This is a genomic window from Pelomonas nitida, assembly GCF_043555975.1.
Lineage (GTDB): Bacteria > Pseudomonadota > Gammaproteobacteria > Burkholderiales > Burkholderiaceae_C > Pelomonas > Pelomonas nitida.
The window spans coordinates 144,258-201,928 of record NZ_JBIGIA010000002.1 but is presented as its reverse complement, the minus strand read 5'-3'; the positions used below and the strand labels follow the sequence as shown (position 1 = coordinate 201,928).

Annotated in this window: 43 protein-coding genes, 1 tRNA gene and 1 pseudogene (1 of these 45 only partly in view); 18 read left to right on the top strand and 27 right to left on the bottom strand. The window is 67.8% G+C overall.

The features are described from left to right. The 3 genes in view from ACG00X_RS03395 to ACG00X_RS03385 are tightly spaced (at most 26 nt apart) and all read left to right on the top strand, a layout consistent with a single transcriptional unit that may run on beyond the window. A protein-coding gene (locus ACG00X_RS03395; protein WP_394486541.1) for a type III restriction-modification system endonuclease crosses the window boundary here: on the top strand, positions 1-2,853 show its 3' portion. 240 nt of this gene lie to the left of the window's left edge; 2,853 of the gene's 3,093 nt are visible here — the last part of the coding sequence; its start codon lies beyond the left edge, outside the window; its stop codon occupies positions 2,851-2,853. Between the two features lie 26 nt (positions 2,854-2,879). Then, complete coding sequence (locus ACG00X_RS03390) at positions 2,880-3,599, top strand: HipA family kinase (protein ID WP_394486540.1); 720 nt, start codon at positions 2,880-2,882, stop codon at positions 3,597-3,599. After that, positions 3,596-4,423 carry a DUF3037 domain-containing protein gene (locus ACG00X_RS03385; protein WP_394486539.1) on the top strand — a complete coding sequence of 276 codons (828 nt, stop codon included), beginning with the start codon at positions 3,596-3,598 and terminating at the stop codon, positions 4,421-4,423. The genes ACG00X_RS03390 and ACG00X_RS03385 overlap by 4 nt, the downstream gene beginning before the upstream one ends. 404 nt (positions 4,424-4,827) lie before the next feature. Here ACG00X_RS03385 and ACG00X_RS03380 read toward each other — a convergent pair whose 3' ends face one another. The 4 genes and pseudogenes from ACG00X_RS03380 to ACG00X_RS03365 all read right to left on the bottom strand — a co-directional run bounded on the left by ACG00X_RS03380 (position 4,828) and on the right by ACG00X_RS03365 (position 6,436). After that, positions 4,828-5,364, bottom strand: coding sequence for an ATP-binding protein (locus ACG00X_RS03380; protein WP_394486538.1), 537 nt, complete (start codon positions 5,362-5,364; stop codon positions 4,828-4,830). 166 nt (positions 5,365-5,530) lie between these two features. After that, positions 5,531-5,653 (bottom strand): annotated as a pseudogene (locus tag ACG00X_RS03375) (IS3 family transposase); the annotation flags it as partial. Positions 5,654-5,913: 260 nt separating this feature from the next. Continuing rightward, positions 5,914-6,003 (bottom strand) — tRNA-Ser (locus ACG00X_RS03370). Positions 6,004-6,055: 52 nt separating this feature from the next. After that, positions 6,056-6,436 carry a hypothetical protein gene (locus ACG00X_RS03365; RefSeq protein ID WP_394486537.1) on the bottom strand — a complete coding sequence of 127 codons (381 nt, stop codon included), beginning with the start codon at positions 6,434-6,436 and terminating at the stop codon, positions 6,056-6,058. Between the two features lie 66 nt (positions 6,437-6,502). On the opposite strand from ACG00X_RS03365, the gene ACG00X_RS03360 reads away from it, so the two are divergent. After that, positions 6,503-7,219, top strand: a complete 717-nt coding sequence (locus ACG00X_RS03360; RefSeq protein WP_394486536.1) for a helix-turn-helix transcriptional regulator — start codon at positions 6,503-6,505, stop codon at positions 7,217-7,219. A gap of 318 nt (positions 7,220-7,537) precedes the next feature. Here the strand turns inward: ACG00X_RS03360 and ACG00X_RS03355 are convergent, their stop codons facing one another. The 11 genes from ACG00X_RS03355 to ACG00X_RS03305 all read right to left on the bottom strand — a co-directional run bounded on the left by ACG00X_RS03355 (position 7,538) and on the right by ACG00X_RS03305 (position 22,018). Further along, positions 7,538-9,355 (bottom strand): aminopeptidase P family protein, encoded by a 1,818-nt coding sequence (locus tag ACG00X_RS03355; protein WP_394486535.1) that lies wholly within the window; start codon positions 9,353-9,355, stop codon positions 7,538-7,540. A gap of 133 nt (positions 9,356-9,488) precedes the next feature. After that, on the bottom strand, positions 9,489-10,592 hold the full coding sequence (locus ACG00X_RS03350) for a hypothetical protein (protein WP_394486534.1): 1,104 nt from the start codon (positions 10,590-10,592) through the stop codon (positions 9,489-9,491). After that, positions 10,589-11,416 carry a tryptophan 2,3-dioxygenase gene (kynA, locus tag ACG00X_RS03345; protein WP_394486532.1) on the bottom strand — a complete coding sequence of 276 codons (828 nt, stop codon included), beginning with the start codon at positions 11,414-11,416 and terminating at the stop codon, positions 10,589-10,591. Before kynA ends, ACG00X_RS03350 begins: the two co-directional genes overlap by 4 nt. Positions 11,417-11,419: 3 nt before the next feature. After that, entirely contained in the window at positions 11,420-12,673 is a 1,254-nt protein-coding gene (gene kynU, locus ACG00X_RS03340; RefSeq protein WP_394486531.1) for a kynureninase, read from the bottom strand. Continuing rightward, entirely contained in the window at positions 12,670-13,323 is a 654-nt protein-coding gene (kynB, locus tag ACG00X_RS03335; protein WP_394486529.1) for an arylformamidase, read from the bottom strand. The genes kynU and kynB overlap by 4 nt, the downstream gene beginning before the upstream one ends. Positions 13,324-13,413: 90 nt before the next feature. Then, entirely contained in the window at positions 13,414-14,535 is a 1,122-nt protein-coding gene (locus tag ACG00X_RS03330; RefSeq protein ID WP_394486528.1) for an ABC transporter substrate-binding protein, read from the bottom strand. A 76-nt stretch (positions 14,536-14,611) separates the two neighbouring features. Continuing rightward, positions 14,612-15,733: an ABC transporter substrate-binding protein gene (locus ACG00X_RS03325; RefSeq protein WP_394486527.1), complete on the bottom strand. Its 1,122-nt coding sequence runs from the start codon at positions 15,731-15,733 to the stop codon at positions 14,612-14,614. Positions 15,734-16,373: 640 nt separating this feature from the next. Next, complete coding sequence (locus tag ACG00X_RS03320; protein WP_394486526.1) at positions 16,374-17,498, bottom strand: ABC transporter substrate-binding protein; 1,125 nt, start codon at positions 17,496-17,498, stop codon at positions 16,374-16,376. Between the two features lie 281 nt (positions 17,499-17,779). After that, positions 17,780-19,177, bottom strand: coding sequence for a DUF1501 domain-containing protein (locus ACG00X_RS03315; protein ID WP_394486525.1), 1,398 nt, complete (start codon positions 19,175-19,177; stop codon positions 17,780-17,782). An 8-nt stretch (positions 19,178-19,185) separates the two neighbouring features. Then, entirely contained in the window at positions 19,186-20,907 is a 1,722-nt protein-coding gene (locus ACG00X_RS03310) for a DUF1800 domain-containing protein (RefSeq protein WP_394486524.1), read from the bottom strand. A 208-nt stretch (positions 20,908-21,115) separates the two neighbouring features. Further along, on the bottom strand, positions 21,116-22,018 hold the full coding sequence (locus tag ACG00X_RS03305) for a LysR family transcriptional regulator (RefSeq protein ID WP_394486782.1): 903 nt from the start codon (positions 22,016-22,018) through the stop codon (positions 21,116-21,118). A gap of 134 nt (positions 22,019-22,152) precedes the next feature. Here ACG00X_RS03305 and ACG00X_RS03300 point away from each other — a divergent pair, with 134 nt between their 5' ends. Next, positions 22,153-23,331, top strand: coding sequence for an acyl-CoA dehydrogenase (locus ACG00X_RS03300; protein ID WP_394486523.1), 1,179 nt, complete (start codon positions 22,153-22,155; stop codon positions 23,329-23,331). A 111-nt stretch (positions 23,332-23,442) separates the two neighbouring features. On the opposite strand, the gene ACG00X_RS03295 is transcribed toward ACG00X_RS03300, so the two are convergent. Continuing rightward, the gene (locus tag ACG00X_RS03295) at positions 23,443-24,228 is read right to left on the bottom strand and encodes a glutaminyl-peptide cyclotransferase (RefSeq protein WP_394486522.1); all 786 of its coding nucleotides are present in this window, start codon (positions 24,226-24,228) and stop codon (positions 23,443-23,445) included. 107 nt (positions 24,229-24,335) lie between these two features. Continuing rightward, positions 24,336-26,237, bottom strand: coding sequence for a glucokinase (locus tag ACG00X_RS03290; protein ID WP_394486520.1), 1,902 nt, complete (start codon positions 26,235-26,237; stop codon positions 24,336-24,338). Positions 26,238-26,566: 329 nt separating this feature from the next. Here ACG00X_RS03290 and glk point away from each other — a divergent pair, with 329 nt between their 5' ends. Continuing rightward, the gene (gene glk / locus ACG00X_RS03285) at positions 26,567-27,559 is read left to right on the top strand and encodes a glucokinase (protein ID WP_394486518.1); all 993 of its coding nucleotides are present in this window, start codon (positions 26,567-26,569) and stop codon (positions 27,557-27,559) included. Positions 27,560-27,776: 217 nt separating this feature from the next. Next, positions 27,777-31,760, top strand: a complete 3,984-nt coding sequence (purL, locus tag ACG00X_RS03280) for a phosphoribosylformylglycinamidine synthase (RefSeq protein WP_394486517.1) — start codon at positions 27,777-27,779, stop codon at positions 31,758-31,760. Between the two features lie 125 nt (positions 31,761-31,885). Here the strand turns inward: purL and ACG00X_RS03275 are convergent, their stop codons facing one another. The 4 genes from ACG00X_RS03275 to ACG00X_RS03260 form a co-directional block, all read right to left on the bottom strand. Next, complete coding sequence (locus tag ACG00X_RS03275; protein ID WP_394486515.1) at positions 31,886-32,560, bottom strand: glutathione S-transferase family protein; 675 nt, start codon at positions 32,558-32,560, stop codon at positions 31,886-31,888. 90 nt (positions 32,561-32,650) lie between these two features. Then, on the bottom strand, positions 32,651-37,453 hold the full coding sequence (locus tag ACG00X_RS03270; RefSeq protein WP_394486514.1) for a PAS domain S-box protein: 4,803 nt from the start codon (positions 37,451-37,453) through the stop codon (positions 32,651-32,653). 33 nt (positions 37,454-37,486) lie between these two features. Continuing rightward, the gene (locus ACG00X_RS03265; protein WP_394486513.1) at positions 37,487-39,466 is read right to left on the bottom strand and encodes a response regulator; all 1,980 of its coding nucleotides are present in this window, start codon (positions 39,464-39,466) and stop codon (positions 37,487-37,489) included. A gap of 219 nt (positions 39,467-39,685) precedes the next feature. After that, on the bottom strand, positions 39,686-41,017 hold the full coding sequence (locus ACG00X_RS03260; RefSeq protein WP_394486512.1) for an MFS transporter: 1,332 nt from the start codon (positions 41,015-41,017) through the stop codon (positions 39,686-39,688). Between the two features lie 195 nt (positions 41,018-41,212). Here ACG00X_RS03260 and cyoA point away from each other — a divergent pair, with 195 nt between their 5' ends. Genes cyoA through ACG00X_RS03220 form a run of 8 tightly spaced genes read left to right on the top strand, consistent with a single transcriptional unit; the run spans position 41,213 to position 49,330 of the window. Next, positions 41,213-42,208: a ubiquinol oxidase subunit II gene (gene cyoA / locus ACG00X_RS03255; protein WP_394486510.1), complete on the top strand. Its 996-nt coding sequence runs from the start codon at positions 41,213-41,215 to the stop codon at positions 42,206-42,208. 9 nt (positions 42,209-42,217) lie between these two features. Beyond that, a complete protein-coding gene (cyoB, locus tag ACG00X_RS03250; protein WP_394486508.1) occupies positions 42,218-44,242 on the top strand; it encodes a cytochrome o ubiquinol oxidase subunit I in 2,025 nt (674 codons plus the stop codon). A 15-nt stretch (positions 44,243-44,257) separates the two neighbouring features. Next, on the top strand, positions 44,258-44,881 hold the full coding sequence (cyoC, locus tag ACG00X_RS03245; RefSeq protein WP_394486506.1) for a cytochrome o ubiquinol oxidase subunit III: 624 nt from the start codon (positions 44,258-44,260) through the stop codon (positions 44,879-44,881). Next, a complete protein-coding gene (cyoD, locus tag ACG00X_RS03240; protein WP_394486504.1) occupies positions 44,881-45,273 on the top strand; it encodes a cytochrome o ubiquinol oxidase subunit IV in 393 nt (130 codons plus the stop codon). The genes cyoC and cyoD overlap by 1 nt, the downstream gene beginning before the upstream one ends. A 7-nt stretch (positions 45,274-45,280) precedes the next feature. After that, on the top strand, positions 45,281-45,988 hold the full coding sequence (locus ACG00X_RS03235) for an SURF1 family protein (RefSeq protein ID WP_394486503.1): 708 nt from the start codon (positions 45,281-45,283) through the stop codon (positions 45,986-45,988). Then, on the top strand, positions 45,985-47,337 hold the full coding sequence (locus ACG00X_RS03230; protein ID WP_394486501.1) for an ATP-binding protein: 1,353 nt from the start codon (positions 45,985-45,987) through the stop codon (positions 47,335-47,337). Before ACG00X_RS03235 ends, ACG00X_RS03230 begins: the two co-directional genes overlap by 4 nt. Beyond that, entirely contained in the window at positions 47,324-47,884 is a 561-nt protein-coding gene (locus tag ACG00X_RS03225) for a response regulator transcription factor (protein WP_394486499.1), read from the top strand. The genes ACG00X_RS03230 and ACG00X_RS03225 overlap by 14 nt, the downstream gene beginning before the upstream one ends. Before the next feature lie 21 nt (positions 47,885-47,905). Next, complete coding sequence (locus tag ACG00X_RS03220) at positions 47,906-49,330, top strand: chloride channel protein (RefSeq protein WP_394486497.1); 1,425 nt, start codon at positions 47,906-47,908, stop codon at positions 49,328-49,330. Here the strand turns inward: ACG00X_RS03220 and ACG00X_RS03215 are convergent. Together ACG00X_RS03215 and ACG00X_RS03210 are read right to left on the bottom strand one after the other, a co-directional pair. Further along, the gene (locus ACG00X_RS03215) at positions 49,300-50,295 is read right to left on the bottom strand and encodes an LLM class flavin-dependent oxidoreductase (RefSeq protein ID WP_394486496.1); all 996 of its coding nucleotides are present in this window, start codon (positions 50,293-50,295) and stop codon (positions 49,300-49,302) included. The genes ACG00X_RS03220 and ACG00X_RS03215 overlap by 31 nt on opposite strands. A 32-nt stretch (positions 50,296-50,327) precedes the next feature. Next, positions 50,328-51,197 (bottom strand): alpha/beta hydrolase, encoded by an 870-nt coding sequence (locus tag ACG00X_RS03210; RefSeq protein ID WP_394486495.1) that lies wholly within the window; start codon positions 51,195-51,197, stop codon positions 50,328-50,330. Positions 51,198-51,371: 174 nt separating this feature from the next. On the opposite strand from ACG00X_RS03210, the gene ACG00X_RS03205 reads away from it, so the two are divergent. Then, a complete protein-coding gene (locus ACG00X_RS03205; RefSeq protein ID WP_394486494.1) occupies positions 51,372-52,955 on the top strand; it encodes an outer membrane protein assembly factor BamB family protein in 1,584 nt (527 codons plus the stop codon). Between the two features lie 269 nt (positions 52,956-53,224). Here the strand turns inward: ACG00X_RS03205 and ACG00X_RS03200 are convergent, their stop codons facing one another. The 4 genes from ACG00X_RS03200 to ACG00X_RS03185 form a co-directional block, all read right to left on the bottom strand. Further along, positions 53,225-53,731: a hypothetical protein gene (locus tag ACG00X_RS03200; RefSeq protein ID WP_394486493.1), complete on the bottom strand. Its 507-nt coding sequence runs from the start codon at positions 53,729-53,731 to the stop codon at positions 53,225-53,227. Positions 53,732-53,750: 19 nt separating this feature from the next. Further along, positions 53,751-54,464 (bottom strand): YebC/PmpR family DNA-binding transcriptional regulator, encoded by a 714-nt coding sequence (locus ACG00X_RS03195; RefSeq protein WP_394486492.1) that lies wholly within the window; start codon positions 54,462-54,464, stop codon positions 53,751-53,753. A 108-nt stretch (positions 54,465-54,572) separates the two neighbouring features. Then, positions 54,573-55,034, bottom strand: coding sequence for a hypothetical protein (locus ACG00X_RS03190; protein ID WP_394486491.1), 462 nt, complete (start codon positions 55,032-55,034; stop codon positions 54,573-54,575). 72 nt (positions 55,035-55,106) lie between these two features. Then, the gene (locus tag ACG00X_RS03185; protein ID WP_394486490.1) at positions 55,107-56,192 is read right to left on the bottom strand and encodes a S1C family serine protease; all 1,086 of its coding nucleotides are present in this window, start codon (positions 56,190-56,192) and stop codon (positions 55,107-55,109) included. A 55-nt stretch (positions 56,193-56,247) separates the two neighbouring features. On the opposite strand from ACG00X_RS03185, the gene ACG00X_RS03180 reads away from it, so the two are divergent. After that, entirely contained in the window at positions 56,248-56,925 is a 678-nt protein-coding gene (locus ACG00X_RS03180) for a DUF4124 domain-containing protein (protein WP_394486489.1), read from the top strand. A 6-nt stretch (positions 56,926-56,931) separates the two neighbouring features. Further along, the gene (locus ACG00X_RS03175) at positions 56,932-57,627 is read left to right on the top strand and encodes an acetyltransferase domain-containing protein (RefSeq protein ID WP_394486488.1); all 696 of its coding nucleotides are present in this window, start codon (positions 56,932-56,934) and stop codon (positions 57,625-57,627) included. Positions 57,628-57,671 lie beyond the last annotated feature (44 nt).

Below are 57,671 nucleotides of genomic sequence, written 5' to 3'. Positions count from 1 at the left end.
TCTGTCCAGCTGCGCAACGGCGTGCCACCGTCCACCAAGCTGTCGCCGGATTTCACGGTGGAGATGGAGACCGGTACCGGCAAGACCTACGTCTACCTGAAGACGGCCTTCGAGCTGAACCGCAACTACGGCTTCACCAAGTTCGTGATCGTCGTGCCCTCGGTCGCCATCAAGGAGGGCGTCAACAAGACGCTGCAGATCACGCGCGAACACTTCGAGACCCTGTACCCCAGCGCCAAGGGCTACGAGTTCTTCCAGTACGACTCCGGCAACCTGAGCAAGGTGCGCAACTTCGCCACCAGCCCGAACGTGCAGATCATGGTGATCACGGTCGGCGCGATCAACAAGTTCGGCGATGAGCAGGAGGCCGCGCTGGAAGAAGCCAACGAAGCCCTGCGCCGCGAGAAAAGCAAGAACGTCATGTACCGCGCCAGCGAGAAGACGGGCGGTGAGAAGCCCATCGACCTGGTACGCGCGACGCGACCCATCCTGATCGTGGACGAGCCGCAGAGCGTGGACGGCGGCATCGACGGCCGCGGCAAAAAGGCGCTGTCGCGCATGCACCCACTGTGCACGCTGCGCTACTCGGCCACGCACGTGGACAAGCACAACATGGTGTACCGGCTCGACGCCGTGGACGCCTACGAGCAGAAGCTGGTGAAGCAGATCGAGGTGGCCTCGGCCACTGTCGAACAGGGCTTCAACAAGCCCTACGTGAAGCTGGTGGGCATCAGCAACAAGCGCGGCGTCATAGCTGCCACGGTGGAACTGGACGTTCTGGGCAAGTCCGGCAGCATCCAGCGCAAGGAAGTCGTGGTGCAGGACGGCGACGACCTGGAGCAGACCACGGGCCGCGAGGTCTACGCCAACATGCGCGTGGGCACGCTGCGGGCCGCCACCAAGAGCCCCAAGACCGAGGCTCTGATGGAACTGCACCTGCCCGGCGGGCAGGAGTTCTTGCGCGTCGACGACAGCTGGGGCGGCGTGGAGCCGCTGGCGGTGCAGCGCGAGATGATCCGGCGCACCATCAAGGAGCACCTGGACAAGGAGAAGCGCCTGCGCCCTATGGGCGTCAAGGTGCTGAGCCTGTTCTTCATCGACGAGGTGAGCAAGTACCGCGTCTACGACGAGCAGGGCAATCCACAGAAGGGCGTGTATGCCACGATCTTCGAAGAGGAGTACCAGCGCTGGGCGCGCCACCCCGACTACCGCAGCATGTTCAACGAGGTCGACCTTAGCGCGGCGGCCCACGAGGTGCACAACGGCTACTTCTCGATCGACAAAAAGAAGGTCGGCGGCAAGACGGTGGAGATGGTGAAGGACACCAGCGGCAGCACTGCGGCCGACGATGACACCTACAACCTCATCATGCGTGACAAGGAAAAGCTGCTCAGCTTCGCCTCGCCGCTGAAGTTCATCTTCAGCCACTCGGCCCTGAAGGAAGGCTGGGACAACCCCAACGTCTTCCAGATCTGTAACTTCAGCACCCGCTCCACCGAGCGCTGGCGCAGGCAGACCATCGGCCGCGGCTTGCGGCTGTGCGTCAACCAGGAAGGCCAGCGCCTGCGCGGCTTCGAAGTGAACACGCTGACGGTAATCGCCAACGAAAGCTACCAGCAGTTCGCCGACAGCCTGCAGAAGGAGATCGAAGAAGACGGCTTCCAGTTCGGCGTGGTGCCGGACCACCTCTTCGCAGGCGTGGCCGTCCAGCAGACGGACGGCACGCAGAAGCCTTTGGGCTTCGACGCCTCCAAGGTGCTGGCCGAACACCTGCGTGCGCAGCGGCTGATCGATGCCAAGGGCAAGGTGCAGGACAGCCTGCGCCAGGCCATCAAGGAAGGCAGCCTGACGCTGCCCCCCGAGCTGGAAGCCCAGCGCGCTCAGATTCTTGAGCTGCTGCGCAAGGTCGCCGGCAAGCTGGAGATCAAGAACGCCGACGAACGCCGCCAGGTGCCGGTGCGGCGTGCAGTGCTGGACAGCCCCGAGTTCAAGGCGCTGTGGGACCGCATCAAGTTCAAGACCACGTATCGCGTCCACTTCGACAACGACAAGCTGATCCGCGACTGCATCGCCGCGGTGATCGCTGCGCCGCCCATCAGCAAGGTGCGCCTGCAATGGCGCAAGGCCAACATGGAGATCGGCCAAGCCGGCATCGTGGCCCAGGAGACCGGCGGCGCCAGCGTTGTCGTGCTGGATGAAGGCGACATCGAGCTGCCCGACATCCTGACCGAACTGCAGAACCGCACCCAGCTGACCCGCCGCAGCATCGCGCGGATCCTGGTCGAAAGTCATCGCCTCAACGACTTCAAGCGCAACCCGCAGCAGTTCATAGAGATCGTGGCCGACGCCATCAACCGCTGCAAGCGCGTCGTGCTGGTGGACGGCATCCGCTACCAGCGACTCGGCGACGACCAGTACTACGCGCAAGAGCTGTTCGAGAAGGAAGAGCTGACCGGCTACCTGAAGAACATGCTGCAGGACGCCCAGCGCTCGGTCTACCAGCACGTGGTCTACGACTCCGAGGTCGAACGCGACTTCGCGGACCAGCTGGAAAAGAACGACGCGATCAAGGTCTACGCCAAGCTGCCAGGCTGGTTCAAGGTACCCACGCCGCTGGGTATCTACAACCCTGACTGGGCCGTGCTGGTGACGACGCCCGATGGCGACCGGCTTTACTTCGTCGTTGAGACCAAGAGCAGCCTCTTCGACAACGACCTGCGGAACACCGAGAGCGCCAAGATCGAGTGCGGGCGAGCGCACTTCAAGGCGCTGGCGGTCGGCGACAACCCGGCGATCTACGACAAGTTCGTGGATGTGGACGGGTTGGTGGAGCGGGCGCAGGCCGTCCAGTAGCCTCAGGCGTCACGGGGGAACGTTCGGTGCTGCAGATTCACGAGGTGATTGGGCGGGCAGAGCAGGGCAAGTCCTTGCCCTATCTGTGCCGAGGTGAGGACGGCGAGCTGTACTATGTCAAGGGTCAGCAGACCAACCGATCCAGCCTCTGGGCCGAGTGGATCTGCGGCCACGCTGCGCGTGCGATGGGACTGACGATCCCGCCTTTCTGCCTGGTGCAGATCGACGAGGCTTTGCTCGCTGAGCTGCCGCGGGAGGACCGCGCGCTGGGTTCGTTGCCAGCGTTCGGGTCTCAGCAGCATCGTCATGTCGCTTGGCTAGAGCCGGCGATGGTGGGGCAGGTGCCTGTAGAGGTGCAGCGCGACGTGCTGGTTTTCGATTGGTGGGTTCAGAACACGGATCGCCTGGTGAAGAACTCCAACCTCCTGTGGGACGCCGATGCCGAGTCCTTGGTTGTGATTGATCACAACTTGGCACTTCTTCCTGGCTTTAACCCGACGGAATTTCTTCAACATCACATCTTTGCCAGCCAGTGGGACGCGGTCGTCGGGGACCTTGTGGTTCGCGACCGGTACATGGAACGCCTTGCTGTGGCCTTCGTCGCGGCAGAGGAGGCCCGACGAACCGCTCCTGAGGCCTGGCTATGGGAAAATTCTGAGTTCGACGTGCCTTGTCGCTTTGATGTTGACCAGGCGATGCAGACTCTCTCTCGTTGTGCGACCCTTGACCTATGGAGGATGGAATGAACAAGTTCGCTTGCCGCTACGCCGTGCTCCAGTTCGCGCCGTACCGGGAAACTGGGGAGTTTGCCAACGTCGGTGTGGTCCTGATGTGCCCCCAGACGGGCTACTTCGGCTTCCTGCTGCAGACGCGCAAGCACAAGCGGGTGACTGACTTCTTTGATGAGCTGCCGCGGCACGTGTACGCGCGAGCGCTGCAGATCATGCGGGCTGAGCTGCAGAGGACCGCCGAGGTCTTGGCCAAGGCGCCGGTGTCTGATCGGGCCCAGTACTTGCGCCAGGTGTTCGATGCGCTTGCGCACCCGCGCGAGACCTTGGTCCGTTTCAGCGCACCTCGGGCCGTTGTGACCGAAGACCCAGCGGCTGAGCTTCAGCGTCAGTACGACTACTACGTCGACAGAGCCTTTGCGACCCCCGAGTACGTTGAACAGGGCATCGAGAAGCGCCTGAAGGCCCTGCTGAACACGCTGGAGCTTTCGCTGCCCTTCAAGCCGGCAAAGGTAGGTGATGACGACGTTTACGCGCGGTTCCCGCTTGTGCAGCAGCGCGGTGGCAGCGCTGCGAAGATCATCAAGCCCTTCAACCTGACGCAGGACGACACCATGGGCATTTATGACCACGGTGACGCCTGGCTGCAGAAGATCCGGCGTCTCCGGGCTCGCAACCTGTTGCCGGCCGACGTGCTGTTCGCCGTTGCTGGCCCTTCTCAGGCCGATGCGAAGAGGTTTGCAGCCTTCTCGGAGATCTGCACCGAACTGAGGAGGCAGGAAGTGCTGCCGGTTGAAGAGTCCCACCGCGCAGAAATTGTGAGCTTCGCGCTGGCTGCCTGAAAGTTGGACCGCTCGCCGCAGAGCGGTAGGCACGTAAGAGTCAGGGGCAATGCGGCCGCATTCGGCGGGGCGTCAAGTCTCGGAGGGGAGCGCGCCAGGTGGGCTCTGCTGATGACTGGGCGTGACCGACAATCGCTTGCCAGGGAGCAAGCAGATTGAAAAAACCCACCATCGAGCTGTTCATAAGGCAGAGGCGCCTAAGCGTCTAGCACCTGAAAAAAGTTCATCGCGAGCGTCGTCGCGTCATCCGATCCCGGCGGGTGCGCATAAAGCGGCCGCAGGCCTACGGCGCCATCGCCGTCACGGTGTGAATCGACCCGGGTTCCCTAGACACCCATCCCCGATGGCCACCCCGAACTGCTCCACTTTTGGCCAGTCAAACTGCTCCAGGCAGGACGGGGTGATTATGCGGGGTCGGGTGTGATGGCCAGGCGTGCTGCGGCCTCCTTGAGCCTGTAGCTCTTGCCCTCGAACTCCAACATGGCGCAGCGGTGCATGAGGCGGTCGAGGATGGTGGTGGCCATGGTGGCGTCGCCGAGGTAGCGGCCCCAGTCCTGCACAACGCGGTTGGAGGTGATGACGATGGAGCGGCGCAGCTTGTAGCGCTGGTGCACCAGGGCCTGCAGCAGCTCGGCCGCGTGCTCGCTGATGCGCCTGGCCAGGAACAGGTCATCGAGCACCAGCAGGTCAGCCGCCACCCAGCCCTTGAGCAGACGCGCGCGTTCGTCGGCGTCGGCCAGCGCGTAGCGGGCGAACTCGCTGTCGGCTTCGACATAGGCCACATCGTGGCCCTGCAAGGTGGCCTGGGCTTCAAAGCGTTTGGCCCAAGCGCGGATGGTGTGGCGGGAGACGCCGGTGCGGCGCTCGATCTCGCGCTGGGTGTTGCCCGCGCGAAGCAGCGTCCAGATCGTGGTTTGCAGATGTGGCTTCAAGACGTTCACCTCGTGAATCCCCCCTCGTGATCAAGGGGGCGAAAGTTACGTCCTGCTCGTCAGGGCTGAGGCGCCTGACTCACCGTTCTCAATGGGTCAATTCACCCCGGCCGGGTGGAGCAGTTTGGGTGGCCATAGGTGGGGCAGTTTGGGTGGCCGCCGGGACACCCATGAGCCGTTGGGAATGGCGTCGTTCGAACTCTACTGGCGAAGTGCCGCCGGCAGTGCCGTGGCGCCGCTTGGGGTTGTAGAACATCTCGATGTAGCTGAAGACGTCGGCGCGGGCGTCGTTGCGGGTCACCGTGCTATTGACGATCTGGAGACGGCTTTCGAGATAGAGAGTGAGTTCAAGACCTGGCGGCAGCGCTTCAGGGAATGGCGCAAAGAGCGCAAGAGCTGGCGCGTCTAGTGCTGAAGGGCTGATGGGCGCCTGCTTCCGACCAGCTGACGCATCCAATGCGCTGGAAAGCCATCCAACCCAATCAGATCTGGCATGGTAGATTGAATGGTAGAAAGAAAAAGAAAAGCGCCCGTCTGGGCGCTTTGCTATTGGCTTTCTGGCGGAGAGGGCGGGATTCGAACCCGCGGTGGGGGTTAGCCCACACACGCTTTCCAGGCGTGCGACTTAAACCGCTCATCCACCTCTCCTGCAAGCCTGCCATCATAGCCCATTCTGGCGACGCTTGGAGAAAAGCTCGCATCAATCGAGGCCGTGACGCCAGTTCAACCGATGCACGACTTCGTTCAGGTAGAGCATGCGGCGAGATCGCGCCAGCGCGTGGCCGTCAACGTCGATGAGTGCCACATTGCAAAGGATGTTCATCGGGTCGAACAGGGCGACGACGTCGGGCTGGATTTCCGTCCATGCCCAAGCAATGCGGATCGGCGGCTCATCCTCGGTTGACCACAGTTCCTGCCCGCAGCGCAGCCCGCAGCGCGCCAGATCCGCCTGAACGTTGCGCCGGATTTGACGCAGCGCGTGGAACGCCGTTTCAAACTCGTTTACAGTCTTAACGACTGTTTCGCAGGCCATCAGTCGCCACGTTGCCATCTGCATCGGCTCGCCCGTCTTCATCTGCATGACTTGCAGTTTGCGTTTGTCTATGGCGCGTTGCGCCTACCAACCCTTGTAGCGCGTGGTGCACCGATGAACCTGCAGCGGTACGAACAAGTCAGCCAGGCGGGCGATTTCGCGTCCTTCCGCCAAGGCCTCATCGACTTCGCCAACGACATGGATTTCGGCCTGGTCGCCGGCGTCCTCGCGATCGAACATCGCGGGCCCGGCGCGAAAACCGAATACGTCACGGTCAGCAACACGCCGACGGCGTTTCTGCAGGCCTTCAACGACGCGTCTTATGCGCGGCGAGATCCGGTGCATCGTCATCTGATGCAGAACTCGGCCCCGTTGATCTATCAGCAAGAGCTCTACGTGAAAGCCGGGGCGGGCGACCTGTGGGAGATGCAGGCGCCGTTCGGCTACCGGACCGGTGTTGCGGTCAGCGTGCACATGCCGGGCCATCGGCGCTTTCTGCTGGGGGTGGACCGCGAGGCCCCGCTGCCGACCGATCCGGTGCAGTTGAATCGGATGATCGCGGACTTGCAGCTGCTGGCTGTGCACGCGCAGGACGCAGCGGCACGGCTGCTGGTGTCCAGCCGCGCCAAGGCAGGCAAGCCCAGTTTGACGCCGCGTCAGTTGCAGATCCTGCAGTTGACGAGGGAGGGCAAGAGCGCCTGGGTCGCCGGTTCGGTGCTGGGCATCAGCGAGAACACGGTTAACTACCACATGAAGCAGCTCTTCAAGGAGCTGGACGTCTCCACCAAGCCGCAGGCGGTGCTGAAAGCCCTGGAGCTGGGCCTGCTCTGAGTCACCGGGACTACCAGGGTTTGTAGTTCCGCCAGCGCTGTCTTTCCTACAGACTGTGGATCATTGGCAATCGGCCGATCGGCCAGGTGGAGAGCTTATGTGGAAGTTCATTGCTGAATTGCTGGGGCTGCCGTACGGCGGCGGCTCCTGAAGCTGTTTCGCTGAAAGACAGCTTTACCAACTCTTTCGTTCGGCGCCCCCCGAACGTCTTGCGCCCGCAGGTTCCTTCATCGGTTCCTGCGGGCTTTTTTATGTGCGATGGGCCACCGCGCCGAGCGGCCACCGTCGCGGGTCATCCCCCCGTGGCCGCCCGCCGGGTCATGCCGCGAGCGGCTCGGTGCGGGCCAGCAGCCAGGCGAGTGCCGCGCCGTCGACGCGGGAGCGCAGCCGGTCGCGCACGGTGGCGTGATAGTCGTTCAGCCAACCGATCTCGTCGGCGCTCAGCAGGCTCGTGTCGATGCAGCGCGTGTCGATGGGGCACAGCGTCAGCGTCTCGAAGCCCAGCATCTCGCCGAAGGCGTGGTTCTCGGGGGTGTCGACCACCACGTTGAGCACCAGGTTCTCGATGCGCACGCCCCACTGGCCGGGGCGGTAGAGGCCCGGTTCGATGGAGGTGATCATGCCGGGCTCCATGGCCATGCTCGGCTCGGGGATGGCCTTGGAAATGCTCTGCGGCCCCTCGTGCACGTTCATGAAGTAGCCCACGCCGTGACCGGTGCCGTGGCCGTAGTCCAGGCCGTGTGCCCACAGCGGTGCCCGCGCAATGGCGTCCAGCATGGGGCTGAGCGTGCCCCGCGGGAAGCGGGCGCGTGACAGCGCCAGCGTGCCCTTGAGCACCAGCGTGTAGTCGCGCTTCTGAGCGGCGCTGACCTTGCCGATCGGCCACACGCGGGTGATGTCCGTCGTGCCGCCCAGGTACTGGCCGCCGGAGTCGATGAGCAGCAGGCCGTCGCCGGCGATCTGTGCGAACGACTCGGGCGTGGCGTGGTAGTGCGGCAGGGCGCCGTTGGCGTTGAAGCCGGCGATCGTGGAGAAGCTCAGGCCGACGAAACCCGGGCGGCGCTTGCGGGCGGCCGTCAGTCGGGTGTCGATGTCCAGTTCGCTCCAGCGCTCGCCGCGGGCCAGCGAGGCCTCGAACTCGGCGTAGAACTCGCACATCGCCGCGCCGTCCTCGGCCATGGTCTCGCGGACGAAGGCTGCCTCGGCCGGCGTCTTGCGGCTCTTCAGCAAGGTGCTCGGGTTGATCTGCTCGACGAGTTTGACGCCGGCCGGCGCGGCGTCGCGCAGCCCGAGCGTGACGCGGCGCGGGTCGATCAGCAGCGTGGCGTCGGCGGGCAGTGCGGCCAGCGCCGAGGCGGCCTGCGCATAGGGCGACAGCCGGATGCCGTCGGCAGCGAGCCGCGCCGCCACATCGGCAGGGACCTTGCCGTCGGCCACGAAGAGCTGGCCGCTGGCGGCATCCAGCAGCAGGTGGGCGATGAAGACCGGGTTGCAGTCGACATCGCTGCCGCGCAGGTTCAGCAGCCAGGCGACGTCGTCGACGGTCGAGACCAGGTGGTGTGTCGCGCCGATGGCGGCCATGGCCGCGCGCACGCGGGCCAGCTTGTCGGCGCGCGGCACGGCCGCCTGGGGCGGCAGATGCTCGTACACGGGGGCGGCGGGCAAGCCGGGGCGGTCGTCCCAAGCTGACTGGATCAGGTCGAGGTCGGTTCGCAGCGCCACGGCTTTGCGGCCCAGGCCGGCACGCAACTGGTTGGCCAGCGCCAGCCCGAGCACCTGGCCGTCCACGGCAAGCGTCTCGCCGGGCTGCAGTTGCTGGGCGATCCACTCGATGTAGATCGTCGACGCGCCGGAGTTCATCTTCTCCAGCTGGATGCCGCTGCCGGCGAGCTGGGCTTCGGCCTGCGTCCAGTAGCGGCTGTCGGCGAACAGCGCTGCGCGGTCGCGCGTGACGACCAGGCTGCCGACCGACCCCGTGAAGCCCGACGCCCACTGACGCCCTTGCCAGCGCTCGGGCAGGTACTCCGACAGGTGCGGATCACTGGACGGCACGAGCACGGCGTGCACGTGATGGGCGACGAGAGCGTCGCGCAGGCGCTCGATGCGCAGTCGGGTTTCGGAGGTGCGGGTGTCCATGGCGTCAGGCCTCATCGCGGACCCGAACCGGGTGGGGGCCGGGTCATGGAGGGGTGCCGCAGATTGTAGGAGCCGGGGGGCGGCCGGGCCCAGGTGGCGACGGGTAGCGCCGGTCGTGGCCGTTGACTGCCGGTCAGAACGCCAGCGTCAGGCTCAGGTCTGCTGCCGGACTGAGCTTGCCCTTGTGCATGCTCATCGCGGTATGGGCATAGACGGCGAGGTCCACCTTGAGCGGCCCTTGCTGCCAGCCCAGGCCGGCGGTGGGTGCAGCCGGCGCAGGCAGCTTGAGCCGGCCTGAATCGCTGGAGCGGATGCGCAGCGGCACCAGCAGCCCGGCTCGCCAGGCCCAGGGTGCCATGCGGTGCTCCAGGCCAAAGCGCAGCATCTGCAGGTCGATCTGCGTGCTGCCGTAGCGGCCGTGGGTGGACTCGATGTCGCCGCTTACCGTCGTGGCGCCCGTCCAGCGCCAGGCCAGGCCTGCGGCCAGCTTGCGCGGGAAGTGCGCTGTGGTGTTGGACTCGCGCGTGCCGGCCGCGTCGGTGGTCGTGACGTGGATATCGAGCTTGGTGTTGAGGTCGCTGACCTGGGCGCCCAGCGTCAGGTCGGGGCTGAGCTGGTAGCGCAGGCTCAGGCCGAAGGCCGTGGCCCTGGCGCCGGTGGACTGCACGGTGTAGCCGTTGGAATGCGCATGCACACCGCAGAAGTTGGACTTGCAGTCGATGCGGTCGACGTAGAAGCCCAAGGTCCATGGGCTGTCGCCGGACGGAGCGAGCGCGGCGGCGTAGCGCCAGGTCTTGGTCTTGCTGTCGATATCGCCATCGAAGTTGCCGTCCACGCCGGGCAGCAGGAAGCGCAGGAACAGGCTTTCGAAATCGGTATCGGTGTAGTTGCCGCTGGCCCGGGCGTGGATGCGGGGGTAGAAGCTGCCGGCCACCGTGGCCTTGAAACCCCAGTCTTGCGGCAGTGGCAGCCGCCAGGCCGCGCCGATGAAGTTGTAGGCGTGCAGCCGGGCGTTGAGCTGACGCGAGATGCTGAACTCGAAGCCCTGCACGCCCAGCAGGCCGGCCGGGTTGGTGTAGATCGCGTAGAGGTCGTCCGCCGCGGCCACACCGGTGCCGGCCTGCGCCACCCAGCGGGGGCCGATGCCGGCGCCGGTGTCCACGCCTTCGGCCTGGAAGCTGCGGTCCGCAGCCTGGGAGGACGCGGAGATGGACAGCAGCGCGAGCGCCAGCCTCATAGTTCGGTCCGCAAGGCCCACAGCTCCGGGAACAGCACCACGTCCAGCATCTTGCGCAGGTAGCTGACGCCGCCGGTGCCGCCGGTGCCGCGCTTGAAGCCGATGACGCGTTCCACGGTCGTCACGTGGCGAAAGCGCCAGAGGCGGAACGCGTCTTCCAGGTCCACCAGCTCCTCGCCCATCTGGTAGAGGTCCCAGTGCTGTTGCGGGTCGCGGTAGACGCTGAGCCAGGCGGCCTTCACGCCGTCGCTGGCCACATGGGGCTGGGTCCAGTCGCGCTGCAGATGGGCGGTCGGCACGGCGACGCCACGGCGGGCCATGAGCTGGATCGCCTCGTCGTACAGCGACGGCGCCTCGAAGGCCTGCCGGACTTGCGCCAGCAGGTCGGGCCGGTGTTCGTGGGGCTTGAGCATGGCCGGGTTCTTGTTGCCCAGCATGAATTCGATGCGCCGGTACTGCGCGCTCTGAAAGCCGCTGCTCTTGGCCAGGTAGGGTCGGATGGCGCTGTACTCCGGCGGCGTCATCGTCGCGAGCACGTCCCAGGCGTGCACGAGCTGCTCCATGATGCGCGACACGCGGGCGAGCATCTTGAAGGCTTCGGGCAGGCGGTCGGCCGCGACGTTGGCGACGGCGGCCTGCAGCTCGTGCAGCATCAGCTTCATCCACAGCTCGGATGTCTGGTGCTGCACGATGAACAGCATCTCGTTGTGGTCGGGCGAGAGCGGGGTTTGCGCGTTCAGGATGGCATCGAGTTGCAGGTAGTCGCCATAGCTCATGTCGCGCGAGAAATCGAGCTGGGCGCCGTGGTGTTCGACGGTCGACATGGCTCAGGTCACCTTGGAGCGGCTGATGAACTCGGGGCGGTCCCAGGCCCGTGTCGCGATGATGTCCTCCAGCGCGTCCACGGCCCGCACGACGTCGGCAAAACCGTTGTACATCGGCGCGAAGCCGAAGCGCAGCAGCTCGGGGTCGCCCGCGCGGAAGTCGCCGATGACGCCGCGGGCGATCAGCGCCTGCATGACGGCGTAGCCATCGGTGCCGCGCGGCAGCGCGAACGACACCTGCGAGCCGCGCAGCGCTGCGTCGCGCGGCGTGGCGATGGCGGCACCCGGCACGCGCTCTTCCACGGCGCCCATGAAGGCCTCCGTCAGCGCGAGCGACTTGTTGCGCAGCGCGCGGATGCCGCCGAGCTTCTGGGCCGCGTCGTAGACATCCAGCGCGGTGTCCAGCGCCGTCATCGACAGCAGCGGCGGCGTGCCGCACTGGTATTGCTGGATGCCCGGCGCGGGTTGGTAGTCGCTGTCGAAGTCGAACGGCGAGGCATGGCCCAGCCAGCCGGTGAGCGGCTGCCAGATCTGGCCGTCGTGGCGCGGGTGCATCCAGACGAAGGCCGGCGCGCCGGGGCCGCCGTTGAGGTATTTGTAGCCGCAACCGATGGCGAAATCGGCGGCGGTGCCCAGCAGGTCGATGGGCACGGCGCCGGCGCTGTGCGCCAGGTCCCACACGGCGAGCGCACCGGCCTGCTGCGCCCAGCGCGTCAGCAAGCCCATGTCGTGCATGCGGCCGGTGCGGTAGTTGACGTGCGTGAGCATCAGCACGGCGCAGCGCTCGTCCAGCAGCGGCGCGATGTCTTCGGGCTGCTCGACGAGGATGAGTTCGCCGCCGTGTGCGCGCGCCACGCTCTGCGCGATGTAGTTGTCCGTCGGGAAGTTGCTGCGCTCGCTGACGATGACTTTGCGCTGGCCCTGCTGCAGCTGCAGCGCGGCGTGCAGCACCTTGTAGAGGTTGACCGACGTGGAATCGGCCACGAGCACCTCGCCCGGGCGCGCGCCCAGCCAGGGCGCCAGCCGGTCGCCCAGGCGGCGGGGCAGGTCGATCCAGCCCGCGCTGTTCCAGCTCTTGATCAGGCCTTGCCCCCATTCCTGCTCGACGGCGCGCTGCAGCCGCGCCGGGGTGGCGCGGGGCAGGGCGCCCAGGGAATTGCCGTCCAGGTAGGTCAGGCCCTCCGGCAGCGTGAAGAGCTCGCGCAGGGCGCGCAGCGGGTCGGCCGCGTCGAGGCGGTTCGCATCGTCGAGATTCATGGCAGGTCCCTCAGGATGGCGCGCACCGGGCTGGCACAGGCGCCTTGGAGTTTGAGCGGCAGGGCGATCAGCTCGTAGTCGCCCTCGGGCACGTCGTCGAGCACGAGGTTCTCCAGCACGCGCAGGTCGTGGCGGCGCAGTTGCTGGTGGCTGTCCAGGGCCTTGGAGTCGGCCGGGTCGACGCTGGGCGTGTCGATGCCGATGAGCTTCACGCCGCGCGCGGCCAGCCAGTCCACGGCCTCGGGCGCGTAGGCGCTGAAGCCGGGGTTCCAGTGGGTGTCGGCCCGGGCCAGCGTGCGCACCAGCACCCGCGGCGGCAGCTCGGCCTCGGCGTGGCGCAGGTGCTCGACGAGGATCAGCGGCGCGGCGCCGATGGCATGGATGACGCGGCAGCGGCCGAGGTAGGTGTCCAGCGGCACCTCGTCGATGGCGGGCGCATCGTTGGCGTAGTGCAGCGGCGCGTCTGCGTGCGCGCCCACGTGGGGCGACATCGTCATCGCGCTGAGGTTCACGGGGCAGCCCGGCGTGAGCCGCGCCGTCCAGGTCAGGCGGTAGGGCTCGTCGCCGGGGAAGATGGGCGCATCAGGGGCAACGAGGGGCGAGATATCCCACAGGCGCGGTGGGGCGACGGGCGTGGCGGAGGAAGGCATGGCGGGCGACACCATAGCTGCGGCGGCAAGCTCATGGTGTCGGTGAATTCCAACGCGGTGTCAATTGCCCGCCAGTGCGCGGGCGCCGCTTCAGCGGCGGAACTTGCCGGTCTCGTCGAGGATGGCCAGGTCCACGTATTGCAATCCGCTGTGGTCGGCCGGTGTGTAGCTCAGTTCGATGCCGCCCAGGTCGAAGCGCTTCATGCCGTCCAGTGCGTCACGCAGCGACTGGCGGGTCGGCTTGGGGCCCGCGCGGCGCAGGCCTTCGACCAGCACTTTGGCGGACGCGTAGCCTTCCACCATGCTGGGCGTGAGTTCCAGGCCAGCCTTGCGCGCGCTTTCCAGTGCGTCCTTGATCATCGAATGGGCGATGGAGCGCTCGTGCGGGAAGACCTGGCTCACGATGACACCGCGCGCCACGGGGCCCAGGTCACGGATGAAGCCGGCCGAGGCGTTGTTGGACAGCGTGATCAGCTGCGCCGTGGAGCCGGCGGCGCGCAGCGCCTTCATGCCGTGCGCCACCGCGTCGCCCGTGCCGATGAAGAGCACGGCTTGCGGCTGCTTGGTGATCAGGCGGTCGACGATCGGTCCGAGCGTCGGCGCGTCACGCCCGTATTTCTCGTGGGCCACCGGCGTGTGCTTGGCCTTGGCGAGCCCCGCCATCGCGCCGGCGGCGGCGTCGTCGCCGAAGGAATCGTCAACCTGGACGATGGCGATGCGCGTCGCGCCGATCACGCCCATGTGCTCGATGGCGCGCTCGGCCTCGCGCTGGTAGGAGGCGCGGACGTTGAACAGCCAGGGGTTGACCGGCTTGTGCAGGACCATGGCGCCTGTCGACGGGGCGACGAGGGCGATCTTGTGCTCGGCCAACAGCGGCAGCACCGCCTGGGTATGCGGCGTGCCGCGGGTCAGGAACAGCGCGAGCACGCCCTGGTCGATGAGCTTGCGCGCATTGACGGCAGAGAGCTTGGGGTCGAACTTGTCGTCCAGCGACACGAGGCTGATCTTCTGCCCGCCGATGCCGCCGGTGGCGTTCACGCTGTCGAAGTAGATCTTGGCGCCCTGTGTCACTTCCATGACGCTGCTGGCCACCGGGCCGGTGATGGCGGCGGTTTGCCCGATGACGATGTCGGCCCTTGCCGTGGCCAGCAGGCCCACTGCGGCAAAGGCGGTAGCGATGATTCGGCGGGTGAAGTGCCGGGTGGACGTCATGTGGGGCCTCCGTGGGCGACATCCCGCCCTACGGCGGGAGCAAAAAAAGGAAAGGGGCCTCAAGGGCCCCGCGAGCTCAGCGTCGGAATTTACCCGACTGATCGACGATGGCCAGGTCCACGTAGTCCATGCCGCTGTGATCGGCGGCGCTGTAGCCGACCTCGACGCCACCAAGGTCAAAGCGGCTGATGGTCTCGAGGGCTTTGCGCAGGCCCTCGCGCGTGGGTTGCTTGCCGGCGCGCTTGAGGCCTTCCACCAGCACCTTGGCAGACGAATAGCCTTCGACCATGCTGGGCGTGAGTTCGACGCCGGTCTTGCGTGCGGCTTCCATTGCATCCTTGATGAGGGGTTTGGCGATGGAGCGTTCGTACGGGAAGATCTGGCTGACGATGACGCCGTGACCGATGTCGCCCAGGTCCTTGATGAAACCGGACGAGGCGTTGTTGGACAGCGTGACGAGCTGGGCCGTGGAGCCCTTGGCGCGCACGGCCTTCATGCCTTCGGCGACGGCCGCGCCGGTGCCGATGAACAGCACGGCCTGCGGCTGCGTGGCCAGCACCGTGGTCACGACAGACTCCATCTCCGGCTTGTTGCGGTCGAACTTCACATGGGAGACGGCTTGCTTGTTGGTCTTGGCCAGGCCGACCAGCGCGCCCTGGGCTGCATCGTCACCGAAGGAATCGTTGACTTGCGCAATGGCGATACGGGTCATGCCGATCAGGCTCAGATGCTCGATCGCGCGTTCGGCTTCGCGTTGATAGCTGGCGCGCACGTTGAACACCCAGGGCAGCACGGGCTTGTGCAGGATCATGGCGCCAGTGGAGGGCGCCACCAGCGGGATCTTGTATTCAGTTAGCAGCGGCAGCACGGCCTGCGTGTGCGGTGTGCCACGCGTGAGGAAGAGTGCGGTCGCTCCCTTGTCGATCAGCACCTTGGCGTTGATGGCCGACAGCTTGGGATCGAACTTGTCGTCCATCGACACCAGCTTGATCTTTTCGCCGTGCACGCCGCCTTCGGCGTTCACCGCGTCGAAGTACATCGAGGCGCCCTGCGTCACTTCCTTGACGCTGGCGGCCACCGGGCCGGTGATGGCGGCGGTTTGGCCAATGATGATGTCCGCTTGTGCTGCGCCGATCAGGCCGGCTGCCATCAACAGGGCGGCGAGGGCGCGATGGGCGATTTGCCGTGAAGGCTTCATTGTTGTCTCCGGGAAGCTTCCGCCGTTGGTGTTTTGCGGAGGCGTGTGGCGTGGGGGCTCAGGGTAGTGAGCCGTGAAAACGCAGCATTCGAGCATGCGCCGGCCCGTCTTGCAGCAGCAAGCTCCGCACACGAGCGCAAGGGCGTGCGAACAAATCGACGCCTTCACGCGCTGCATGAGGTCAACGGGTGCCGGCAGTCTATGACTCGGTATTGCGAGGGTTGCCGGTGAAGGTGTAGTGCGGTGTTTCAGCGCTGCGCGGGCCGAACGACCCTCCCGGGTCGTGACGTGACATGGCGGTGGCGCCACGCGAAGTGGCCGCGCCGAGCCCGATTCATGCGACGCCGTGGCTCGATGACCGCGGCGTCGGCCGTCGCCTCAAACCGCCGACAAGCCCCGCCTGGTGGGGCTTGTCACGCGATGCGGCAGTGACGACGCCGCGGCCTGGTCGGCGAACTGGCGGCGCGGCCTCATGCCCTGAATCGCTTGCAGGACCGATTCAAAGACCGCGGTCAACCCCCTAAAAGCGGGTCGAATTGCTGCAAGTGTGGAAACAAGTTGTCACCATCGCTCGCCTCATTCGCTCAGTTGCGGCGTCAGCGATGACCCGGAGGTGGCGAATGAGGCCCGGCATGTCGCCTCAGCGGCGGAACTTGCCGTTCTGGTCAACGATGGCGAGGTCCACGTAGTCCAGTCCGGTGTGGTCCGTCGTGCTGTAGCCAACTTCGACACCGCCGAGGTCCAGGTGGTTCAGCTTCTCCAGCGCGGTGCGCAGGCTCTGGCGCGTGGGTTGATTGCCCGCTCTCTTCAATGCCTCCACCAACAACTTGGCCGAGACAAAGCCTTCCACCCCTGTGGGCGTGAGCTCGACGCCGGCATGCTGGGCCGCTTCCGCGGCCTCCTTGATGATGGGCTTGGTCAGCGAGCGCTCGTACGGGAAGACCTGGCTGACGATGACGCCGCGGCCGACCTCGTCCAGGTCCTTGATGAAGCCGGCAGAGGCGTTGTTGGACAGCGTCACGAGCTGCGCCGTCGACCCCGTCGCGCGCACGGCCTTCATGCCCTGCACGACGGCGGAGCCCGAGCCCAGGAACAGCACGGCCTGCGGCTGCTTGGCCATCACGCGGGGCACGATGGCCGCGAAGTCCGGCTTGGCGCGGTCGTATTTTTCGTGCGCAACGGCGGTTTTGTTGGTCTTGGTCAGGCCCGCCAGCGCGCCTTGCACGGCGTCATCGCCGAACGTGTCGTCCACCTGAACCAGCGCGATGCGCTCGATGCCGATCAGACTCAGGTGCTCGATGGAGCGCTCGGCCTCGCGCTGGTAGGTGGCGCGCACGTTGAACAGCCAGGGATTCACCGGCTTGTGCAGCACCATCGCGCCCGTGGACGGGGCGACGAGCGGAATCTTGTGCTCGACCAGCAACGGCATGATGGCCTGCGTGTGAGGCGTGCCGCGCGTCAGGAACAGCGCGATAACGCCCTGGTCGATCAGCGTCTTGGCGTTGGCGGCCGCCAGTTTGGGGTCGAACTTGTCGTCCAGCGACACCAGCGTGATGCGCTGGCCGTTGACGCCGCCAGCCGCATTGACGATGTCGAAGTACAGCTTGGCGCCTTGCGTCGTTTCCTTGACGCTGGACGCGACCGTGCCGCTGTGGCCGGCGGTCTGGCCGATGACGATGTCGGCCAACGCTGACTCAGAGACCAGGCCGGCCGCAAGCAGCGCGCCGAGCAGGACGCGCGTGGTGAATGTGCGAATCGGATGCATGAACACTCCTGTCTGCGCACGTCCGCTTCAATGGGCGGCTGGTGGCAGTGTGATTGGTGCCACCAGCTGTTGCGTGTTGCGTTGCCGGAGGCTATGAGCTAACCATTTCAGCATGCGGTAACCAGCTGTTCCTGCGAGATCGCACTGCGGCATCGATCGAAATTGTTACCCGGCGTGCTGAGGTGCCGTTCTGGCCGCTAGACGGGTGTTCGAGGGCGTCGTGCCAAGAAAAAAGCGGCGCAACCGATGAAGATTGCGCCGCTTAGTGAAATAGTTATTGGTCAGAGGAAATTTAGCGTGGGTGTGCTGAAGTTTCCGATGTTCGGTGCAACCAGGTTGAAGTCGCTGGCGGGCACGCCCATCCATTTCGCGAGCGTCACGGCGTACTGATCGACCGAGGTGGTCGGGATGTAACGGCCGCCGCCGGTGTCCAGCGGATGGGGATTGGCTGCAGTGCCGATGCGCACCTCGGGGAGGTCGCCGTAGGCGTCGCCGCCCTTGACCGCGCCGCCGACGATGAAGTGGTGGCTGGCCCAGGCGTGGTCCGAGCCATCGCCGTTGCTGGCGAGGGTGCGACCGAAGTCGGAGGCCGTGAACAGCGTGGCCTGGTTCTCGATGCCCAGATTGACAGTGCCTCGATGGAAATAGTCCATGGCCTTGGACACGCGCGCGAGCAAGGCCGGCTGGCGGGTCAGTTGATCGTCGTGCGTGTCAAAGCCGCCGATACCGACGAAGAAAACCTGTCGCTTGGCGCCCAGCGTGCTGCGTGCAGCCATCATGCGCAGCACGATCTGCAACTGCAGGCCCAGGCTGTCGCTTGCCAGCGCGGTTGGCAGCGTGAATGCGGGGTCGGTGGCGGGGTAGCCCGCCAGCGCGGTCGCCACCTTGTCTGCGGCGACATAGGAGCGCTTGACGATGGCGGCATGGTCCTGCTCCAGCAGGTTGTCGCCGCCCGCCATGCCCAGCGCCTGGATGGCCGCAGCCGACTTCGCGGAGCCGAACAGGCTGCTGGTCGTGGCGCCGATCCGGATGGCGCCCGACGTCGAGACCTGGTACTGCAGCACGGTGTTGCCGGACATCAGCACGGCGTTGCCGCTGGCGGAGATGGACGTGAACGTGGCGTCGCTGTTTTGGCTCATCAGCAGATCGCCGATGCGGCCGCCCCAGCCGATGCGTACACCCTCGGGCTTGAAGGCCTGCCAGGTGGAGACCTGGTCGTTGTGCGAGAAGAGCCGGCCGGGAAGGTTGCGCTGGGCCTTGAAGTCCGCAAGCGTCGTCGGGGCGATGATGGGGCCGACATTGCCGAGCAGGGCCGCCTTCTTGGCGGCAAAGAGCGCCTGCAACTCCGTCATCTCGGCGGGCAGGCTGAAGCGGCGGCCGCTGCCTTGCGAGGTGGCGGGCGTGATCTCCAGCAGGCTGGCGTACGGCAGCGCCAGCCCGCCGCGTGCCGCCTGGTAGGCCGCGTACGAAGCAGTGTCGTAGGGGATGACGGTGTTGTTGTGGTCGTTGCCGCCGAACATGAACAGGCAAACGATGGCGCGGTAGTCGCCGGCGGACTGCGCCGACGCGGCACCGATGCCGGCCAGATTGAGGGCGAACGGGGCGGCTGTTCCGAGCGAAGACAGCGCGGCGGTGCGCCTGAGGAATTCGCGGCGTGATGCGGCAAAGGCGGGCTTCATGGGCGTGCTCACTTCTGGACGATGTAGTCGGCCGAACCCAGTACCAGATAGACGGCGAGGCAGACCCGGTTGTTGCGCGCCGCGGCCGCCTTGTCGGCGTTGGTGGTCGGGATGGCAATCGCCGTGACGGCGTCCACGATGGCTTGCCGCTTGGTGGCGGGCATGACGCCCGCGTTGAGCAACAGGATCACGCGGTCCACGAGTGCAGCGGGTGTGTCGGCCAATGCACGCTCGGCGCCGTAGGCTGCAGCAATCCGGTTGCCGTTGTTGCCCAGGCGGTTGCTGACGATGTCGTCGATGACGTTGAGATACTGGGCGACCGAGGTCTCGTGCGTGATCTGCAACTCGGGGGCGACGAGCCCGGCAGCGCCGGTCTTGGACGCCGGCGCCACGTAGCCGGGGCGGTAGAAGTTGAACACCGACGGCGAATTCATCGGCGTCATGCCCAGCGACCCGTCGGTGGCGCCGAAGTTGTAGAAGCCGGTCGGCGCCACAGCTTCGAAGCTGCGCATCCAGTTGGCCAGGCGAAGCACGGGCTCGCGTATGCGCCCGAACGAGGCTTGCTGCGAGTAGGCCGCACCGACGTCGCGGGCCTCATCGTCCAGCAGGATCGCGCGGATGACGGCCTTCATGTCGCCGCGCACGCCGGCGCCGTTGTTGTTGAATGAACCGGTGACACGGGCGACGTAGGCCGGCGAGGGATTGCTCGTCACCAGGCGTTGGATCAGTTGCTTGCCGATGAACGGGCCGACGTTGGGGTGGTTGAACAAGGTGTCCAGCGCCACCTTGAGGTCGGTCTGGGCGTCACCTGCCGTGGTCACGCCCAGGAAGGTCTTGGTGGCCGTGGAGTGGTAGGCGTCGTAGCTCTGCATCGGGATCTGCCAGCGATTGCTGGCCAGCACGCCGTTGCGCCCGAAGAAACGGTTGGCTGTTTTGTCTGGGCCGCCCCAGCTCCAGCCGGTCAGCGCCTTGGCCAGGCCGGTGACGTCGGCGTTGGTGTAGGTCTCGACGGGGTCGCCGTTGCTCGTGACGATGCTCCCGTCCGCGTTGAGCTTGTGGAGCCCGATCGTGAAGAGCTGCATCACTTCGCGGGCGTAGTTCTCGTCGGCGGTGCGGCCGGTGCTGTCGTTTTCCTTCTGGTTCTTCAGCATGGCGAGCCAGGTGCCCATGGCCGGGTTCAGCGTCACGTCTTCCAGCAGTGTGCGGAAGTTGCCGAAGGCATTGCGGCCGAGCACGTCGTAATAGCCTGAGATGCCGGCGACCTGTGAACGCAGCGCGTTCAGGTCGAACGAGACGACCATGATCTGCGAGAGAGCAAAGGCGACGCGCTGGCGCAGTTGGTCGTCACCGGTGATGGCCTGTGTCCACCAGCTGCCGTAGAAGTCGTTCTCGACCTGCTTGCCCGCAGCAGCGAAGAGCGCGTTGGTGGTGTCGGCGTGCAGGCGCTGCGGCTTGGCGAATTCCGCGTCAAGCCACGATTCGATCGTGCGGCCCTTCAGCGCCGTGATGCTGGCCTCGTTCGGGCCGAAGGTGGCCTGGGCCAGAAACCGCGAGGCTTCTTCCGGCGTGGCGACGGTGTGAACCTTGGCGGTGCTGCCGGGGGGCGCGCCGCTCTCGGTCCCGCTGGCGCTCGCGGCGTTGGTGGCGCCGGCATCCTTGCCGCCGCCGCCGCAGCCCGTGAGTGCGGCAAAACACAACATGGCCGCCAGGTGGCTGATCCTCGGTCCCATTGGAGTCCCCGTCTTGCGTGTCATCGTTGGCGCCAATCGCGGTCGTGGCAGCTCTCGTCCTGATCCGTTTGCGCCCGCGAGCCGGATCGCCCTGGCGTCATCCCTCGCTCGGGAACTTCCGCGCAGTTCACGCCATGGCCAGGGGCTCCTGCATTGCAGCACGCGGCGTTTTTCCGGCCTGTAATTAATGGTGAGTGATGGACATATATCACTCGATGTCGGCGTTTTTTGGCATTGCCGCGCGACTGCCCGCCGCCAGGAACCGCTCGCGCAACACCGCCTCGGTGTCACGCCGCCATGCGGCGAACACCGCTGAGGGTTCGATGGCCTCCTGCAGCGGCCGGAAGACGGCGCCCTGCACGCCGGCGCGCTGGAATGCGGCCGGCACGATGCTGACACCCAGGCCTTGCGCCACCAGCGACACCACCGACAGCCAGTGGCGGCCCTCGTGCTGCAGCCGCGGATAGAACCCGTGCTGCCGGCAGATGTCGATGATGCGCGCGTGGTAGTCGGGCGAGCCCTTGCGCGAGAACAGGATGAACGGCTGATCACTCAATGCGGCCAGAGGCATGCGCTCCAGGCGCGCCAACGGGTGATCGGCTGGCAGGCAGGCCAGAAACGGCTCGCTGTACAGCGGCCGGCCATCCAGCGCCGGTGGTAGCCGGTCGGTGTGCACCAGGCCCAGATCCAGGTCGTCAGCCAGCAAGGCCTCGATCTGGTCCTGCGAGTTCAGCTCAATGACGACCACCTCCACGCGCGAATGGCTGGCCTGGAATGCCTGCAACCAGCCAGACAGCCCGTTGAACAAGGTGGAGCCGACAAAGCCCAGGCGCAGCCGGCCGACCTCACCGGCCTGCACCTCGCGCGCCAGGGCGCAGGCCTCCTCGGCCCGTGCCAGCAGCGCCGCCGCGCTGGTGCGAAACGCGCTGCCCGCCGGCGTGAGCCGCACGCCCTTGCTGTCCCGCTCGAAGAGCCTGGCCCCGACGTTCGCCTCCAATTGCTGGATGGCGACGGACAGCGGCGGCTGCGACATGGACAGCCGCTGCGCGGCGCGGCCGAAATGCAGTTCATCCGCCACCGCGAGGAAATACCGCAGATGGCGGAACTCCAGCCCCCGGCCCGGCAGGTTTTCAATAGGCATTGCGAATCGTCGAAGTCAATTCTTGAATTGGACACGAATTGATGCCCGCGAAATACTGGTCGCTCGGCGCGCCCGTTCGGCGCTTGCATCACGAGGACATCGCCATGGCCGCCAAGGCTAGCTTTCACTGGGACGACCCCCTGCTGCTGAATGAGCAGCTCAGCGATGAGGAGCGCATGGTGCGCGACGCTGCTGCCGCCTATTGCCGTGACCGCCTGCGCCCGCGCGTGCTGGAGGCCTTCCGCAAGGAGCAGACCGACGCCGGCATCTTTCGCGAGATGGGCGAACTGGGCCTGTTGGGCCCCACCATCCCGGCCGAGTACGGCGGCGCGGGGCTGAACTACGTGTCCTACGGCCTCATCGCCCGTGAGGTGGAGCGTGTGGATTCCGGCTACCGCTCGATGATGAGCGTGCAGTCGTCGCTGGTCATGGTGCCCATCCACGAGTTCGGTAACGAGGCGACCAAGCAGAAGTACCTGCCCAAGCTGGCCAGCGGCGAGTGGATAGGCTGCTTCGGCCTGACCGAGCCCGACCATGGCTCCGACCCCGGCTCCATGGTCACGCGCGCCCGCGCTGTGCCCGGCGGCTATGAGCTGACGGGCGCCAAGATGTGGATCACCAACAGCCCGATCGCCGACGTGTTCGTCGTCTGGGCCAAGGACGATGGCGGCCAGATCCGTGGCTTCGTGCTGGAAAAGGGCGCCAAGGGCCTGAGCGCGCCGGCCATCCACGGCAAGGTGGGCTTGCGCGCGTCCATCACCGGCGAGATCGTGCTGGACAAGGTCTTCGTGCCCGAGGAGAACGCCTTCCCCGAGGTGCGCGGCCTGAAGGGCCCGTTCACCTGCCTGAACAGCGCGCGCTACGGCATCGCCTGGGGCGCGTTGGGCGCCGCCGAGGACTGCTGGCACACCGCCCGCCAGTACACGCTGGACCGCAAGCAGTTCGGCAAGCCGCTGGCTGCCAACCAGCTGGTGCAGAAGAAGCTGGCCGACATGCAGACCGAGATCACGCTGGGCCTGCAGGGCTGCCTGCGGCTCGGGCGCATGAAGGACGAAGGCACGGCGGCCGTGGAGATCACGTCCATCATGAAGCGCAACAGCTGCGGCAAGAGCCTGGAGATCGCCCGCACGGCACGCGACATGCTGGGCGGCAACGGCATTTCCGACGAGTTCGGCATCGCCCGCCACCTGGTCAACCTCGAAGTGGTGAACACCTACGAAGGCACGCACGACATCCACGCGCTGATCCTGGGCCGCGCGCAGACGGGGATTGCGGCGTTCTGATGACTTGGCCGGCCCGGCGGCAAGCGGGTCGGCCGCCGCCAGTGGGCAGGGGCAGCGCGAGGCTGCGGCAATGGGGAGATCGTCTTCGAGGCCGGGATGGAATCCCGGCGGTCAGCGCGCTTTTTGCAGCTGGATCTCGAACAGCGTCGGCCACAGCTTGCCGGTCACGAACAGCCGCTTCTTCGCAGCGTCGTAGGCGATGCCGTTGAGCACGTCATCGCTGCCGCGGCGCTGCGGTAGCAGGCCGGTCAGGTCGATCCAGCCGGTCACGTGGCCGGTCTTGGGGTTGATGCGGGCGATGCGGTCGGTCTGCCAGATGTTGGCCAGCACCTCGCCGTCCACCCATTCCAGTTCGTTGAGCTGGTCGATGGGCCGGCCGTCGGCCGTGACCTTCACGCGGCGCAACTCCTTGAACGTCAGCGGGTCCAGGAAGCGCAGCTCGGGCGTGCCGTCACTGAGGATCAGCTCCTTGCCGTTGTTCGTCAGCCCCCAGCCCTCGCCGGGGTAGCTGAACTTGCGCCACAGCTTGAAGGTCTTCAGGTCCAGCACGAAGGCGATGCCATCCTGCCAGGTCAGGCCGATGATGCGATCGCCCCACAGCGTGATGCCTTCGCCGAACACCTCGCCCGGCAGGTCGACCTGCTGCACCACCTTGCCGGTCTCCAGCTCGACCTTGCGGATGCTGGAGCGGCCGTGCAGGCCCGTGCCTTCGTACAGAAAGCCGTCGAGGAAGAACAGGCCCTGGGTGAACGCGTCGGGGTCGTGCGGGTAGCTGTGGATGACCTTGAAGCCCTGCACGGGCGTGGCGGCCAGCGCGCCTGGCGCGGCCGGGGCGAGGAGGGCGCCGGCCAGTGCGGCGAGCAGGCTGCGGCGGTGTGAACGGAAATTCGCGTGCATGGTGGTCAGCGTAATCGAAGCCGCAGTGGGGGCGATGTGAAGCTGCGTGAACGGCGCTACCGCGGCCAGGGCCAGGCCTTGCCTGGGTGGCGGACCGCCTGACGGGTCTACCGGCTGTGCGACGTCAGTCGTGCCAGCGGAGAAGCCGTGCTGACACCCGGCGCCACGCCACCGCGCGCGGTGCCGGCGTCATCTGCTTCGGGGCCGGAGGCTAGCGCGGCCACGCTGTCGGGGCTGCGCCGCATCGCCACGCCGACGGCCAGGATGTCGATGACCAGCAGATGCAGGATGCGACTGACCATGGGCAGCTGCGTCGCAATGTCCTCGACGTGGTCGACGATGAGGGCCACATCCGCCCGCTTGGCCAGCGGGCTCTGGCTTGCGGTGATGGCCACGACGCGGGCGCCGCGCGCCTGGGCCTTGTCGACCACCGACAGCAGCTCCGGCAGCCGCCCGCCGCTGCTGATGACGACGGTGACGTCACCCTCGCGCAACACGTCGGCCGCCAGCAGCTGCAGCCGCGGGTCGGTGTAGGCGCCACAGGGCATGCCCAGGCGCAGGAACTTGAACTGCGCGTCCTGAGCCACGACGCCGTAATGCCCCAGCGCGAAGAACTCGATGCGGCTGGCGGCGAGCAGCGTCTCGATGGCTCGGTCGATGGTGTCGCGGTTCAGGTGGCTGCGCACCTGCAGGATGGCGCTGGCCGTGTTGCCCAGCACCTTGGCGCCCAGCTCCAGCATGGAGTCGTTGGTGTTGACCTGCGTGTGCGTGACGGGCACGGTGCCTGTCAGGCCCGAGGCCAGGCGCAGCTTGAAGTCCGACAGGCCTTCGCAGCCCAGCGACCGGCAGAAGCGGATGACCGTGGGCTGGCTGACGCCGGCGGCGCGGGCGATCTCGGCGATGGGGTCGCTCAGCACCGAGCGGGGTTGCGCCAGCACCAGGTCGGCCACGCGCAATTCGGCCGGCGACAGCTCGCTGCGCGCGCGGCGAACCTGGCCCAGGATGGCCGAGCCGGGCGACGCCTGGAGGTTGCGCAACTGGTTCTCGAGGATGGCCGACGCGCCCTTGAACGTGGCGTGCTCGGCCGTGATGACGAAGGTCGGGATCGCGGACACGTACGCCCGGAAGCGCCCCTTGTCCTCGAAGCGTTCGCGGAACGGGCTGCGGTCGAAGTAGGCGCCCAGCCTCGGCACGATGCTGCCGCCGATGTAGATGCCGCCCAGCGAGCCCAGCGTCACCGCCAGGTTGGCGGCGGCCGAGCCCAGCAGGCCGCAGAACACGTCCAGCGTCTCCAGGCAGAGGGCGTCACCCGCCTCGAGCGCGCGTTGCGTGATGGCGGGTGCCGGCAACGCCTCGGCGTTCACGCCGTTGCGCTCGGCCAGCGCGCGGTGGATGAGCTCCAGGCCGGGGCCGGAAATCAGCCGCTCGCAGGACACGTGGTCGAGCGTCTTCCAGGCGAACCTGAGGATGTCCATCTCGCGCGCGTCGCGCGGCCCGAAGTTGACGTGGCCGCCCTCGGTGCCCAGGGCGATCCAGCCTTCGCCGGCCGGGATCAGCCCCGACACGCCCAGGCCCGTGCCAGCACCCAGCAGGCCGATGACGCTGGGTCGTCGAGCCTGGCCACCGCCAACCTGTCGGACATCGGGCTCGGCCAGGCGCGGCAGCGCCATGGCGAGCGCCGTGAAGTCGTTGACGACGACCAGCGTGTCCAGCCCTAGCCGCTGGCGCATCTCGTCGATGGAGAACTGCCACTGGGAGTTGGTCATGCGGACCCGGTCGCCCTCCACCGGGTTGGCGGTGGCGATGGCCGCGTGCGCGATCGGCTGCGGCGCGCCATCCGGCCAATGCAGCCGGGCGAGATAGGCGAGCACCGCGGCATGGAAGTCCACGTGTTCGGCGCAGGGCAGCGACGCCATCTGCGTGAACTCGCCCGGCGCGATTTCCAGCGCAAAGCGGGCATAGGTGCCGCCGATGTCGGCAAGCAGGCGGGGGCTGTCGAAGCGGTGCATGGGCGTTGGGGCGCGGTGCCCGGGCTGGTGGGCAGCGGTCGGGGCCGCCGGTTGATGCAGTGGGTTGGCGCAGAGGGTTGGGGGGGGTATGCGGCTGTAGCTTCACTACAGCCGCCGGCGACGCTTGTCCCGCATTGTCATGGGCAGCGCCGCCCGCCGGTGTTGAAATTAACGTCGGCCTGGCGGGGCTGGGAGGCGCCATATTGTCGGAATCATGTAGTTTTGCTACCGTTCGGCCCGCCAGAATTCCACCCCCCAAAGCCCGCTGTGATCCCACCCGTCCTGAGCCTCGCCGTCCCGTGTCGCCTGCATCCTGTCGGAGGCCGGCCATGAGCGCGCCTTACCCCTGGCTCGTGGCCGACGTTGGCGGCACCAACGCGCGCTTCGGCACGGTGCCGGGCCCCGGCGCGGCCGTGGAAGACGTGCGCGTGCTGTCTGTCGCGGCGCATGCCGGGCCTGCGGCGGCCGTCCGCGCCTACCTGGCCGGCCAGCCGCCGGGCCAGGCCCAGCCCCAGAGTGCGGCCTTCGCGCTGGCGACCGCGCTGGACGGCGACCACATCGAGCTCACCAACGGTGCCTGGGGCTTCTCGCGCGCGGCCACACAGGCCGACCTGGGCTTGAAGACCTTGCTTTGCCTGAATGACTTCGAGGCCCAGGCCTTGTCACTGCCGCGCCTGACCGCGCAGCAGCTGCGGCCCTGGGGTGAGGCGCCGGAGCCAGCCGCGGACGCGCCGACCGGCACGGTGTTGGCGGTCATCGGCCCCGGCACCGGGCTTGGCGTCGGCGGTGTGGCGCGTGCGCCCGGGCGCTGGCTGGCGCTGCCGGGTGAGGGCGGCCACATGACGCTGGCCCCGGCGGATGACTTCGAGAGCGATGTGCTGAGCCAGGCGCGCCGCGAGTTCCCTCACGTGTCGGCCGAGCGCTTCCTGTCGGGCATCGGCCTGCCGGTGTTGTGCCGTGCGGTGGCCGGCGTGCTGGGGCAGGGCGCCGACGCCGCAGCGCTGACGACGGAGCAGATCGTGGCGCGGGGGCTGTCGGGCGAGTCGGCGGTGTGCTCGCGCACGCTGGACGTCTTCTGCGCCATGCTCGGCGGTTTTGCCGGCAATGTGGCGCTCACGCTGGGATCGCGCGGCGGCGTGTTCATCGGCGGCGGCATCGTGCCGCGGCTGGGGGAGCGCTTCTTCCAGTCCGCGTTCCGGGAGCGCTTCGAGGCCAAGGGGCGCTTCCAGCCTTTCCTCGCCGGCATTCGGACGGCCTTGATCACCGACACCTTGGCGGCGCTCTCCGGCGCGTCGCTCGCGCTGGAGCAGTCGGACGCCTGATGTCGCCGGAGCGCGGATCGGGCGTCCGAGGCGTTGCGCCGATCGGCGCTTGGGTGTCCGGGGCGAACGGCCCGCGCCTCGATCGGTCGCATCTCGGTCGGTGCCCCACGCGCAGGGCCTCAGTAGAATCCCGGGCGCCCGCACGCCGCCCCTTCGCCCCGGGGTGGTGCCTCCAGAGAACCGCGGCCCCGCGCCGCGCCCAGCCTCCCCGGATTCCATGGCCCTGACTCCGCATCTGACCCATTTCGAGGGCGGCAACGCCCTTTCCGACTTCCGTGCCCAGGCCTTGCTTGCCCGGCTGAAAGAGGTCAGTGCCCGTATCACCGGCATCAGCGCCCGTGCCGTGCACTGGGTCTGGACCGACGCCGCGCTGGACGCCGGCACGCGTGAGCGCTTCGCCGCGCTGCTGACCTACGGCGAGCCCGCGGTGGCCGGCGCAGAAGGTGAGCTCATCGTCGTCACGCCGCGCTTTGGCACGGTCAGCCCCTGGGCGTCCAAGGCCACTGACATCGCCCGCAACTGCGGTTTCACGCTCAAGCGGGTGGAGCGTGTCGTTGAATACCGCATCGCCACCAAGTCGGGCCTGCTGGGCGCTTTGGGCGGTGCCAAGCCGCTGCACCAGGACGAGCTGGCCGCCTGCGCTGCGCTGCTGCACGACCGCATGACCGAGTCGGCGTGCTTCAAGCGCGAGGACACCGCTCACCTGTTCGACGAACGCACGGCCGAACCGCTGGCCCATGTGGACGTGTTGGGCGCCGGCCGCGCCGCGCTGGAGAAGGCCAACGTCGAGTTCGGCCTGGCGCTGTCGGCCGACGAGATCGACTACCTGGAGACCAACTTCAAGAAGCTGGGCCGCAACCCCAGCGACGTGGAGCTGATGATGTTCGCGCAGGCCAACAGCGAGCACTGCCGCCACAAGATCTTCAACGCGAGCTTCGTCGTCGATGGCGAAGCGCAGCCGCTGTCGCTGTTCGGCATGATCCGCAACACCGAGAAGCTGAGCCCCCAGCACACGGTCATTGCCTACTCGGACAACGCGGCCGTCATGGAAGGCCATGCCATCGAGCGCTGGATGCCGGCGCCGCAGGCGGGCGCGCCCTATGTCGCGCGGGCCGAGCAGGCCCAGGTGCTGATGAAGGTGGAGACGCACAACCACCCGACGGCCATCTCGCCTCATCCGGGCGCGTCCACCGGTGCGGGCGGCGAGATCCGCGACGAAGGCGCCACCGGCCGCGGCGCCAAGCCCAAGGCGGGCCTGACGGGCTTCTCGGTGTCCAACCTGCACCTGCCCGGCCTGGCCGAGCCCTGGGAGCAGAACCCCGTCGGCAAGCCCGCGCACATCGCGTCGGCGCTGCAGATCATGGTGGACGGGCCGCTGGGTGGCGCTGCGTTCAACAACGAGTTCGGCCGGCCCAACCTCGGCGGCTACTTCCGCGTCTACGAGCAGACCGTGGACGGCGTGCGCCGTGGCTATCACAAGCCCATCATGATCGCCGGTGGCCTGGGAGCCATCCGCGCGGACCTGACGAAGAAGATCGAATTCCCCGCCGGCTCGCTGTTGATCCAGCTCGGTGGCCCGGGCATGCGCATCGGCATGGGCGGCAGCGCCGCGTCGTCGATGGCGGCCGGCACGAACACGGCCGACCTGGACTTTGACTCCGTGCAGCGCGGCAACCCGGAGATCGAACGCCGGGCGCAGGAGGTCATCAACCACTGCTGGGGCCTCGGCGCCGAGAACCCGGTGCTGGCCATCCACGACGTGGGCGCGGGCGGCATCTCCAACGCCTTCCCCGAGCTGGTGAACGACGCCGGCCGTGGCGCGCGTTTTGATCTGCGCAAGGTGCCGCTGGAAGAGTCGGGCCTGGCGCCGAAGGAAATCTGGTGCAACGAGAGCCAGGAGCGCTATGTGCTGGCCATCGCGCCGGACAGCCTGGATCGCTTTGCCGCGATGTGCGAGCGCGAGCGCTGCCCATTCGCGGTCGTGGGCGTCGTGACCGAAGAGCGCGACCTGAAGCTGGTCGACGAACAGTCCGGCGACGACCATCCCATCGACATGCCGATGGACGTGCTGCTCGGCAAGCCGCCCAAGATGACCCGCGACGTCAGGCGCGTGGCGCGCAGCGGCGGCACGCTGGACCTGAACGGGGTGGCGCTGGACAAGGCCGCCTTCGACGTGCTTCGCCACCCGACCGTGGCCAGCAAGCGCTTTCTCGTCACCATCGGCGACCGCACCGTGGGCGGCCTGAATCACCGTGACCAGATGGTGGGCCCGTGGCAGGTGCCGGTGGCGGACTGCGCCGTCACGCTGGCCGACTTCAAGGGCTTTGCCGGCGAGGCCATGAGCATGGGCGAGCGCACGCCGCTGGCGGCCGTCGACGCGCCGGCCTCGGGCCGCATGGCGGTGGCCGAGGCCATCACCAACCTGCTGGCCGCGCCCATCGAGCTCGCCCGCGTGAAGCTCAGCGCCAACTGGATGGCCGCCTGCGGCGAGCCCGGCGAGGACGCCGCGCTGTTCGACACCGTGAAGGCGGTTGGCATGGAGCTGTGCCCGGCGCTGGGCATCTCCATCCCGGTGGGCAAGGATTCGCTGTCGATGCGCACCAAGTGGGACGCCAACCAGGTCACCGCCCCCGTGTCGCTGATCGTCTCGGCCTTCGCCAGCATCGCCGACGTGCGCGGCACGCTGACGCCCCAATGGCAGACGCTTGGGCAGGGCGAGGACTCCTGCGCCATCCTGATCGACCTGGGCCAGGGCAAGCACCGCATGGCCGGCTCCATCCTCGCGCAGACGCTGAACCAGTTCGGCGCCGACGTGCCGGACCTGGACGACCCGCAGCAGTTGGTGGCCATGGTCAACGCCATCAACGAGCTGCGCGCCGCGGGCAAGCTGCTGGCCTACCACGACCGCTCCGACGGCGGCCTGTGGGCGGCGGCTTGCGAGATGGCGTTTGCGGGCCAGACCGGCCTGAGCCTGAACATCGACATGCTCGTCACCGAGGGCGACGGCATCAGCGACAGCCGTGCCGACATGGGTGACTCCAAGAACTGGGCCGCCCAGGTCAGCGGCCGCCGCGACGAGCTGACGCTGCGGGCGCTGTTCAACGAAGAGCTGGGCGCGCTGATCCAGGTGCGCGCGGCCGACCGTGACGCCGTCATGCAGGTGCTGCGCGCGCACGGCCTGTCCAAGCATTCGCATGTCGTCGCCAAGCCCAACGCGACGCGGCAGATGGAAGTCTGGCGCGATGCGAAGAAGGTCCTCGGCGCCGATCTCACGACGCTGCAGCAGACCTGGGACGAGGTGAGCTCCCGCATCGCCCAGCTGCGTGACAACCCGGCCTGCGCTGCCGCCGAACACGCCGCTGCCGGCCGGGCCGACGACCCCGGCATGCACGTGCACCTGACGTTCACGCCGCAAGCGCCGTTCGTCAGCACGGGCGCCAGGCCCAAGGTCGCCATCCTGCGCGAGCAGGGCGTCAACTCGCATGTCGAGATGGCCTATGCGATGTCGCTGGGCGGCTTCGACAGCTTCGACGTGCACATGAGCGACCTGCAAAGCGGCGCGGTCAAGCTGGACGGCTTTGCGGCCTTCGTCGCCTGCGGCGGCTTCAGCTACGGCGATACGCTGGGTGCCGGCGAGGGCTGGGCGCGCTCCATCATGTTCAACCCGGTGCTGGCCGAGCAGTTCCGCGCCTTCTTCGCGCGCCCGGACACGCTGGCGCTGGGCGTTTGCAACGGCTGCCAGATGCTGGCCGCGCTCGCGCCCATCATCCCGGGTGCCGACGCCTGGCCGCGCTTCACGCGCAACCAGAGCGAGCAGTTCGAGGCCCGCCTGTCGATGGTGGAAGTGCTGGCGTCGCCCAGCGTGTTCTTCCAGGGCATGGCCGGTAGCCGCCTGCCCATCGCCGTCGCGCACGGCGAGGGCTTCGCGAATTTCGCGCGCCAGGGGGATGCATCCAAGGCCATCGCCGCCATGCGCTTCGTGGACAACCACGGTGCAGCCACCGAGGCCTACCCGTTCAACCCCAACGGCAGCCCGGGCGGCCTGACGTCGGTGACGACGGCCGATGGCCGCTTCACCGCACTGATGCCGCATCCGGAGCGCGTGTTCCGCAACGTGCTGATGAGCTGGACCTCGGGCGACAAGAGCGAGCACAGCCCGTGGCTGCGCATGTTCCAGAACGCGCGCAAGGCGCTCGGTTAAGCGGTTAAGCGGCGTTCACTTCGAGCAGCCGCCGATCGGGGCCTTCTTGGGTCCCGATCCACGCGGCGCGTCCGCGAACGCCACGGTGATCCGCGACGCGGATGCTGCCTTGGCGTCCCTTGCCGTCAGCCGTCGCGGAAGCGGGCGGGGAGGGCATGGTGCAGCGGGTAGTAGCGGAAGAAGGGACGGGCCTGTTCGAGCGTTCGGGCCACGGACGGCCGCGCCAGCAGGCGGTCGACGTAGGCCTGCAGCCCGCGGTGGCGGTCGGTCAGCGGCAGGATGGTGGTGGCGTAGAACAGCGCCGGGGCGGCCGTGCAGTCGGCCATGCTGAAGCTGTCTGCCGCCGCCCAGGTGTGGGGGCCGCGGCGCTGCTCGATCATGTCGTAAGCCATGGCCAGCGTGCGGCCGACCTCCGCCTGCTCGATCGCGTCGCGCTGGGCCTCGGGGCGCAGCTGCTGCGCGATGTAGCGCTGCATGGGGTGCATGACGTAGGCGTCGAACAAGCGCTCCCATAGCCGCACCTGCTGCTGTGCATCGAACCCGTCGGGCAGCAGGCGAGCGGCGCCGCCGTGGTGGTGGTCGAGGTATTCGAGCTGGATGGTCGTCTCGGGGATGACGCGGTCGCCGTCCACCAGCAGCGGGATCTTGGCGGTTGGCCATAGCGCGGCATAGGCTGCTCGTTCGGCCGGGTGGCCCAGATTCACGATCCGGGGCTCGAAGGGCAGGCCGAGCTCGTCCAGCGCGATCAGCAGCTTCCAGCAATGGGAGGACAGCGGGTGGTAATGCAGCGTCAGCGACACGGTGCGCCTTTCAGTTCCGTTCCGGCCAAGTCTATAAAGATGTCCAGCTCTGGAAATTAAAGCGCTGCCGCACGGCAGCGGCGTCTCGCATCAGGTGAGGTGTTGCAGCAGCATGGCGGCCTGCGCGAACTGCAGTTGATCGATGTGTTCGCGCAGCCGGTCGAAGCGATCACCACCGAGCCGCTCGTGCAGGGCTGGGGCGATGGCTTCGAAGCAGTCGATGGCGCCGATGTGCTGCTGGCCCAGCAGCGCCATCAACTCGGCCAGTCGGGCCTCGTCCCATGGCTGTGCTGCCACGGGCGCGGGCGGTGGTTCGTCATGCAGCCAGGCCGAGGCGGCCTGTCGCAAGGCCTGCAGGTCCTGGTTCACGGCCGCAATTTCCTGCGTCGCCATGGTCAGCTCGCCGCGCAGACAGGCTTGCTCGGCGCGTGTGGCGCTGGCCTGCACGCGGGTGGCGCCGGTGTTGCCGGCGCTGCCGCGCAGCTTGTGCAGGCGGCGCGCCAGTGCGCCGAGCTCGCCTGCGGCGTCCGCTGGCGGCGCAGGCAGGGACTCGAACTCGGCCAGCAAGTGCCGCAACAGCGTTCGGAACAGGTCCAGGTCGCCGTCGACGCGCTCGGCGACTGCGGCGGCGTCGATGCCGTCGATGTCGGGCCAGCCAGCCGGCGGCGGCCGGCCGGTGCCGCCGCCTCGCAGGGTGGCGGGCCGGCCCACGAGCCGGGCGATGCAGTCGATGACATCGGCCGGCGCGAAGGGCTTGGTGATGAAGTCGTTCATGCCGGCGTGGCGGGCCTCGGTGCGCTGGCTGGCCAAGGCGCCGGCCGTCAGCGCGACGATGGGCAGGCGGCGCAGGCCAAGCTGCTGGCGGATCAGCCGCGTGGCGGTCATGCCGTCCATGACGGGCATGTGGATGTCCATCAGCACGAGGTCGCAGCCGTCCGGGTCCAGACGCAGGCGCTCGACGGCTTCCTTGCCGTCGGCGGCCAGCGCCACACGGGCGCCCACGCCCTCCAGGATGCGCTTGGCGACTTCCAGATTGATCTCGCTGTCGTCCACGACGAGGATGCGCATGCCCGCCAGGGCCTGCGGGTCGCTGGGCGGCGCCGCGGCGGCCGTCTTCTGCAGCGTGGCCGCGTCGGCCAAGGTGAAGGGCAGTTCCACCCAGAAGGTGCTGCCGATGCCAGGCACGCTCTCCACACCCAGCGTGCCGCCCATCAACTCGGTCAGCTGCTTGACGATGGACAGCCCGAGGCCCGTGCCGCCGAAGCGGCGCGTGATGGAGCCGTCTGCCTGGGCGAAGGGTTGGAACAGGTGCTGCAAGGCCTCGGGCGCGATGCCGATGCCCGTGTCGTGGACCTCGAAGCGCAGGCGGATGTCTGCCGTGGCCGCGGCGGCATGGTCCACCACCAGCCGCACGCTGCCAGCATTCGTGAACTTGACGGCATTGCCCAGCAGGTTGGTGAGGACCTGGTTCACGCGCAGCGAGTCGCCAACGACCATCTCCGGCAGCGCGCAGGCCACCGCGAGCTCGAGCGACACGCCCTTGGTGCTGGCCTGCACACGCAGCACGTCGGTCAAGTAGACGAGCAGGTCACCGGGCGAGAAGGGCTGCAGCGAGATGCCCAGCTCGCCGGCCTCGATCTTGGAGAGGTCCAGCACGTCGTTGATGACGCCCAGCAGGCCTTTGCTGGCGTGGGCGATCTTGGTCAGCAGCTCGCTCTGGTAGGCGTCAAGCCGGGTCTGCTCCAGCAGATAGCTCAGCCCGATGACGGCGTTCATCGGGGTGCGGATCTCGTGACTCATGTTGGCCAGGAACTGGCTCTTGGCCAGGTTGGCCTGCTCGGCGGCGGCCTTGGCATCGACCAGTGCCTCCTCGTGGCGCTTCTGCGCGCTGATGTCGCGCGCCACGCCCAGGTAGCCCAGCAGGCCGCGGACTTCGTCGCGCATCGCCGTCACGGTCAGCGACACGGCGACGGTGCTGCCATCCTTGCGGCGGTAATGCCATTCATGCGGCTGGCCGTGCGTGGCGGGCTCGCGGAAGTAGTCGCCACCGCGCACGACGCGCCCCAGCGTGGCGCTCAGCTCGCGGGCACGCTCGCGGATCTCGTCGGGCAGGTGGATCAAGGCCGGCGAGGCCTGGCCCACGACGTCGGCGCTGCGGTAGCCGAGCAGGTTCTCGGCCCCTTGGTTGAACACGCGGATCGTGAAGCCGGGGTCGGTGGCGATGATGGAGATGTCGGTCGCCGAGGCCAGCACCGTGCGCAGCAGCGATGTGGTCTCGGCCAGCACCATCTCCGCGCGCTTGCGCTCGGTGACGTCCCAGTTCACGCCGATGACGCGCAGTGCCGCGCCCGAGGCGTGGCGATCGGCCTTGGCGGCGGCCCGGATGTGGCGGGTGGTGCCGTCGGCGCGGATGATGCGGAAGTCCGCCTCGACGCTGTCGCCATTGGCCGCGCAGTGCGCCAGCAGCTCGCGCAGTTGCTGAACATCCGCCGGGTGGACACGCGCCAGCCAGTCGTCGAGGCTGGGCGCGGCGGTGGCCGGGTCTTGGCCGTAGAGCTGGTGCATGTGGGCGTCCCAGGTGAGCGCGCCGCTGTCCGGCGCCAGCTCCCACACGCCCATGTGGGCGGCGTCGGTGGCCAGCGACAGGCGCTCGTGCGTGGCCTGCAGTTCCGCCACCGCCTGCTTGCGGGCGGTGATGTCGAAGCGGATCGAGATGTACCGGTCGACCTGCCCATCGGAGCCGACGAACGGCGCGATCACGCTGTCCAGCCAATGCAGCGAGCCATCCCTGGCGCGGTTGCAGACCTCGCCACGCCATGCGACGCCCGCGGAAATGGTGCGCCACACGTCGGGCCAGAACTCGCTGCCTTGCGTGCCCGAGTTGACGAGGCGGTGTGTCTGGCCGATGAGTTCCTCGCGGGCGTAGCCGGCCATCGCGCAGAAGGCGTCGTTGGCGTCGGTGATGACGCCGTCGCGGTCGGTCACCGACATGATGGCGTGATGACGGATGGTGTCGAGCAGGAAGGCGTTGTCGCGCAGCGCAGCGGCCGCCTGCTGCTGGCTCTCCTTCAGCTCGGTCACGTCGTGCATCAGCTCGTAGAAGCCGTGCACGCGGCCATCGACGATGTCCGGCAGGTAGTGCGCGAGCGCCTGTCGCGGGCCCAGGCCGTCCGGCCGCGGCAGGCTCAGCTCGAAGGACTGGGGCTCGCCGCGCAGCGCGGCGTCGATGTGGGGGCGGCACTGGGCATACAGCGCCGGGCCAAGCAGATCCCCCAGCGTCTTGTCCGCCAGCCGCCGGGCGCGTTGGCCGAACCACGTCTCGTAGGCGTGGTTGGCGAAGCGGTTGTGGAGGTTCTGGTCCCAGTAGCCCACCACGGACGGCAGCGCGTCGAGGATGTTGCGCAGGTCTCTTCGTGCGGCCTCGAGGCCGGCGGTGCGCTCGATGACCTTGGCTTCGAGCTCTGCCGTGAGCCGCTGCAGGCCGCGCTCGGCCTGCTTGGCCGCACTGATGTCGCGCATGGTCTTGACCATGCCGACCACGCTGCCGTTCTCGTCGCGCATCGGCGCGACGGAAATGGCCACGTCCAGCGCGTGGCCGTCGCGCGTGCGACGGGTGGTGTCGTAGGTCAGCACGGGCGCGCCCTGGCGGATCTGCTCCAGCGTCTGCTCCGTGTCGTCCGGGTCGTTGGGGGCCATCAGCAGCTGCTGCAGCGTCTGGCCCAGCGCTTCGTCGCGTCGATAGCCGAACATCTGCTCGGCTGCGGCATTCCACGACGTGATGCGACCATCCAGCGAGACCGCGATGAAAGCGTCGGCGGCCGTCTCCACCATCGCGGCACGCCGCTCATGTTCGAACAGCTCGGCGCGGCGCTTGGCGCGCGCCTGACCGTAGAACCAGGCCAGCATCGTGAAGAGCGCCGTCGCTGCGCCACCTTCCAGCATCAGCTCGGCGGGCGGGCGCAACTGCAGCGCCTGGATGAACGACGGGCGCGCCTGCACTTGTGCGAGCCAGGTGCGCCCGAACACATCGACCGGCGCCTGCCGGGCCCATTCGGCGGCAGGCTTGGCGCCGGCCGGCCCCGCCGTGGTGTAGAACGGCGCGGCGTCGGTGATGCCATCGGTCACGTCGGTGAGCGTCAGGTCGTAGCGCTGGCGCTGCAGGTCGAGATCCGCGAGCACCTCGCTCGTCGTGAGCGGCGCGTAGGACCAGCCCAGCGATTCCGCCTCGCGCGCAGCGGCCGTCGAGGGCATGGCGACCGTCCGATAGATGGGCAGCAGCAGCAGGAAGGACTGGCTGACCTTGCCGGTGACCTGCGCGAGCGTGATCGGCCGCGTCAGCACGGCGCGCCCGTCGCGCACGGCGCGGTCGGCGGCCTCGCGGCGTGCGGCTTCCGATGCGATGTCCAGCCCGACGGCTTGTTCATTGAGCGCTTGCGGCTCGATGTACTGGATGACGTAGCGATCACCCGCATGGGCAGAAAACTGGCGGATTCGGAAGTCGGGCGCGCCGTCGCGGCGTGCCGCGGCGACGAAGGCGGGCTCCTGCGCCTCGGTCACCCGCCGGATGAAGCCGAAACCACGCGCGCCGGGGAATTCCGATTCGATCTGTCGCGTCTGCGAGTAGTGCCAGAAGTCCTCGCGCGTGATGCGGTCGGCGCCGGCCGCGATGATGGCGCCACGCGCGCCGCGCAAACCGTATTCGTATCGGCGCATGCGGGCGCTGACCTGGGCCACGGCCTCGTGCGACAAGGCGTCCAGCTGTCGGTCCCGCTCACGTGCATTCGCCTGCGTCTGCAGTGTCGCGGCCACCCAGGTGAGCAGCGCCCCCAACAGCAGTGCCGCCGCCGCGTAGGTCCCGCCGCCGACCCGCCAGGCTCGCTGTCTCCGAGGCACGGTCGCTCCGCTAGCCTTGACGCGACCCGGCGATCACGCGGCGCGACCTTGGGCGGCAACATCGACGTCGAGCAGGTCACCCGCCGGGGCGGCCGCATCTGCGGCAAGGCGCAGCTGAACCGTGAAGCAGCTGCCCACGCCCACCTCGCTCGTGACGGCCAACTGGCCCCCCATCGCCTCGATCAGCTGCCGCGTGACATACAGCCCCAGGCCCGAGCCGACGATGCCCGAGCCCTGGCGGCCGAGCCGGTTGAAGGGCTCGTACAGCTGCGCAATCTGCTCCTCGTTCATGCCCATGCCGGTGTCGGCCACGGCGATTTCCAGCATGCCGCCGCGGTTGCGCAGCGCGATATCCACATGGCCGTCGGGCTTGTTGTACTTGACCGCGTTGCTGATGAGGTTGATGAGGCACTGCCGCAGCCGGTTCTCGTCGGCCAGCGTCAGCGTGTGGGCGCCATCCTCCACGGTGTGGCCCAGCACGACCTCGGCCTGCTGGGCCAGTGCCGACGTGGTCTGCAGTGCCGAGAGCGTCGTTGCGACGGCATCCGTGGGCTCGCTGTTCACCGAGAGCCTGCCCAGCTCGAAGTGACCGAGATCGCGCAGGTCCTGCATCAGCGAACTCAGCTGCATGCAGCCGGCCTCGATCATCTTCAAGCGGTGCGCCTGCACGGGCGTCAGCAGGTTGACCGTGTCATGGGCCAGCAACTGCGCAAAGCCGAGGATGCAGTTCAGCGGATTGCCGATCTCGTGCGCCACGTAGGACATCATCAAGGCCTTGGTGCGGTTCGCCGCTTCCGCAGCGGCGCGGGCCTGCGACTCCGCGGCCAGCCGCTCGCGGTCGCTCAGGTCGCGGATCATCAAGGTTGTCAGGCGCAAGGCGTCGTCGCCCACCATCGAGACCGATACCTCGGTCGGCAGCGGGTCCTGGCCGGGGCGCACCAGCTCGGCCCGGCGTGCCATGCTGGGTGCCGCCAGGTCCACGTCGGGCAGCCTATTGCCCAGCAGCTCGGCGGCGGCCAGGCCGGGCGCCGTGCGGTGGTCGATGCCGAGCAGTCGGCCGGCTGCGGCATTCATCAGCGCGACATGGCCTGATGCATTCACCGTGATGATCGCGTCGGAGGCGCCGTCGATGACGGCCCGCAGACGGTCCGCCGTCAGCCGCTGCCCCTGGGACGCTGCGGCGGCCAGCTCCAGGTCCGTGCGGTGCTTGAGCTCCAGCAGGTTGCGCACGCGCGCCTTGAGGATGGCGGGCGAGTAAGGCTTGGTGATGAACTCTGCCGCGCCGACCTCCAGGGCCTGCGCCTCGTAATGCACGTCCGCGAGCCGCGTGACGAAGATGACGGGCACGTGGCGAAGCCGGTGGTCGGCCCGCACACGCCGGCACAGCTCGAAGCCGTCCATGCCCTGCATGCGCGCGTCCACCAGCACCAGATCGGGCTGCCAGGCGTCGAGGATGCTCAGCGCCGTCTCGCCGTTCTGCACCGCACGCACCTCGCCGATGCCACGCAGCGTGTGGCGCAGCAGCTCCAGCGCGCCGACGTCATCGTCGACGACGAGCAGGCGCGAGGGGCCGCTGTGCGGCGGCAGGGCGTCTTCACCGCTGGCAGCCACGGCGGTCTTGGCCTGCTCCAGCAACGCTGAATCGCGCAGCATCGCCGCCACGCGGGCTTGCAGCTGCTCGGCCTGCACGGGCTTGGTCAGGTAGCCCGCCGCGCCGAGCTGCAAGGCCTCAAGCCGGGTCTCTTCGGTGTCGTCACTGGTCACGAACAGCACCGGCACCCGGGCCAGCTGCGGGTCGCCCTTCAACTGGGCGCACAACTGCACGCCCGACATGCCTGGCATCTGCATGTCGATGAGCATCAGGTCGGGGTGGCAGCTTCGGGCCAGTTGCAGGGCCTGCTCGCCCGATGTCGCCAGCCGTTGATCCGGGTAGGCCGACAGCATGCGACTGAGCACGCGCAGCGACGTCGCGTCGTCGTCCACCAGCAGCAATGTGGGTGCTGAAGACTTCATGACCATGCCCCCTTCCAATGGCGGCATCGTGGGACGGCCGGCTTGGGGGCGAGAGGCCCTGACCGGTCTCGTCGTGCCGCGAAGCCATCCTAAACCTGGCGTTGTCGAGCGGGACAGAGGGCCGCGGCCCGAACGGCGCCGGTGTGTCCGAGCCGTTGCGTTGCCGCCCACAACCAAGGCTGCGGGCCTTGCGGCCTCCGATCGAATTCGGCTAGGCGATCAGTCTTGCACGACGGCGGCGGTGCGCAGCCGCTTGTTCACGCGCAGCGCAACCAGCGTGCACACCACGCCCGACAGCAGGTAGACGCTGAGCGACACCAGCCCGAAGCGGGACGACAGGTACAGCGCCACCACCGGCGCGAACGCCGCGCCGAGCAGCCAGGCCATGTCCGCCGTAAGCGCCGCACCGGTGTAGCGGAAGTGCGGTAGGAAGTTGGACGTGACCGAGCCGGCCGACTGGCCGTAGGACAGGCCCAGCAGCACGAAGCCGATCAGGATGAAGGCCGCCTGCCCGGGCTTGCCGCCGCCCAGCATCAACGGGGCGAACAGGGCGAACACGCCGATCGCGATGGCCAGCGTGCCCAGGAAGCTGCGACGGCCGATCTTGTCGGCGATCAGGCCGGACATTGGCATCGCCGCGGCGGCGAAGGCGGCGCCCAGCAACTCCATCTTCATGAAATCACCAACGCTCTGCGCGGAGAACAGCGCAATCCACGACAGCGGAAAGACGCTCACGAGGTGGAAGAGGGCGTAGCTGGCCAGCGCCGCGAAGGCGCCGATGACGATGTGGTGGCCTTGCGCAGGCAGCAGCTCACCGAGGTGGGCGGGATCGAGCTCGTGCTCTTCCATGCGCTTCTCGTATTCGTGCGTGACGACCAGGCGCAGCCGGGCGAACAGCGCCACCACGTTGATCGCGAAGGCGGTGAAGAACGGGAAGCGCCAGCCCCAGGTCAGGAAGTCACGCGGGTCCAGGCTGCCCATCACGTACAGGAACACGCTGGACGCGACGAAAAACCCAAGGGGCGCGCCCAGTTGGCCCAGCATGGCGTACCAGCCGCGCCGGTCAGGCGGGGCGTTCAAGGCCAGCAGCGAGGGCAGGCCGTCCCAGGAGCCACCGAGCGCCAGGCCCTGGCCGATGCGGCACAGCGCGAGCAGCACGATGGCCGTCTGGCCGGCTTCCCCGTAGGTGGGCAGCAAGCCCATGCCAACGGTGGAGCAACCCAGCAGGAACAACGCACTCGTCAGCTTGGCCGAGCGACCGAAGCGGCGCTGGATCTCCATGCCGATCAGCGTGCCGACCGGGCGCACGACGAAGGCCAGCGCAAACACGAGGAAAGCATAGATCGTGCCGGTCAAGCGGTCTTCCGCGAACGGGAAGAACACGTGCGGGAAGACGAGCACCGACGCGATGCCGAAAACAAAAAAGTCGAAATATTCCGACGCACGGCCGATGATCACGCCCACGGCGATGTCGCCGGGAGCCAGTTCCTCGTCGGTTTGGCTGTTCAGAGGGCCGGACTGAGGTGTCTTGAGCGTACTGCTGGAGGTCATGATGGTCTTGTCTCCGTCGTTGCCTGGGACAAAATGTCCACTCGTTGATTTGGCTCAATCAACTTACATTCCAGCCCCACGTGCAAGATCGTTAACCCTCGCGCGTTAGACCGGATGTACCTCAACAAGTCTCTCCTCTCTCGCGTCCTGGCTGTGTCAGCCAGCGTCGCTTTGTGTGGCTGCAACGGGATCGTGATGAAGCCGCATGGCGACATCGCCCAGCAGCAGGCCAACCTCATCGTCACGTCGACGTTGCTGATGTTGCTGATCATCGTTCCGGTGATCGCGCTGACGCTGTTCTTCGCGTACCGATACCGGCAGTCCAACACGGAAGCCACTTACGCGCCCGACTGGGATCACTCCACGCGCTTGGAGCTGGTCATCTGGGGCGCACCGCTGCTGATCATCATCGCGCTGGGCGCGATCACCTGGATCAGCACGCACAAGCTGGACCCGTTCCGCCCGCTGGATCGCATCTCCGAAGACAAGCCGCTCGCCGCCGACGTGAAGCCGCTGCAGGTCTACGCGGTCGCGATGGACTGGAAGTGGCTGTTCATCTATCCCGAGCAGGGCGTGGCACTGGTCAACGAACTGGCGGCGCCGGTGGATCGTCCGATCCACTTCCACTTCACGTCGACGTCGGTCATGAACACGTTCTACGTGCCGGCCTTGGCTGGCATGATCTACGCGATGCCCGGCATGCAGACGCAACTGCACGCGGTCATCAACAAGGCGGGCATCTACGACGGCATGTCCGCGCAGTACAGCGGCGCCGGCTTCTCCGACATGCGCTTCAAGTTCCACGGCCTGAGCGACGAGCAGTTCGCGCAATGGGTGGAAAGCAACAAGGCTGGCGGCAACACGCTGACGCGTGCCGACTACCTCAAGCTCGAGCAGCCCAGCACCAAGGACCCCATCCAGCGCTTCGCCAGTGTGGAGCCGGGTCTGTGGGGCGCCATCGTCGACCGCTGCGTCGACGGCAAGAAGATGTGCTCCAGCCAGATGATGGCCATCGACGCCGCTGGCGGCGCCGGCAAGGGTGGCGTGGCGGGCACGATGCGCAGCGCCTGGCGTGACGCCGACGGCGCCGCTCGCGAGCGCACCGTCGTGGCAGCGCTTTGCACGCCGACCAATCCGCTGGGCCTGGCGCAGGCCGGCACCTCCGCCGAGACCGCTGCGCAGAAGAACTGAGTCCGACCCATGTCCAATCCCATCGTTGCGCAGCACCAGGCTGCCGATCAGCTCCACCCCATCCTCGGCCGCCTCGGCTGGGATGCGCTGCCCCTGCACGAGCCCATCCTCGTCGCCACGTTCATCGCCGTCGCGCTGGGTGGCGCGCTGGTGCTGGCGCTGATCACCAAGTTCCGCCTCTGGGGCTACCTGTGGCGTGACTGGCTCACCAGCATCGACCACAAGAAGATCGGCATCATGTACATGCTGCTCGGCGTGGTGATGCTGCTGCGCGGCTTTGCCGACGCGCTGATGATGCGTGCGCACCAGGCGATGGCCTTCGGTGACAGCGCCGGCTTCCTGCCGCCGCACCACTACGACCAGGTCTTCACGGCCCACGGCGTCATCATGATCTTCTTCGTCGCGATGCCATTCGTGACGGGCTTCATGAACTACGTCGTGCCGCTGCAGATCGGTGCCCGTGACGTCGCCTTCCCGTTCCTGAACAACTTCAGCTTCTGGATGACGGCCGGCGGCGCGGTGCTCGTGATGCTGTCGCTGTTCATCGGCGAATTCGCCAAGACCGGCTGGCTGGCCTATCCGCCGCTGTCCGGCCTGATGGCCAGCCCCGACGTGGGCGTCGACTACTACTTGTGGTCATTGCAGATCGCCGGTGTCGGGACGACGTTGTCAGGCATCAACCTGATCGCGACCATCATCAAGATGCGCGCGCCCGGCATGACGTTGATGAAGATGCCCGTCTTCACGTGGACGTCGCTGTGCACCAACGTGCTGATCGTCGCCACCTTCCCGGTGCTGGCCGCCACGCTGGCGCTGCTGACCGCCGACCGCTACCTCGGCACCAACTTCTTCACGAACGACCTCGGCGGCAACGCCATGCTGTACGTGAACCTGATCTGGATCTGGGGCCACCCTGAGGTCTACATCCTGGTGCTGCCGATCTTCGGCATCTTCTCGGAAGTCGTGTCCACGTTCAGCCGCAAGAAGCTGTTTGGCTATGCGTCCATGGTCTACGCCACGGTCGTCATCACGATCCTGTCCTACCTCGTCTGGCTGCACCACTTCTTCACGATGGGCTCCGGCGCCAGCGTGAACAGCTTCTTCGGCATCACGACGATGATCATCTCGATCCCGACGGGCGCGAAGATCTTCAACTGGCTGTTCACGATGTACCGTGGCCGCATCAAGTTCGAAGTGCCCATGCTGTGGACGGTCGGCTTCATGGTGACCTTCGTCGTCGGCGGCATGACCGGCGTGCTGCTGGCCGTGCCAGCGGCCGACTTCGTGCTGCACAACAGCCTGTTCCTGATCGCGCACTTCCACAACGTCATCATCGGCGGCGTGGTGTTCGGCGTGTTCGCCGGCATCAACTACTGGTTCCCGAAGGCCTTCGGCTTCCGCCTCGATGCCTTCTGGGGCAAGGTGTCGTTCTGGTGCTGGTTCATCGGCTTCTGGGTGGCCTTCACGCCGCTGTACGTGCTGGGCCTGATGGGCATCACGCGTCGCGTCAGCCACTTCGACGACATGACGCTGCAGCCGTACTTCGTCACGGCCGCCATCGGCGCCGGCATCATCGCGCTGGGCATCGGCGCGTTCCTGGTGCAGATCGCCGTCAGCGTGCTGCGCCGCAAGCAACTGGCCGACACGACGGGCGACATCTGGGGTGGCCGCACGCTGGAATGGTCGACGGCTTCGCCGCCGCCTGACTACAACTTCGCGTTCACGCCCATCGCCCATGAAATGGACGCCTGGCACGACATGAAGCAGCGCGGCATCGAGCGTCCGACGACCGGCTTCGTGGCCATCCACATGCCCAAGAACACCGGCGCCGGCTTCGTCATCGGCATGCTGGCCACGGCGATGGGCTTCGCGCTGATCTGGCACATGTACATCCTGGCGGCGCTGGGCCTGCTGGCGGTCGTCATCGCGTCCATCGTCCATACCTTCAACTACAACCGCGACTACCACATCCAGGCCGACGCGGTGACCCGCAGCGAGGACGCCCGCACGCGCGCCCTGGCCGCCGGCGCCTGATCGGGAGACCCTGACATGACTGCAACCGTTGCTACGCACGTGAACGGCGCGCCGGTCTATTACGACCGCGCCGGTGAGCACCACCCGCCCAACAGCACCATGCTGGGCTTCTGGCTCTACCTGATGAGCGACTGCCTCATCTTCGCGGTGCTGTTCGCCGTCTACGCCGTGCTGGGCCGCTCCTACGCGGCCGGCCCCTCGGGCGCCGACCTGTTCGACCTGCCGCTCGTGGCCATCAACACCGCGCTGCTGCTGTGCTCGTCCATCACCTATGGCTTCGCAATGATCGCGATGCAGGCCCGCAAGAAGAACCAGCTGCTCGCCTGGCTGGCCATCACGGGGCTGTTCGGTCTCGGCTTCCTGGGCATCGAGCTGTACGAGTTCCACCACCTCATCCATGAGGGCGCGGGCCCGGGCCGCAGCGCCTTCCTGTCCAGCTTCTTCACGCTGGTGGGTACGCACGGCCTGCACGTCACCTTCGGCTGCATCTGGCTCGTCACGCTGATGTTCCAGGTCAACAAGCTGGGCCTGACGCCGGCCAACCGCCGCCGCCTGATGTGCCTGTCGATGTTCTGGCACTTCCTGGACGTCGTCTGGATCGGCGTCTTCACCTTCGTCTATCTCATGGGAGTGCTGTGATGGCTGGCTCTTCTCACGCACACCACGCTCACGACGACCACCTCGACGGCGAGGAAGACTTCCACGTCAGCTACAAGGGCTACGCGACCGGCTTCATCCTGTCCGTCATCCTGACCGCCATCCCGTTCTGGCTGGTCATGGGCAAGGTGCTGCCCACGCCGCAGATGACCGGCCTCGTCATCCTCGGCTTCGCGGCCGTGCAGATGGTGGTGCACATGGTGTACTTCCTGCACATGAACGCCAAGGTCGAAGGCGGCTGGTCGCTGCTCGCGCTGCTGTTCACGGTCGCGCTCGTGGTCATCATGCTGGCCGGCTCGGTGTGGGTCATGTATCACATGAACGCCAACATGATGCCGACGCCCGACCCGGCAGCCATGCGCAACATGCCCTGAACCTGGCATGGGTCGCGCCGCGCGAATCGCCTTGATCGTCAGCGCGGCGCTTGCCAGCGTCGCTTTCCTGGCGCTGGCGGCCTGGCAGGTCCAGCGCCTGGGCTGGAAACTGGATCTGATGGCACGCGTCGAGGCGCGTCTGAAGGCGGAGCCAGTCGCGCCACCGCCGCCAGGCGCTGCCGTCACCAAGGACGACGAATACCGCCGCCTGTGGCTGCACGGCAGCTTCGAGCCGCGCGAAGTGCTTGTGCAGGCAACCACCGAGCTGGGCGGTGGTCATTGGGTGTTGGCGCCACTGCGTCTGGACGACGGCAGCACCGTGCTTGTGAACCGCGGCTTCGTGCCGCCGGAGCAACGCGCACCCGCCCAGCATGCGGCGCCCAGCGGCCCGGTGGCCTTGATCGGGCTGCTCAGACTCACCGAAACCGGCGGCGGCCCGCTGCGTGCCAATGTGCCCGCCGAAGGGCGCTGGTATTCCCGTGATGTCGCGGGCATCGTCGCGCAGCTGGCGCTGGCCGGGCCCGTCGCGCCATATTTCGTCGACGAGGCGGCTGATGCCGCTCAGCCACAGCGCTGGCCGCGCCCGGGGCTGACGGTGGTGCGTTTCACCAACAATCACGCCGTCTACGCCGCCACCTGGCTGGCGCTCGCGGCCATGGCGGCTGCGGCCGCGGGTTATCTGGTGCGCGAGGAACGCCGCCGGGTGCCCGCTTGAACCTCTTTTCCACGCCCGTCACTGCCGAGCCTGTCGACGCCGCGCCCGAGCGCCGCGCCGGCCGCGCCAATCTGCGCCAGCTCATCGAGCTGCGCTGGCTCGCCGTTGGCGGGCAATTGGCCACCGTGCTCGTCGTGCACGCGGCGCTGGGCCTGGCGCTGCCCTGGGCCGAGATGATCAGCCTGCTGGGCATCCTCGTCGCCTTCAACCTGTTCAGCATCTGGCGCAACCGGCTCACGCAGCCGGTGTCGCAGCTGGAGCTGTGCGTCGCGCTGCTGGTCGACGTGGGCGTGCTGACGGGACAGCTCTACCTCGCCGGCGGCAGCGACAACCCGTTCATCTATCTCTACCTGCTGCAGGTCGCCGTCGCGTCGGTGCTGCTCAGCCCGGCCTACCTGGGGGCCATCGTGCTCAGCACGATCTCCGGCTTCGTCGTGCTGACGCAATGGCACCGCCCGCTGGTGCTGGACCCGACGTCGCCCACGACGCTGTCGCCCAACTACCTGGGCGGCCTGTTGATGTGCTTTCTGCTCAACGTGGGGCTGCTGACGATCTTCATCGTGCGCATCAACCGCAACCTGCGCCAGCGCGATGCCGAGCTCGCCGCGCTGCAGCAGCGCGCCGCCGAGGAGATGCACATCGTGCGCATGGGCCTGCTGGCCAGCGGCGCCGCGCACGAACTCGGCACGCCGCTGGCGACGCTCAGCGTCATCCTCGGCGACTGGGCGCACATGGCGCCATTCGCGGCCGAGCCCGAACTGCGCGAGGAGATCGACGAGATGCAGCGCCAGATCCTGCGCTGCAAGGCCATCGTCACCGGCATCCTGATGTCGGCCGGCGAGATGCGCGGCGAGGCGCCGCAGCTCACGCCGCTGGAAGGCTTCATCGACGAACTGGCCGCCCGCTGGCGCCTCACGCGCCCCGCGGCCACGCTGAACGTGCGCAAGGATGACCTGCCCAACATCGCCATCGTGGCCGACAGCGCGCTGCAGCAGGTCGTTGGCAACCTGCTGGACAACGCCGCCGAGGCCGCGCCCGGCACGCCGCTGACCTTGCGCGCCGCCTGCCCCGACGAGCACACGCTGGCGCTCAGCGTGCTCGACGACGGCCCCGGCTTCGACGCGCACCGGCTCAAGCACTTCGGCGAGCCCTACCAGAGCAGCAAAGGCCAGCCCGGGCGCGGCATGGGGCTGTTCCTGTCGGTCAACGTCGCCCGCACGCTGGGCGGCCGGCTGCAGGCGCACAACCGCGAGGGTGGCGGGGCGGAAGTCAGCCTCACGTTGCCGCTGGCATCGCTGCTGCCCCGACAATCCGGAGGTGCCGATCTCCGCTCCGATGCCCGTCTCTGAAGACGACCGCCTGCTGCTCATCGTCGAAGACGACGACAGCTTCGCCCGTACCCTGACCCGTTCGTTCGAGCGCCGTGGCTGGCGCGTGTTGCGCGCCACCGGCCTGGACGACATGAAGAACCTGCTCGACGAGCTGCCCGAGGACGAGGAGCTGGGTCACGCGGTCGTCGACCTGAAGCTCGCGGGTGGCGCCTCTGGCCTGGCCTGCGTGCAGGCGCTCAGCGGCTGGGACCCGGAGGTGCTCATCGTCGTGCTGACCGGCTATGCCAGCATCGCCACGGCGGTGGAGGCCATCAAGCTGGGCGCCTGCCACTACCTCGCCAAGCCGGCCAACACCGACGACATCGAGGCTGCCTTCGCGCGCCGCCAGGGTGATGCGGCGGTGGAAGTCACCGAGCGCCAGACGGCCTCGATCAAGACGCTGGAGTGGGAGCGCATCCACGAGGTGCTGGCCGAGACGGGCTTCAACATCAGCGAGACCGCCAGGCGCCTGGGCATGCACCGCCGCACGCTGGCGCGCAAGCTCGAGAAGCAGCGCATCAAGTAGCGAACGTCAGCAAGGAGCCCCATGCAGCGCCACGACCCGCTTCCCCGATTCCAGCGTGAGCTGTCGGACTGGCGGCTGTGGCTGACGCGAGCGGTGGTCATCCTGTTCGCGGCGCTGGCCGGCCTCACGGTCTTGTTCTTCACGTGGCTGGGCGAATCGGCGCTGGCGCTCTTCTCGCGCGGGCGTGAGGCCTGCTGGTGGGCGCCGCTGGTCTGGACGCCACTGTGCACCGTCGTCATCGTCCATGCCACGCGCCGTTGGTGGCCAGGCGCGGCGGGCTCGGGCATCCCGCAGGTCATGGCCGCGCTGGACCCTACCGTGCCCGCCGGGCAGCGGCATCTCTTCGTCTCGTTGCGGCTGGCCTGCGCCAAGGTGTGGCTGACCGCGGGCGGGCTGCTCGGCGGGCTGTCGCTGGGGCGCGAGGGCCCGTCCGTGCAGGTGGCCGCTGGCGTCATGCATGCCGCGCGGCACTGGCTGCCGGCGGGGGCAGCGGTCAGCCCGCAAGGCTTGCTGGCGGCGGGCGGTGCGGCCGGTATCGCGGCGGCCTTCAACACCCCGCTGGGCGGCGTGATGTTTGCCATCGAGGAGCTGACGCGTCGTCCCGAGCAGCGCAGCTCCGGCCTGTTGATTGCCGGCATCGTGCTGGCCGGCCTCGTGGGTGTCTCGTTCTACGGCAACGGCACCTACTTCGGCGTCATCCATGTCGTGGAGCTGACGGCTGCGCTGTGGTGGCCGGCGCTGCTGCTGGCGCTGGGCTGCGGCGTGCTGGGCGGGCTGTTCTCGCGGCTGCTGGTGTCCAGCCTCGCGGCCCCCGAGCCGGGCCGCCTGTCGCGCTGGCGCAGCCGGCGGCCGCTGGCCTTTGCGGCGGGCTGCGGCCTTGTCGTGGCCATCATCGGGGTGGTGACGGCCGGCGCCGCGTTCGGTGGCGGCTACGAGCACACGCAGGCCTTGCTGCGCGGCACCGAAGCGACGGCCGGCGCGGAGCCCGCCTGGCTGTTCGCGCCGCTCAAACTGGTGGCGACCTGGCTGACGACCTGGGCGGGCGTGCCGGCCGGCATCTTTGCGCCGTCGCTGTCCATCGGCGCGGCCTGGGGTGCCGACGTCGCGCGCTTCAGCGGGCTGGACGCCAGCCATGCCCCGGCACTGATCGCCCTCGGCATGGCCGGTTTTCTGGCCGCCACGACGCAGGCGCCGCTGACGGCTTTCATCATCGTCATGGAGATGGTCGACGGCCATGCGATGGTGCTGAGCCTCATGGCTTGCGCGCTGGTCGCCAGCGGCGTGTCGCGGCTGATGTCGCCGCCGCTGTACGCCGCGCTCGCTGCGGTGCAGCTTGGGCGGTTGCCGGCCGCACCGCCAGAAGAGCCCGAGGAGCCCGGAGAGCCGGGGGCGGGCGAGCGGGCCGACGACGAGGCTCAGCCCGCCAGCGCGGCGAGCAGCTCGTAGGAGCGGCGGCGCGCGGCGTGGTCGTGCACCGCGCAGGCGACGATGAATTCGTCGGCACCCGTGCGTTCCGCCGTGGCGGCCAGGCCGGCGCGCACAGTCTGCGGCGAGCCGACGATGGATTCGGCGAGCATGCGCTGCACCTGCAACTCCTCGGCGGGCGTCCACAGGCCGGCCATGCCCGTCACCGGCGGCGGCAGCTTGCCGCGCTGCCCGCGCACCATGCCCAGGAAGCGCTGCTGCACCGACGTGAACAGCCGGCGGGCTTCGTCGTCGGTCGGCGCCACCACCACGTTCAGGCCGACCATCGCGTACGACTTCGGATGCCGCGCACTGGGCTGGTAGGTCGCGCGGTAAATCTGCAGCGCCTGCATCAGCATGTCGGGCGCGAAGTGCGACGCGAACGCGAACGGCAGGCCCAGATAGGCCGCCAGCTGCGCGCCATAGAGGCTGGAGCCCAGCAGCCACAGCGGCACCTCGGTGCCCTGGCCCGGCACCGCGCGCACGGCGGCCTGGCCGTCGCCGCTGGCGAGGAAGGCCTGCAGCTCCAGCACGTCGCTCGGGAAGGCGTCTTCGCCGCTGGTCTCCAGGCTGCGGCGCAGTGCGCGCATCGTCGCCCGGTCGGTGCCCGGTGCGCGGCCCAGTCCCAGGTCGATGCGGCCGGGGAACAGCTCGGCCAGCGTGCCGAACTGCTCGGCAATCGTCAGCGGCGCATGGTTGGGCAGCATGATGCCGCCCGCGCCGACGCGGATGCGCCGCGACGCGGCCGCCAGTTGCCCGATCAACACCGCCGTGGCCGAGCTGGCCACACCTTCCATGTTGTGGTGCTCGGCCACCCAGTAGCGCTGGTAGCCGAGTTCATCCGCCAGGCGCACCAGGTCCAGGCTGTTCAGCAGCGCGTCGCGGGTCGTCGAGCCCTCGACGACGGGGGCCAGGTCAAGGATGGAAAGCGGGGGCAGGGCAGTCATGTCGACATCTTGCCCAGCCGGGCTTGACCCTGTCAGGGCGGGGGCTTGCGCAACTGTGCGTGCAGCCAGGGGGCCAGCCGCGCTTCGTAGGCTGCGGCATCGAAGTCGTGCAGGTCCACGTGCGCCGCACCCGGCACCGGCCACAAGGCTTTGGGCGCATGGGCTGCGGCGAACAGCGCCTCGGTCTCGGGCCAGCGCGTGTGCAGGTCCGCGGTGCCTGACGCCACGATCAGCGGTGCGCGCACCTGGGCGATGGCGTCGACGGGGCGCAGCCGCTCGGCACTGAAACCCAGCCGCAGCGGGATTTGCGCGAGCAGCAAGGGCGCCAGCGCATGGCCCGTGACAGTGCCCAGCCGCATCGACAGCCGGTCCTGCACCGCATCGTTGATGGTCGGGTAGACCGACTCCAGCACCAGCGCGTCCAGCTCGGGCCGTCGCTCGGCGAACAGCAGCGACGCGCCGCCCAGCGACACGCCGATGGCGCCGACCTTCTCGCCCGGCACGCGTTGCCGCAGCCAGGCCAGCGCGGCGTCGGCACCGGCCGCCTCGTGGCGGCCAAACGAGATGCGCTCGCCACTGCTCTCGCCGTGCGACGGCAGATCCACGATGAGGCTGGCGATGCCTTCGCGCTGCAGCCAGCGGGCGCGCGCCAGCATCTGCAGCCGGTTGCCGCGCACGCCATGCAGCATCAGCACAGCGCCTTCGCCAGCGCGGCCGGGCACGAACCAGCCGGCGAGTTGCTGGCCGTTGCCATCGGTGATGCGGACGGCTTCCGCGCCCAAGTCGGGTGAGGGGGCGCCGATGCTGACACGAGCCGGCCTCGTCAGCAGTTCGCCGGCGAGCAGGCTGGCACTCAGTGTGAAGGTCAGCAGCACAAGGCCCGCGATCAGGATGGTTCGCATGCCGACATCATCGCGGCGCACTGCAACGGCCCCCCTGGCGCGCCGGTGTTGCAAATATTGCCGCTTCGATGTCTCACGGGGGGCTCTCCTGGATCCGTACACTGCGCCCCGCCGCCGACGGCGATCGGGAAGATCGGCCGCGCGTGTTCAAGCAATGCACAGGGAAAGATAGTGATGAAGGTAGTGGGATGGGCAGCAATCTGCGCCCTGGCGGTCGTCCTTGCGGGATGTGGCGGCGGTGGGGGCGGCGCCGCGCCCGCGCCGGATGTTCAGCCCCAGCTGACCCTCACGACCACGGCTCTCAAGGAAGACATGGCCGTGGGCGATGAGTTCGCGCTGAAGATCGACGGCCGCTGGAGCTTCGCCGGCACCGGAACGCTCTACCTGCAACTGCGCGACGCCGGCGCCACCTTCAGCCTGCCTGCCGTCCAGGCAGCCAATGCCGACAACAGCGTCAGCCTCAGCGTTGCGCCGCTACCGGCGTTGGCAGCGGGCAAGCACACCGGGACGCTGGAGTTGCGCGCCTGTAAGGACGCAGCCTGCGCCCAGCCTTTCAGTTCAACGGTGAGCCTGCCCTATGAAGTGACCGTCAGCACCGTTCCCGATTGGGAGACGCACCAAGGCAATGCCCGCCATTCCGGCGAGGTGCCGATCCGGCTGAATCCGGCGAAGTTCAGCAAAGCCTGGGAGTGGCGGCGGCCTGCGAGCACCGACCCCATTGGCGGCATCAACCCGGTCGTGACCCGCGCCGGCAAGGTTTATGTGACCACGGACGTGTATTTCAGCGAGGCCCGCCTCTACGCGCTGAACGAGGCGACCGGCGCCGAAGTCTGGTTCCAGTCCATGGGCAACGCGCCGGCCTTCAATCCGCCGGCCATTGGCGCGGGCAAGGTGTATGCCGCGGTTACGGGCCATGAGGCGACCTTCCTGTGGGCCTTCGACCTGAACACCGGCACGTTTCAGCACAAATCGGCCTTCACGGGGCAGTGGCCGCATTTCCTGGCGCCGACCGTCGTGGACGATCAGGTCTATCAAGGCAGCGGCTACTACGGCGGCGAGATCAAGGCCTTCTCCACGACCGACGGCAGTCTCAAATGGACGGCCGTGGCGGGGGGCACCTGGGACATGTTCACGCCCGCAGTGGACAGCCAGTCGGTCTACCACCACGACGGTGCGTCGCTGTTCGTGTTCGACAAGGTCACGGGAGCTGAGAAGGCCCGCATCGCCGACCCCTTTGGATCGTCGTCTGGCTACGACTACCACGGTGCGCCCGTGCTGGGCGGAAGAGGCAACGTCATCTCCTTCGCGGGCGGCGCGTTCAGCGGGCGGGCCAGCGCCAACGTCGAGCATTACGAACAGCGCAAGCTGTCGAGCTTCTCCATCGCTGATGCGAAGTACGAGTGGTCAACGGCTGGCGCCTACCTGACTGCACCCGCGGTGGGCGGTGGTGTGATCTACGCCGCCCGTAACAGCCCGATGGCCTTGGACGCGATTGATGAGGCAACTGGCAAGGTGCTGTGGACCTGGAGTGCGCCAGGCACCTCGGACACCAGCTTTCACCGCAATATGGTGCTGACGAGGACGCATCTGTTCGTCAGCACGAACAGCAACGTGTACGCCATCGACCTCAAAACCCGGCAGTCCGCTTGGAGTTATGCGGCGCCTGGCATGCTGGCCATCTCAGCCGATCGGACGCTTTACATCGCGACCGGGGCGAGTGAGAGCGATGGTCGTCTGGTGGCGGTGCGGCTGAAGTAGAGCCGGCAACTTACCGGCGACCAGGCTGAGCAGCACCGGCGCGGCAATCAGCAGGGCGAGCAGCGGAGCAGTCTTCTTCATGCAGTGGCTGTCGACGCGGCGCGGATGATGCCAACGTGCCTCGGCTGGCCCACACCACAACGCCGGCAACCGCTGTAGGCCGTCTTGATGTGGCTCTCATGCCGCGACGGACAGGCCCCCGATGCTCTACACGGGCGCGCCGCGCCTTGGATCTGCGCGACCCAGTTGCGGACCGCGCGCCCAGCGGGTCACCCGTTCTGCGCCGAGTTCGATCGCCAATTCAGTCGCCCCTCGGCAAGCACATCGTCAAGGCAATCGCGCTCAATGAGCGCGCCGTGCTGGGCAGCAAGATGATCAAGGAATTCGGCGACGGCGGCGCAGTGATGGGGCGTCAACAAGGAAAACCTTGTGCAGGATGGGCCCTCAGAAACGTTCATAACGAAGTGCGTCATGAACAGATCGCCCGATTTGTCGCGCGCTTGCGAGCATGCAAGCTCCATCAGCCGAGGCAGCAGATACGCAGTGGCCTGCGGCGTCAGGTCGTGCAATGGTCCCCAGGCCACGGTGCCAAAGTTGGCGACCTCAAGCAATTCACGCGGAAGTCCCCCGAGCATCTCCTCGTAGTCATGGCGCTCCGGTTCATACAGATCGCCAACAACGTAAGTCTCGGGTTTTGCAAAGCACGCAAAAGCCAACGCGACGTTCTCAAGCGAGAAGGGCGTTGCCGCTCCGAATTGCTGCGCGCAGGTCGTCACGTTGCGGAAACTTTTCGGCTTACCCGGCCAACCCCGCGTACACGTGCTGCACGTCGTCGTTGTCGTCCATCGCGGCCAGGAAGCTTTCCACCTCTTCCAGTTGCTCGGCGCTGAGGCTGCTGGCGGCGATGGGGTTCTTGGGGCGGTAGCCCAGCTTGGCGCTGAGCACGGTGAAGCCCTGGGCGGGCAGCGCGCGGCTGACGAGGTCCAGGTCGGTCGGGTCGGTCAGGAAGACCGTGACGCCGTCCTCGTCGGCCGGCAGCAGGTCTTGCGCGCCGGCCTCGATGGCGGCGGTGTCGGCATCGGCGCCGGGCGTGGCGGCTTCGGCCTCGATGAGGCCCAGGTGGTCGAAGTCCCAGCTCACCGAGCCCGGCGTGCCTTGCTGGCCCTTGCGGAACAGCACGCGCATGTCGGAGGCGGCACGGTTGGTGTTGTCGGTCAGCACCTCCACCATGACCGGCACGCGGTGCGGGGCGAAGCCTTCGTAGATGACCTGCTCGAAGTGAACGGTCTCACCGGTCAGGCCCGCGCCCTTCTTGATGGCGCGGTCCAGCGTGTCCTTGGGCATGGACACCTTGCGCGCCGCCTCGACGGCCATGCGCAGCTTGGCGTTGTCCTTGGGGTCAGCGCCATTGCGCGCCGCGATCATGATGTCCTTGGCCAGCTTGCCGAACAGCTTGCCCTTGGCATTGGCCGCGATGTCTTTGTGTTTGGCTTTCCATTGGGCGCCCATGGGGTGTCGTCCTGTCTATGTCTATTGAGCCCGGCGTATCGTGGCCTGGGTAGGGGCGATACTTTACGAGCTCATTGCAGGTTGCTCGTGTGGTTCGACAGACAGGGATCAGCCGACAACTGTTGATGCCGGAACCAGTGCGGGGAGCCGTTGTTCCACTGCTAGGCAGGCGTTGGCGAGCTGAAGCGCCCCTGACTCCAACTTCGCCTTCTCCCCTGTATTCGAGGCGGCCAGCTTTGTCGTCGCATCAATAAGGTTTTGCATTGCTTCAAGAAGTGCGGGAGGGCCTGCGATTTGGTTCATGGCAGCCTGCAGTTTGGCGACCTCAGCAGGTAGCCGCGCCGAATCGACCGGAACCGCGACATGGAGGAATAGCTTGCCGGTCACGGACTGTATTGAGAACTGTAGTTGGGTCGCTTCCATGTCGATCCGCAGCTTCTTTGCTTTGGCCAGTGCTTTCTGCTGCGCCGGGCGCATGAAGACGAAATGCACTAACAACACAATCACCATGAAGGCGGCAGTCACGCCAAGCTGGTTCCAGCGAACTGAGCTCAAAATTTCAGCAAACATGTTTCACATTCCTGTGGCGCGCAAGGTGCGTCGATTTGCCGGGGTGTCCCGAAAAAACGCTGATGCCGAGCCTCAATCCGAACTCCCCAACGTCGCCACCACCTTCCTCGTCTGCCCGCTGCGCCACACGGTCAGCGTCACCTTCTCGCCGATTTGACGCGTCTCCAGCAGGGACAGCATGTCGTCCAGGTCAGCCACGGCCTGGCCGTCGACGGCGGTGATGACATCGCCCGGCACGATGCGGCCCAGCCGGTCGCGGCCGAAGGGTTTCAGGCCGGCGGCGGCTGCAGGGCTGCCGTTGCCCACGTCCACCAGCAGCACGCCCTTCGGCGCCCCCAGCGCCTTGGCGAGGTTCTCCGGCCCGGAGGTGACGCCCAGCGCGGGCCGGATGAAGCGCCCGTCGCGGATCAGCCGCGGCACGATGCGATTCACCTCGTCCACGGGAATGGCGAAGCCGATACCGGCGCTGGCGCCGCTGGGGCTGTAGATGGCGGTGTTGACGCCGATCAGCCGGCCGGCGGAATCGAGCAGCGGCCCGCCGGAGTTGCCGGGGTTGATGGCCGCGTCGGTCTGGATGGCGCCCTTGATCGTGCGGCGCGTGACGGACTCGATCTCGCGGTTCAGCGCCGAGACGATGCCGGTGGTCAGCGTCTGGTCCAGCCCGAAGGGGTTGCCGATGGCGTAGACCTTCTGGCCCACCTGCAGGTCGCGGCTGGTGCCCAGTTGGATGGCGGGCAGCTTGTCGCGCGGCGCCTCGATGCGCAGCACGGCGATGTCCCGGTCGGGATAGGCGCCGACCAGCTTGGCGGGGAAGCTGCTCTGGTCGTTCAGCGTGACGGTGGCACGGTCGCCGCCCTGGATGACGTGGAAATTGGTGACGACGTGGCCGTCGCCATCCCAGACGAAGCCGGTGCCGGTACCGCTGGGCTGCTCGCTGGTGCGCAGCGAGAAAAAATCTCTTTGCACGGCGAGCGTGGTGATGTGCACCACGGACGGGCTCGTGCGTTTGAAGACGCTGATGTTGTTCTGTTCCTCGGCGTCCAGCGCGCCGCGCAAGGTGGCGGTGCGGGGCTGGGCCGCCTTGTTCTGGGCCTCGGCGGCGCCGGTGCCGGCGCCGAGCCCTACGATGAGTGCCAGGGTGAGCAGACGCTGGTGCATGGATGGGGTGGCGGTTGCGATACCGCCCATTGTGGTTGTTAAAGGAGGGCCGACGATGAAGCGGACATTAGTGAGCCTGGGGCTGTGCCTGGCGTTTTCGGGCGCCGGTGCGCAGCAGGTGTGGAAGTGCGAGGTGGCCGGCAAGGTCAATTTCAGCGACAAGCCCTGCCCGCAGGCGGGCAACCCGGTGCCTGAGCGCAGCCTGCGGCCCAACGTGGCCGAGGCGCTGAGGCCGGAGGCGGTGCAGACGGCGCTCGGGCGGCCGGCGGCAGCGGGCGGGGCCTCGTCGCCGCAGGGCACACCGGCGGCGGCGCCATCGGCCAACCGTTGCCCCAGCGAGGCCGAGATCCGCAGCATGGAGACGCGCGCGAATTCCACGTCGCTGGGCGACGCCGAGCGCCAGTTCATGCAGGACGAAGTGCGCCGCGCCCGCCAGTGCCGTGCCGGGCAGGGCAGCTACACCGAGGCCGACTGGGACATCAGCCGCGAGGCCCAGGCCGCGCAGAGCCAGCTGGGCGACCGGGCCCGGGCCGATGCGCGGGTGCGTGCCGAGTCGGTGCACAGCGCCGCGGACGCGCTCGAGGGCGACCGCATCGCCCGCCGCCGCATCGAGGAAGAGCGCCAGCGCCGCGCCCAGCAGTTGCAGGCCCAGCGCGCGCAGGCTGGGCAGGCTGGGCAGGCTGGGCAGGCGGCCCAGGGGCCGCAGAATGCGGCCTCAACACCGCTTCGCTGAACCCACTTGTCCTCGACCCGTTCCGACCGCCTCGACGCGCTGCGCGGCGCCGCCATCGTCTGGATGGCGGCGTTTCATTTCAGCTTCGACCTCAACCACTTCGGCTGGATCCGGCAGGACTTCTACCGCGACCCGGTCTGGACCTGGCAGCGCGCCTGCATCGTCAGCCTGTTCCTGTTCTGCGCCGGAGGCGGGCAGGCCCTGGCCTTGCAGGCAGGGCAGACGACGCAGCGCTTCTGGCGCCGCTGGGCGCAGGTGGCCGGCTGTGCGCTGCTCGTGACGGCGGGCTCGTGGTTCATGTTTCCCAAGAGCTGGATCAGCTTCGGCGTGCTGCACGGCATCGCGCTGATGCTGGTGTTGCTGCGGCTGGGTCTGGCGCGGCTGCCGGCGGCCCCGCTGCTCGCGCTGGCTGCGGTGGCCGTCGCACTCCCGGCGCTGGTTCAGCACCCGCTGTTCGACAACCGCTGGACGAACTGGATCGGCCTGGTCACGGCCAAGCCGATCACGGAAGACTACGTGCCCGTGCTGCCCTGGCTGGGCCCGATGCTGCTGGGCTTCGTCGTCACGCGGCGCTGGCCGGCGCTGTGGCAGGGGCGGGCGCCGCAGCCGCTGGCCCAGCTGGGGCGCTGGTCGCTGAGCTTCTACATGGTTCACCAGCCGGTGCTGATCGGCGTGCTGATGGCGGTCAACGCGGTGCGATGAGGCGCTCGGCCCACCTCGAAGCCTGTTTCGGGGCCAAGGCGTGC

Excerpts from the sequence above, each read along its gene's own strand:
- kynB (WP_394486529.1), bottom strand. The coding sequence starts at position 13,323 with ATGCCTTCCTCCGCCACGCCCGTCGCCCCACCGCGCCTGTGGGATATC.
- kynU (WP_394486531.1), bottom strand. The coding sequence starts at position 12,673 with ATGAATCTCGACGATGCGAACCGCCTCGACGCGGCCGACCCGCTGCGC.
- glk (WP_394486518.1), top strand. The coding sequence starts at position 26,567 with ATGAGCGCGCCTTACCCCTGGCTCGTGGCCGACGTTGGCGGCACCAAC.
- cyoB (WP_394486508.1), top strand. The coding sequence starts at position 42,218 with ATGTCCAATCCCATCGTTGCGCAGCACCAGGCTGCCGATCAGCTCCAC.
- ACG00X_RS03330 (WP_394486528.1), bottom strand. The coding sequence starts at position 14,535 with ATGACGTCCACCCGGCACTTCACCCGCCGAATCATCGCTACCGCCTTT.
- ACG00X_RS03220 (WP_394486497.1), top strand. The coding sequence starts at position 47,906 with ATGCAGCGCCACGACCCGCTTCCCCGATTCCAGCGTGAGCTGTCGGAC.
- ACG00X_RS03290 (WP_394486520.1), bottom strand. The coding sequence starts at position 26,237 with ATGCACCGCTTCGACAGCCCCCGCCTGCTTGCCGACATCGGCGGCACC.
- ACG00X_RS03215 (WP_394486496.1), bottom strand. The coding sequence starts at position 50,295 with ATGACTGCCCTGCCCCCGCTTTCCATCCTTGACCTGGCCCCCGTCGTC.
- ACG00X_RS03260 (WP_394486512.1), bottom strand. The coding sequence starts at position 41,017 with ATGACCTCCAGCAGTACGCTCAAGACACCTCAGTCCGGCCCTCTGAAC.
- ACG00X_RS03385 (WP_394486539.1), top strand. The coding sequence starts at position 3,596 with ATGAACAAGTTCGCTTGCCGCTACGCCGTGCTCCAGTTCGCGCCGTAC.
- ACG00X_RS03315 (WP_394486525.1), bottom strand. The coding sequence starts at position 19,177 with ATGAAGCCCGCCTTTGCCGCATCACGCCGCGAATTCCTCAGGCGCACC.
- ACG00X_RS03310 (WP_394486524.1), bottom strand. The coding sequence starts at position 20,907 with ATGGGACCGAGGATCAGCCACCTGGCGGCCATGTTGTGTTTTGCCGCA.
- cyoD (WP_394486504.1), top strand. The coding sequence starts at position 44,881 with ATGGCTGGCTCTTCTCACGCACACCACGCTCACGACGACCACCTCGAC.
- ACG00X_RS03185 (WP_394486490.1), bottom strand. The coding sequence starts at position 56,192 with ATGCACCAGCGTCTGCTCACCCTGGCACTCATCGTAGGGCTCGGCGCC.
- ACG00X_RS03190 (WP_394486491.1), bottom strand. The coding sequence starts at position 55,034 with ATGTTTGCTGAAATTTTGAGCTCAGTTCGCTGGAACCAGCTTGGCGTG.
- ACG00X_RS03265 (WP_394486513.1), bottom strand. The coding sequence starts at position 39,466 with ATGAAGTCTTCAGCACCCACATTGCTGCTGGTGGACGACGACGCGACG.
- cyoC (WP_394486506.1), top strand. The coding sequence starts at position 44,258 with ATGACTGCAACCGTTGCTACGCACGTGAACGGCGCGCCGGTCTATTAC.
- ACG00X_RS03365 (WP_394486537.1), bottom strand. The coding sequence starts at position 6,436 with ATGCAGATGAAGACGGGCGAGCCGATGCAGATGGCAACGTGGCGACTG.
- ACG00X_RS03355 (WP_394486535.1), bottom strand. The coding sequence starts at position 9,355 with ATGGACACCCGCACCTCCGAAACCCGACTGCGCATCGAGCGCCTGCGC.
- ACG00X_RS03360 (WP_394486536.1), top strand. The coding sequence starts at position 6,503 with ATGAACCTGCAGCGGTACGAACAAGTCAGCCAGGCGGGCGATTTCGCG.
- ACG00X_RS03205 (WP_394486494.1), top strand. The coding sequence starts at position 51,372 with ATGAAGGTAGTGGGATGGGCAGCAATCTGCGCCCTGGCGGTCGTCCTT.
- kynA (WP_394486532.1), bottom strand. The coding sequence starts at position 11,416 with ATGTCGACCGTCGAACACCACGGCGCCCAGCTCGATTTCTCGCGCGAC.
- ACG00X_RS03195 (WP_394486492.1), bottom strand. The coding sequence starts at position 54,464 with ATGGGCGCCCAATGGAAAGCCAAACACAAAGACATCGCGGCCAATGCC.
- ACG00X_RS03180 (WP_394486489.1), top strand. The coding sequence starts at position 56,248 with ATGAAGCGGACATTAGTGAGCCTGGGGCTGTGCCTGGCGTTTTCGGGC.
- ACG00X_RS03235 (WP_394486503.1), top strand. The coding sequence starts at position 45,281 with ATGGGTCGCGCCGCGCGAATCGCCTTGATCGTCAGCGCGGCGCTTGCC.
- ACG00X_RS03225 (WP_394486499.1), top strand. The coding sequence starts at position 47,324 with ATGCCCGTCTCTGAAGACGACCGCCTGCTGCTCATCGTCGAAGACGAC.
- ACG00X_RS03350 (WP_394486534.1), bottom strand. The coding sequence starts at position 10,592 with ATGAGGCTGGCGCTCGCGCTGCTGTCCATCTCCGCGTCCTCCCAGGCT.
- ACG00X_RS03320 (WP_394486526.1), bottom strand. The coding sequence starts at position 17,498 with ATGCATCCGATTCGCACATTCACCACGCGCGTCCTGCTCGGCGCGCTG.
- ACG00X_RS03300 (WP_394486523.1), top strand. The coding sequence starts at position 22,153 with ATGGCCGCCAAGGCTAGCTTTCACTGGGACGACCCCCTGCTGCTGAAT.
- cyoA (WP_394486510.1), top strand. The coding sequence starts at position 41,213 with ATGAAGCCGCATGGCGACATCGCCCAGCAGCAGGCCAACCTCATCGTC.
- purL (WP_394486517.1), top strand. The coding sequence starts at position 27,777 with ATGGCCCTGACTCCGCATCTGACCCATTTCGAGGGCGGCAACGCCCTT.
- ACG00X_RS03210 (WP_394486495.1), bottom strand. The coding sequence starts at position 51,197 with ATGCGAACCATCCTGATCGCGGGCCTTGTGCTGCTGACCTTCACACTG.
- ACG00X_RS03295 (WP_394486522.1), bottom strand. The coding sequence starts at position 24,228 with ATGCACGCGAATTTCCGTTCACACCGCCGCAGCCTGCTCGCCGCACTG.
- ACG00X_RS03325 (WP_394486527.1), bottom strand. The coding sequence starts at position 15,733 with ATGAAGCCTTCACGGCAAATCGCCCATCGCGCCCTCGCCGCCCTGTTG.